General features: G+C 45.7%; 54 protein-coding genes. 26 read left to right on the top strand and 28 right to left on the bottom strand.

What is annotated here, in order from left to right; translation table 11 throughout:
* Positions 1–607: 607 nt before the first annotated feature.
* The 3 genes from HUU58_12715 to HUU58_12705 all read left to right on the top strand — a co-directional run bounded on the left by HUU58_12715 (position 608) and on the right by HUU58_12705 (position 4,368).
* On the top strand, positions 608–910 hold the full coding sequence (locus HUU58_12715; protein NUN46533.1) for an RNA-binding protein: 303 nt from the start codon (positions 608–610) through the stop codon (positions 908–910).
* A gap of 145 nt (positions 911–1,055) precedes the next feature.
* On the top strand, positions 1,056–2,882 hold the full coding sequence (locus tag HUU58_12710) for a methyl-accepting chemotaxis protein (GenBank protein ID NUN46532.1): 1,827 nt from the start codon (positions 1,056–1,058) through the stop codon (positions 2,880–2,882).
* Positions 2,863–4,368, top strand: coding sequence for a UDP-N-acetylmuramoyl-L-alanyl-D-glutamate--2,6-diaminopimelate ligase (locus tag HUU58_12705; GenBank protein NUN46531.1), 1,506 nt, complete (start codon positions 2,863–2,865; stop codon positions 4,366–4,368). Before HUU58_12710 ends, HUU58_12705 begins: the two co-directional genes overlap by 20 nt.
* Before the next feature lie 54 nt (positions 4,369–4,422).
* Here HUU58_12705 and rpsT read toward each other — a convergent pair whose 3' ends face one another.
* Positions 4,423–4,677 carry a 30S ribosomal protein S20 gene (gene rpsT, locus HUU58_12700; protein ID NUN46530.1) on the bottom strand — a complete coding sequence of 85 codons (255 nt, stop codon included), beginning with the start codon at positions 4,675–4,677 and terminating at the stop codon, positions 4,423–4,425.
* Positions 4,678–5,042: 365 nt separating this feature from the next.
* On the opposite strand from rpsT, the gene HUU58_12695 reads away from it, so the two are divergent.
* From HUU58_12695 to rpiB, 17 genes are all read left to right on the top strand, one after another.
* Positions 5,043–6,212 (top strand): class I SAM-dependent rRNA methyltransferase, encoded by a 1,170-nt coding sequence (locus HUU58_12695; protein ID NUN46529.1) that lies wholly within the window; start codon positions 5,043–5,045, stop codon positions 6,210–6,212.
* A 27-nt stretch (positions 6,213–6,239) separates the two neighbouring features.
* Positions 6,240–6,548 (top strand): Rieske 2Fe-2S domain-containing protein, encoded by a 309-nt coding sequence (locus tag HUU58_12690; GenBank protein ID NUN46528.1) that lies wholly within the window; start codon positions 6,240–6,242, stop codon positions 6,546–6,548.
* 74 nt (positions 6,549–6,622) lie between these two features.
* Positions 6,623–7,105: a YajQ family cyclic di-GMP-binding protein gene (locus HUU58_12685; protein NUN46527.1), complete on the top strand. Its 483-nt coding sequence runs from the start codon at positions 6,623–6,625 to the stop codon at positions 7,103–7,105.
* A 9-nt stretch (positions 7,106–7,114) separates the two neighbouring features.
* Positions 7,115–8,104 (top strand): UDP-glucose 4-epimerase GalE, encoded by a 990-nt coding sequence (galE, locus tag HUU58_12680; protein ID NUN46526.1) that lies wholly within the window; start codon positions 7,115–7,117, stop codon positions 8,102–8,104.
* The gene (locus tag HUU58_12675) at positions 8,101–8,982 is read left to right on the top strand and encodes a YicC family protein (protein NUN46525.1); all 882 of its coding nucleotides are present in this window, start codon (positions 8,101–8,103) and stop codon (positions 8,980–8,982) included. Before galE ends, HUU58_12675 begins: the two co-directional genes overlap by 4 nt.
* Positions 8,983–8,987: 5 nt before the next feature.
* Positions 8,988–9,605 (top strand): DedA family protein, encoded by a 618-nt coding sequence (locus HUU58_12670; protein ID NUN46524.1) that lies wholly within the window; start codon positions 8,988–8,990, stop codon positions 9,603–9,605.
* Positions 9,595–12,165, top strand: a complete 2,571-nt coding sequence (locus tag HUU58_12665; GenBank protein NUN46523.1) for an HD domain-containing protein — start codon at positions 9,595–9,597, stop codon at positions 12,163–12,165. Before HUU58_12670 ends, HUU58_12665 begins: the two co-directional genes overlap by 11 nt.
* A gap of 3 nt (positions 12,166–12,168) precedes the next feature.
* Complete coding sequence (locus HUU58_12660) at positions 12,169–12,852, top strand: nitroreductase family protein (GenBank protein NUN46522.1); 684 nt, start codon at positions 12,169–12,171, stop codon at positions 12,850–12,852.
* Positions 12,853–12,988: 136 nt separating this feature from the next.
* Positions 12,989–16,129: an isoleucine--tRNA ligase gene (locus tag HUU58_12655; GenBank protein NUN46521.1), complete on the top strand. Its 3,141-nt coding sequence runs from the start codon at positions 12,989–12,991 to the stop codon at positions 16,127–16,129.
* 40 nt (positions 16,130–16,169) lie between these two features.
* Positions 16,170–16,568, top strand: a complete 399-nt coding sequence (locus tag HUU58_12650; protein NUN46520.1) for a TraR/DksA family transcriptional regulator — start codon at positions 16,170–16,172, stop codon at positions 16,566–16,568.
* 14 nt (positions 16,569–16,582) lie between these two features.
* On the top strand, positions 16,583–17,119 hold the full coding sequence (gene lspA / locus HUU58_12645; GenBank protein ID NUN46519.1) for a signal peptidase II: 537 nt from the start codon (positions 16,583–16,585) through the stop codon (positions 17,117–17,119).
* 60 nt (positions 17,120–17,179) lie between these two features.
* Complete coding sequence (trxA, locus tag HUU58_12640) at positions 17,180–17,509, top strand: thioredoxin (protein ID NUN46518.1); 330 nt, start codon at positions 17,180–17,182, stop codon at positions 17,507–17,509.
* A gap of 200 nt (positions 17,510–17,709) precedes the next feature.
* Positions 17,710–18,867, top strand: coding sequence for an acyl-CoA dehydrogenase family protein (locus HUU58_12635; GenBank protein NUN46517.1), 1,158 nt, complete (start codon positions 17,710–17,712; stop codon positions 18,865–18,867).
* A gap of 5 nt (positions 18,868–18,872) precedes the next feature.
* Complete coding sequence (locus HUU58_12630; protein NUN46516.1) at positions 18,873–21,281, top strand: HDIG domain-containing protein; 2,409 nt, start codon at positions 18,873–18,875, stop codon at positions 21,279–21,281.
* Positions 21,278–21,703, top strand: coding sequence for an rRNA maturation RNase YbeY (gene ybeY / locus HUU58_12625; GenBank protein NUN46515.1), 426 nt, complete (start codon positions 21,278–21,280; stop codon positions 21,701–21,703). Before HUU58_12630 ends, ybeY begins: the two co-directional genes overlap by 4 nt.
* Positions 21,700–22,554, top strand: a complete 855-nt coding sequence (gene nadC, locus HUU58_12620) for a carboxylating nicotinate-nucleotide diphosphorylase (protein ID NUN46514.1) — start codon at positions 21,700–21,702, stop codon at positions 22,552–22,554. Before ybeY ends, nadC begins: the two co-directional genes overlap by 4 nt.
* A gap of 74 nt (positions 22,555–22,628) precedes the next feature.
* On the top strand, positions 22,629–23,210 hold the full coding sequence (gene rpiB, locus HUU58_12615; protein ID NUN46513.1) for a ribose 5-phosphate isomerase B: 582 nt from the start codon (positions 22,629–22,631) through the stop codon (positions 23,208–23,210).
* A gap of 98 nt (positions 23,211–23,308) precedes the next feature.
* Here rpiB and HUU58_12610 read toward each other — a convergent pair whose 3' ends face one another.
* The 9 genes from HUU58_12610 to HUU58_12570 all read right to left on the bottom strand — a co-directional run bounded on the left by HUU58_12610 (position 23,309) and on the right by HUU58_12570 (position 32,181).
* On the bottom strand, positions 23,309–24,379 hold the full coding sequence (locus HUU58_12610; GenBank protein NUN46512.1) for a WD40 repeat domain-containing protein: 1,071 nt from the start codon (positions 24,377–24,379) through the stop codon (positions 23,309–23,311).
* Positions 24,380–24,556: 177 nt separating this feature from the next.
* Complete coding sequence (gene ribB, locus HUU58_12605) at positions 24,557–25,681, bottom strand: 3,4-dihydroxy-2-butanone-4-phosphate synthase (protein ID NUN46511.1); 1,125 nt, start codon at positions 25,679–25,681, stop codon at positions 24,557–24,559.
* A 2-nt stretch (positions 25,682–25,683) separates the two neighbouring features.
* Positions 25,684–26,322, bottom strand: a complete 639-nt coding sequence (locus tag HUU58_12600) for a riboflavin synthase (protein NUN46510.1) — start codon at positions 26,320–26,322, stop codon at positions 25,684–25,686.
* Positions 26,323–26,325: 3 nt separating this feature from the next.
* Positions 26,326–26,640 carry a heavy metal-binding domain-containing protein gene (locus tag HUU58_12595; GenBank protein ID NUN46509.1) on the bottom strand — a complete coding sequence of 105 codons (315 nt, stop codon included), beginning with the start codon at positions 26,638–26,640 and terminating at the stop codon, positions 26,326–26,328.
* 11 nt (positions 26,641–26,651) lie between these two features.
* The gene (locus tag HUU58_12590; protein ID NUN46508.1) at positions 26,652–26,834 is read right to left on the bottom strand and encodes a hypothetical protein; all 183 of its coding nucleotides are present in this window, start codon (positions 26,832–26,834) and stop codon (positions 26,652–26,654) included.
* 2 nt (positions 26,835–26,836) lie between these two features.
* Positions 26,837–27,247 carry a DoxX family protein gene (locus HUU58_12585; GenBank protein ID NUN46507.1) on the bottom strand — a complete coding sequence of 137 codons (411 nt, stop codon included), beginning with the start codon at positions 27,245–27,247 and terminating at the stop codon, positions 26,837–26,839.
* Positions 27,248–27,271: 24 nt separating this feature from the next.
* Complete coding sequence (locus tag HUU58_12580; protein ID NUN46506.1) at positions 27,272–28,606, bottom strand: hypothetical protein; 1,335 nt, start codon at positions 28,604–28,606, stop codon at positions 27,272–27,274.
* 60 nt (positions 28,607–28,666) lie between these two features.
* Positions 28,667–30,370, bottom strand: coding sequence for an electron transfer flavoprotein-ubiquinone oxidoreductase (locus HUU58_12575; protein ID NUN46505.1), 1,704 nt, complete (start codon positions 30,368–30,370; stop codon positions 28,667–28,669).
* A 26-nt stretch (positions 30,371–30,396) separates the two neighbouring features.
* Positions 30,397–32,181 carry a hypothetical protein gene (locus tag HUU58_12570; protein NUN46504.1) on the bottom strand — a complete coding sequence of 595 codons (1,785 nt, stop codon included), beginning with the start codon at positions 32,179–32,181 and terminating at the stop codon, positions 30,397–30,399.
* 148 nt (positions 32,182–32,329) lie between these two features.
* On the opposite strand from HUU58_12570, the gene HUU58_12565 reads away from it, so the two are divergent.
* The 4 genes from HUU58_12565 to HUU58_12550 are packed head-to-tail and all read left to right on the top strand — an operon-like array spanning position 32,330 to position 34,362.
* On the top strand, positions 32,330–33,157 hold the full coding sequence (locus HUU58_12565; GenBank protein NUN46503.1) for an aldo/keto reductase: 828 nt from the start codon (positions 32,330–32,332) through the stop codon (positions 33,155–33,157).
* Between the two features lie 9 nt (positions 33,158–33,166).
* Positions 33,167–33,625, top strand: a complete 459-nt coding sequence (locus tag HUU58_12560; protein ID NUN46502.1) for a hypothetical protein — start codon at positions 33,167–33,169, stop codon at positions 33,623–33,625.
* A 15-nt stretch (positions 33,626–33,640) separates the two neighbouring features.
* Positions 33,641–33,997, top strand: a complete 357-nt coding sequence (locus HUU58_12555) for an arsenate reductase (protein ID NUN46501.1) — start codon at positions 33,641–33,643, stop codon at positions 33,995–33,997.
* A gap of 2 nt (positions 33,998–33,999) precedes the next feature.
* Positions 34,000–34,362 (top strand): VOC family protein, encoded by a 363-nt coding sequence (locus HUU58_12550; GenBank protein NUN46500.1) that lies wholly within the window; start codon positions 34,000–34,002, stop codon positions 34,360–34,362.
* 3 nt (positions 34,363–34,365) lie between these two features.
* Here the strand turns inward: HUU58_12550 and HUU58_12545 are convergent, their stop codons facing one another.
* Positions 34,366–34,935: a hypothetical protein gene (locus HUU58_12545; protein NUN46499.1), complete on the bottom strand. Its 570-nt coding sequence runs from the start codon at positions 34,933–34,935 to the stop codon at positions 34,366–34,368.
* A 154-nt stretch (positions 34,936–35,089) separates the two neighbouring features.
* Here HUU58_12545 and HUU58_12540 point away from each other — a divergent pair, with 154 nt between their 5' ends.
* Together HUU58_12540 and mog are read left to right on the top strand one after the other, a co-directional pair.
* Positions 35,090–36,418: a GTPase gene (locus tag HUU58_12540; protein ID NUN46498.1), complete on the top strand. Its 1,329-nt coding sequence runs from the start codon at positions 35,090–35,092 to the stop codon at positions 36,416–36,418.
* A 71-nt stretch (positions 36,419–36,489) separates the two neighbouring features.
* Positions 36,490–37,014: a molybdopterin adenylyltransferase gene (mog, locus tag HUU58_12535; GenBank protein ID NUN46497.1), complete on the top strand. Its 525-nt coding sequence runs from the start codon at positions 36,490–36,492 to the stop codon at positions 37,012–37,014.
* Positions 37,015–37,035: 21 nt separating this feature from the next.
* Here the strand turns inward: mog and HUU58_12530 are convergent, their stop codons facing one another.
* The 17 genes from HUU58_12530 to HUU58_12450 form a co-directional block, all read right to left on the bottom strand.
* The gene (locus tag HUU58_12530) at positions 37,036–38,280 is read right to left on the bottom strand and encodes a hypothetical protein (GenBank protein NUN46496.1); all 1,245 of its coding nucleotides are present in this window, start codon (positions 38,278–38,280) and stop codon (positions 37,036–37,038) included.
* A complete protein-coding gene (locus HUU58_12525) occupies positions 38,277–40,385 on the bottom strand; it encodes a hypothetical protein (GenBank protein ID NUN46495.1) in 2,109 nt (702 codons plus the stop codon). Before HUU58_12525 ends, HUU58_12530 begins: the two co-directional genes overlap by 4 nt.
* 42 nt (positions 40,386–40,427) lie before the next feature.
* Positions 40,428–40,811 (bottom strand): response regulator, encoded by a 384-nt coding sequence (locus tag HUU58_12520; protein ID NUN46494.1) that lies wholly within the window; start codon positions 40,809–40,811, stop codon positions 40,428–40,430.
* 3 nt (positions 40,812–40,814) lie between these two features.
* Positions 40,815–42,449 (bottom strand): hypothetical protein, encoded by a 1,635-nt coding sequence (locus HUU58_12515; protein NUN46493.1) that lies wholly within the window; start codon positions 42,447–42,449, stop codon positions 40,815–40,817.
* A 2-nt stretch (positions 42,450–42,451) separates the two neighbouring features.
* Entirely contained in the window at positions 42,452–43,384 is a 933-nt protein-coding gene (locus tag HUU58_12510) for a diacylglycerol kinase family lipid kinase (protein ID NUN46492.1), read from the bottom strand.
* Between the two features lie 46 nt (positions 43,385–43,430).
* A complete protein-coding gene (locus tag HUU58_12505) occupies positions 43,431–43,817 on the bottom strand; it encodes a RidA family protein (GenBank protein ID NUN46491.1) in 387 nt (128 codons plus the stop codon).
* 16 nt (positions 43,818–43,833) lie between these two features.
* Entirely contained in the window at positions 43,834–44,292 is a 459-nt protein-coding gene (locus tag HUU58_12500; GenBank protein ID NUN46490.1) for a DUF4920 domain-containing protein, read from the bottom strand.
* A 42-nt stretch (positions 44,293–44,334) separates the two neighbouring features.
* Positions 44,335–44,535 (bottom strand): hypothetical protein, encoded by a 201-nt coding sequence (locus tag HUU58_12495; protein NUN46489.1) that lies wholly within the window; start codon positions 44,533–44,535, stop codon positions 44,335–44,337.
* 11 nt (positions 44,536–44,546) lie between these two features.
* A complete protein-coding gene (pheS, locus tag HUU58_12490) occupies positions 44,547–45,554 on the bottom strand; it encodes a phenylalanine--tRNA ligase subunit alpha (GenBank protein ID NUN46488.1) in 1,008 nt (335 codons plus the stop codon).
* Between the two features lie 141 nt (positions 45,555–45,695).
* Positions 45,696–46,049 (bottom strand): 50S ribosomal protein L20, encoded by a 354-nt coding sequence (gene rplT, locus HUU58_12485; GenBank protein NUN46487.1) that lies wholly within the window; start codon positions 46,047–46,049, stop codon positions 45,696–45,698.
* 42 nt (positions 46,050–46,091) lie between these two features.
* The gene (gene rpmI, locus HUU58_12480; protein NUN46486.1) at positions 46,092–46,289 is read right to left on the bottom strand and encodes a 50S ribosomal protein L35; all 198 of its coding nucleotides are present in this window, start codon (positions 46,287–46,289) and stop codon (positions 46,092–46,094) included.
* A gap of 33 nt (positions 46,290–46,322) precedes the next feature.
* Positions 46,323–46,817, bottom strand: a complete 495-nt coding sequence (locus tag HUU58_12475) for a translation initiation factor IF-3 (GenBank protein ID NUN46485.1) — start codon at positions 46,815–46,817, stop codon at positions 46,323–46,325.
* Positions 46,818–46,869: 52 nt separating this feature from the next.
* Complete coding sequence (gene thrS / locus HUU58_12470) at positions 46,870–48,804, bottom strand: threonine--tRNA ligase (GenBank protein ID NUN46484.1); 1,935 nt, start codon at positions 48,802–48,804, stop codon at positions 46,870–46,872.
* Between the two features lie 207 nt (positions 48,805–49,011).
* Positions 49,012–49,350, bottom strand: a complete 339-nt coding sequence (locus HUU58_12465; protein ID NUN46483.1) for a hypothetical protein — start codon at positions 49,348–49,350, stop codon at positions 49,012–49,014.
* 66 nt (positions 49,351–49,416) lie between these two features.
* A complete protein-coding gene (locus tag HUU58_12460) occupies positions 49,417–50,001 on the bottom strand; it encodes an SGNH/GDSL hydrolase family protein (protein NUN46482.1) in 585 nt (194 codons plus the stop codon).
* A gap of 88 nt (positions 50,002–50,089) precedes the next feature.
* The gene (locus tag HUU58_12455; protein NUN46481.1) at positions 50,090–50,887 is read right to left on the bottom strand and encodes a 5'-nucleotidase, lipoprotein e(P4) family; all 798 of its coding nucleotides are present in this window, start codon (positions 50,885–50,887) and stop codon (positions 50,090–50,092) included.
* A 37-nt stretch (positions 50,888–50,924) separates the two neighbouring features.
* Positions 50,925–51,692: MBL fold metallo-hydrolase (locus HUU58_12450; protein ID NUN46480.1), on the bottom strand; the 768-nt coding region annotated here is incomplete at its 5' end.

Below are 51,692 nucleotides of genomic sequence, written 5' to 3'. Positions count from 1 at the left end.
GACTAGGTATCAGTTATCTTTGTAATCTTACTCGCGACGTCCAGTCACGCATTTTGCGTGACGGCATTCTACCACTGAATTACTCTCGCATTAAATACTGTCTTATTACTTCTCAGACTAGGTATCAGTTATCTTTGTAATCTTACTCGCGACGTCCAGTCACGCATTTTGCGTGACGAACATTCTACCACTAAATTGCACTCGCAATAGCTGTACATATAATCTTTTTTGGTCGCAAAAAATATAGCTGATTCCCTCTCGAATGTCAAATTTGTTTTTACTCCATGCCGCATCAAACGGTCTAAAACTAGCCCCGATTTCCCTTCTGTGCCGTTTGAAAAATTACTTAATTATTTTCTTGACTTCGTTTTATGCATTAGTCATATTTGAATTGTAAGCAGTGTGAATGCTTTTTGTTATTTGTTAATTGTTTTAAAAGTTTCGATGCTCGATTGAGCAAGTATTCTTTTTCCGGTCTTGTCTTTGTGACTTATTCCCGTCTTAAAGCCATTTCGTGTGTATAAAGTTTTACAACCTCAAAGTGAATGGGCGCTTTGAGGTTTTTTGTATTTAACCCATGATTTTTTTTTCTGAAGGAGATGTTCGCATGAACTCAAACAAACTGTACGTGGGCAACCTGTCCTACCGCGCTGATGACGATGGTCTTACCCAGCTCTTTTCGCAAGCTGGTTCGGTCACCTCAGCCAAAATCATTGTAGACAAGTTGTCGGGGAAGTCCAAAGGCTTTGGTTTTGTCGAAATGGCAACGGCTGAAGAAGCTGAAAAAGCCAAAGAAATGTTCCATAACTATTCCTTTATGGAACGTCCTCTGATCGTCAACGAAGCCAAACCGATGGAAAAAAAGCCCTTCGGCGGCCGTGATCGCGGCGGTTTTCGTAAAGATCAATAATTGAGCAAATATCTCGATTAAAGATACAGGCTGTTCCAACTTTGGAACAGCCTTTTTTTTTACACTCCTCCGTTCTCCTTTCTTGTTGAAAGCCACATCAAAAAGTATTACAATCGGTACAATAATCGGGTCAATATTCATCAATATGATTTTCTCCTCTTTTAAAAAACGTTTAGAAACGCTGACAGTCCGTTATTTTGCGGATTCCTACATATCCACTAAAATCGGCTATATCCTCGTACCGATTTTTGCGTGGGCCTACGCCGCTATGATTCCTTTTTCAGAGCGCGCGATTTCGCGGGAAACATTGATTGTTGCCCTTACGATTTCTTTTCTTGTTTGGATCATGTTGCTGGCGCTCATACAACGACGACTCATTCGGCACGCCCGCCACGCTGTGCATCGCTTCTTAGGCGGACAGAGTGTGAGTTTCGACGACGCGCAGGGTGCCGTACACGAACTTTTACGCTTTCCCGGTCGCAATACATGGGCCGAATTGGTCGTATTCATTTTAGTCGCCATCATTCCTTTCACTCTTATTTTTCCGCAGTCAACTGCCATGCTCTCCGGAATGGGTATCGGTACGATGTACGCGGCGCTATTCAACTACATCCTTACCGAACGCTGGGCCGCAGCCTTGATCCTTTTTATCCGTGAACACCGCAAAAATCTTCAGATTGCCGACACGGCGTCGCACCGTATGAGTCGATTGTACGTGACCGTCGCTTCAGTTTCAGTAATCAGTGTTGGCATCAGCGTGTGGTTTATAATCGACGCATACAATGATTACCTCCGTTCATTTACTATAGACCATTTCCCGACAACAGCGGCAATGCATGATTTCCTTTCACAACAAACCTTTCAACTTCAGCACTCACTTCTCATTGCGGTGGGTATGATGACCGCCTGCACTTTTGGTATCGTCATCATTTTATCGGTTTCATTGGACGGTGTACTCCGTGATTTATCGAAAGAGATTCATAAACTTGAAGTTGGCGATTTTTCGGGCTCCAAAAAATACCGCACACCTCACGGTATGGGCTTTCTACTAATCCAGTTAGACTCCGCCGTGCATAAAATCCGGGACCGTATTAATTATCTGCAACGTAACGGTGTAGATATGTATACGACGACTAATAAAATTGCCGCGATCTCTTCCGATCAAAATCAATCGTTGGTACGCCAATCTTCTTCGCTGTCAGAAACCTCCTCGACATTGGAGGAAATGGTTCGCTCATCCAATCAAATCGCCGATCATGCAAGCGCCGTCGTCGGTCAAGCCGAAGATACAGAACGATCGGCTAAAAAAGGCGTTCTTCGCATGGAAGAAACCGTACGCATGATCAAGGATGTCGAATCCAAAAATCAACTCAGTCTCTCCGAAGTTATTCAACTCAGCGAAAGTATTCAGGAAATCGAGCAAATTTTGCGTTTCATTAACTCGGTAGCCGACGAGACCAATCTCATCGCACTTAACGCCACGATTGAGGCCAGTTCCGCCGGCGAACACGGCAAACGATTCAAAGTCGTTGCCAATGAAGTACGGTCGCTTTCGGATCGTGTTACGAGTTCCGTTAAAAACATTCAACGTATGATTGATCAGGTACAGGAGGCCACAACGCGCTTAGTCACCGTCGCGCAAGAAACTTCCGAACATACGGTCAGCAGCGCCGATATGGCCCAACAAACACTGACGAACCTCAAAGAAATTTTAGAATGGGCGCAACGTTCCTCCGATGCGGCCAAACAAATATATATATCGATCAATCAACAGCGTTTGGCCAATCGGCAGATATCCTTTTCATTTAACGATATTTCCGCTGATATGCGCGCATTAGCCGCATCCAGCGAACGTTACGCGGAAACCGTAGATGCTCTCAAGAAATTCTCCAACAATATGGAAGCGGTTGTAAAATACTTCGTCAAACAACAACATTCTGAAAAACCGGATCATGAAAAAAACATTACGTGAGATTCTTAATAATAACGCTTTAGTACGCAATGTTTATGGCAGCACGAGCCTCACCGTTACCGGACTTTGTACCGATTCACGTTTTGCACAAAAGGATAACATTTTTTACGCCATCCGTGGTACGCAAAAAGACGGTAACAAATTCATAGCGCACGCCATACAAAAAGGCGCGTCCGTCATCGTATCGGACGAATTATACGCTAAAGTACAATTCCCTCCCAAAACCCGCGTGACTTACGTACAGGTAGAAAACCTGACTCAGTTTATGGCGGAGTCCTCCGCTTCTTTTTACGGCACGACCAATGCGCCTATGGCTTTTATCGGTATTACAGGCACCAACGGAAAAACGACAACAGCCAAATTTATCAATGAAACTCTTAAGGCATTGGGCCACAAAACCGTGTTTCTGGGTACGACGGGGTTTGAAGTGTGCGGCCGAATCATACCGACGGATTTTACAACACCGCCCGCTCCAATGCTCCACAAATATCTGCGCGAAGGTATGGATAAAGGTGCAACGCATGTTGTCATGGAAGTTTCTTCGCACGCACTCAAACTTAAACGTGTATGGGGCCTTCGTTTTGATGCGGCGGTATTTACCAATCTGACGCACGAACATCGTGAACTGCACGCTTCGATGGACGATTATTTTTCGACCAAGGCTTTACTCTTTAGCATGCTCAAACCGATCGGTTTTGCCGTGATCAACGGAGATGATGATTTTAGCGGAGGTATGCGCAAATCGGTCCCCTCCGGTCACCGCATCGTAGAATATGGCAAAAAAAATAGTGCCACGTTAAGATTGGAAAAAATAAAATTTAATCCCGATTCACGCCTTCAGACTATCGTCTTTGTTCAAGACGGAAAATCCGCCGCTATAGAGACACGCATGATCGGAGAATTTAACGCGTATAACGCATTGGCCGCTTACGGTGTTCTTGAAGGGCTCGGCCTAGACATGGCCGTCGGTGCTGAAAAATTTCCCACGCTGCCGACGGTGGACGGACGTTTTAATTGGTACAAAGCCGGTACATTTAATGTTATCATTGATTTTGCCCACACGCCGGACGGATTGGAAAAACTTTTACAAGAGGTGAACCGAATAAAACCTCAGGGTCGTCGCCTTATTACGGTATTCGGTTGCCCCGGCAGCCGCGATCCTTCAAAACGACCGATGATGGGAAAAATAGCTACAACCGCTTCCGAACACACAATCATTACGACGGATGATATTCATCACGAATCACCGGAAGCCATCATCCAGGATATCACGCGTGAGTTATCCGGAACGCGGCACGAAATCATCATAGATCGGCGTGAAGCTATTCGCCGAAGCCTTCAGATTGCACAAGAAGGCGATTTTGTAGTGATCGCAGGTCGCGGTCATGAGCGCTATCAATATGTGGGGGATGAAAAAATTCCGTTTTATGATCGGCAGGTCTTTATGGAAGAGGCTCAAAAAATCGAATTAAAGGTAGAAGAATAAAAAAAAGCCCGATGCGAATGCACCGGGCCTTTTTTATTACAATAAAATAAAAAATTAAGCCAAAGCTTGCACTTTTTTAGCTAATTTCGATTTTTGATTGGCCGCTTGGTTCTTGTGGATGATACCTTTGACCACAAGTTTGTCCAGTACGCTGACGGTTTGTTTCAATTGATCCTGGGCCGTTTTTTTGTCTTTAGCCGTGGTGACCGCTTTGACCGCCTCTTTCATCTGGCGTTTATGATTTTTGTTTTTGTCCTGCTGCTTTTTGTTTCGGCGAACACGCTCGACCGCGGACTTATGATTGGGCATTGCAAAACTCCTATAACGTTAGGTGTAATATTATTCTAAAACTGGGCGAAGATATACAACTCAATAAGGATTGTCAATCAGAAAATTCAAAAAATTAACCTCGGTTTATCTTTAAAAAAACCGTTACGATTCAACGTTAGTTTTATCGTAAGTAACACCTCCACAATCGCATTGTTAAATCTTTCGTCGGATCACAAAATACAGCGCTTGAGCATGAAAATAATTCACATGTATTTTTAGTACGCCGTAAAAACCACTCTTACATACGCATGAACAGGTGTATCTCATTTATCCATACGATCTTAAATCACGGCAAAGTTTCTTACGTTTGCTTATCACATGCAAATCATATATTTTCGTCCGCCATGAAAACTATACAACTCAAGCCCAAACACGATCACCGCATTCGCAACGGTCATCGGTGGATATTCAGCAACGAAATCCATGACTCGCTCAAATCGTATGAGCCCGGCGAGTCCGTCAAAATAACGGATGCCAACGGTTATCCTGTCGGTGTGGGATATATTAATCCCTATTCGCTTATTGCCGTGCGCATCCTGAGCTTTAAACCGGTTGAAATCAATCGTCATTTTTTTCTCGAACGCATCCGGAATGCTTACGAGCGGCGACAGGTTTTTTACGCGGACCAATCCTGTTACCGGGTCGTTTTCGGCGAATCCGATGACCTGCCGGGACTAACTATAGATCGGTACGGCGATTATTGGGTTATGCAAATTCTCACCGCAGGCATGGATATCCATCAAGACATGATCGTAGATATCATTCGCAGTGAATTTTCGCCCAAAGCGATTATTCTGCGCAATGACTCCGCCGTGCGAAAACTTGAACATTTGTCTGAAGAAGTGCGTGTAGCGTATGGTGATTGCCCGTCTATGATCGAAGTGACGATTCAAAATTTGCTGTTTCGCCTCGATCTGCTGCATGGCCAAAAGACCGGATTTTTTTTGGACCAAAAAGAAAATCATGCTTATGTAAGGCGTTTCACATCCGGAAAAAGAGTACTCGACTGCTTTACGCATCTTGGCGGATGGGCCGTGCATGCCGCGCTCGGCGGTGCGACGGAAGTTATCGGACTCGATATTTCCGAAGCGGCCATCGCCCAATGCCGTACCCATGCGGAAATCAATCAAACTACACAATGCCAATTTAAATGCGTTGACGTTTTTGATGAGCTCAAAGCAATCAACGATCGCAGGGAATCGTTTGATGTCATCATCCTTGACCCGCCCGCATTTGCCAAATCTAAATCGCAAGTCAAAGAAGCCATCAAAGGATACCGTGAAATCAATCGTCGTGCGGCCAAGGCGATTCCCTCCGGCGGTTATTTATTTACTTGCAGTTGTTCGCAAGCGATCGATCCCGATACGTTTCGGAATACGGTATTTCAAGGAATCACGGCAGCCGGTCGGCAGGCGTTGCTCTTGGAAGAGCGCACGCAGCCCAAAGACCATCCGATACTTATGAGTATGCGCGAAACGCAATATCTCAAATGTTTGGTCATTCAAATTATTTAACCGATACCCTCGCCGCATCATACATTTATGCGAAAATTTAAAGTCTGCAAAGAATCCGAAATCGCCGAAGGACAGGGCCGTTCCATCAAGGTATTAGCCAAAGAAATCATGATCTATCGTATTGACGGTCAACTGCACGCCTACGATGGTTTATGCAAACACATGCGCGCATCATTGATTTCGCAGGGCGAGCTAAAAGAGTACACGCTAACCTGCAAGTGGCACGGCTGGCAATACGACATCCGCAACGGTGCGTGCCTCGGTAAACCGGATGTGTACCTCACTGCGCACACCATCGAAATAACAAACGGCGACATCTATGTGTGCGTGGCATAACCGCTTGGATATTGTTTTTATGCCGTATTATGTTAAATTGCCCCGCGAATAAAAGGAGAGATTTTATGGCGGACATGCATTCGTTTGATATCGTTTCCAAAATCAATATGCAAGAGCTTACTAATGCTGTCAATCAGGCCGTTAAAGAAATTCAGACGCGCTATGATTTTAAAGACAGCAAAAGTACGATCGAACTCGGGAAAGACGAAATCGTTATTCATTCCGATGATGATTTTAAACTCAAAGCGGTCATTGATATCTTACAAAATAAAATGATCAAACGCGCCGTGCCGATCAAAGCCTTGAAATATGGAAAAGTCGAAGAAGCGTCCGGCAGCACGGTACGTCAGCATATCAAATTACAAAACGGTATCGAACAGGATCAGGCCAAAAAAATCGTCGCGATGATCAAAGATCTCAAGATGAAAGTGCAAGCCTCAATTCAAGGCGATCAAGTGCGCGTACAGGCCAAAGACATTGACGATCTGCAGGCGATCATCAAAACGCTCAAGGAGAAAAATTTTGATTTTGCCATGCAATTTGAAAACTACAGATAAGCGCACATCATGAAAATCCTCATTACCGGCGGCGCCGGATATATCGGTTCGCATGCCGTCCGCCTGTTACTTCGCGCCGGGCATGACGTCGTAATTTTGGATAATCTGATTTTCGGGCATGCGGATTTTGCGCAGGGCTGTCCGTTGATTCAGGCCGATCTATCGGATATGGCGATGCTCGAAAAGACTTTTGAACAACACAAACCGCAGGCCGTGCTTCATTTTGCAGCGTATGCTTACGTCGGCGAATCGGTCGAAAATCCCGGCAAATATTATCAAAACAATGTCGGTTCAACGCTCCATCTTTTAGAAGCGATGGTGCGGCATAATGTTAAAAAATTAGTTTTTTCATCCACCTGTGCGACGTACGGTATACCGCAAAAAACGCCTTTGACGGAAGAACACCCTCAGGTGCCGATCAATCCCTACGGGCAAACCAAAAAAATGGTGGAGCAAATTTTGTCAGACTTTGATCGGGCGCATGGTTTGAAGTCAGTATGCCTTCGATATTTTAATGCGTCCGGTGCCGATCCGGATGGCGGTATCGGTGAGGATCACAATCCGGAAACGCATCTCATTCCGCTCGTATTGGATGCTGCGATGGGTCGCCGATCGCACATCACTGTCTACGGTGCCGATTATGAAACACCCGACGGTACATGCGTTCGCGATTATATTCACGTTACCGATCTTGCCGACGCCCATATTAGAGCGTTAGACTTTTTGGTTCGTGAGAACCGCAGTGATTTTTTTAACCTCGGCAACGGTAAGGGTTTTTCAGTCAAAGAGATTATTGCCGCAAGTGAAAAAGTAACGGGCAAAAGTATACCCGTTCACTACGGCGAACGCAGGCCCGGAGATCCGGCCGTGCTTGTCGGAAGTGCTGAAAAGGCTAAAGCCATACTCGGATGGCAACCGCAATACAACGATATACATACTATAATACAAACAGCGTGGAACTGGCATCAGTCCCGCTTTGGGAGCAAACGTCTCGTATGATTTACAGCATGACCGGCTTCGGAAAATCGGAGCGCATCTTCGGTTCAACCAGCATTTCCGTCGAAATGCGTTCCGTCAACAATCGTTTTTTAGATCTTTCGTGGAAATCACCGCGCAGTTTTGTTCTTAAAGAAAACGAGGTGCGTGAATTTCTGAAACGCAAACTTGATCGCGGCAAAATCACGGTGTCATTAACCATTCAGTCTCCGGATGTCAATCTGGCTTCGTTTAAAATTGATCACAGCGTGTTTCAGCAATATGCTTCCGCCTTACGCGAAGCGGCGGAAAAGGCCGGCATAGCGCAGGATGTACGTTTGGAACATCTTCTGCAGTACAATGATATTTTTGTTTCCAATAACGATGCCGAGGCCCAAGAGGCGCTTTGGAAAAATATTTTAACTTGTATTGACGAAGCGCTGGATGAAATGAACCGCATGCGCCGCAGCGAAGGCACAGAACTGGCAAATGACTTCATTCATCGGCTCGAAACGATCGAAACCCGTTTGGACAAAATCACCGAATTATCCAAAACAGCAGTCACCGAAGAACTTGAAAAGTTACGCGAGCGCGTAAAACTTCTATTAGAACGCACCGATTTTGATCCTCAGCGACTTGACATGGAACTGGCCATACTTGCCGATAAAGTGGATATCACGGAAGAATTGGTTCGATTTCGCAGTCATAATAAGATGTTTCGTTCTCTTGTCGAGGGCAAAGAAACACAGGTCGGTCGCAAACTCAATTTTATCGTGCAAGAGATGGGACGCGAAACCAACACCATCGGATCCAAATCTTCCCAGTCCGAGGTGATACACACCGTCGTATCCATCAAAGAAGAGCTTGAAAAAATCCGCGAACAAATACAGAACGTTGAATAACATATATGGAACTCAGTCAGTTTTTTGAATGGATACAGTCGCTTGATACCGGTTTGATTTACCTGGTTATTTTTCTGAGCGGCTTTTTGGAAAACTGTATTCCTCCGATTCCGGGCGACATGGTGACGGTGTTAGCGGCCAGCATGGTCGGTGTAGGACGCCTGTCTTACCTTCCTACTTTTCTGACGGCAACAGCCGGTAATTTAATCGGCTTCATGACGATGTATCAGATCGGTCGCTTTTTCGGTAAGGATTTTTTCCTGTCTCGTAATTTTAAGTATTTTCCTGCGACGGCGTTTGAAAAAGCCGAGGCATGGTTTACCCGCCACGGATACCGTGTAATTCTTTTTAATCGTTTTTTGAGCGGTTTACGCTCCGTCATTTCACTTTTTGCGGGTATGACACATCTTCAGAAACGTAAGATCATTCCCCTTGCGTTTCTGAGCGCGTGCATGTGGGATGGTGTTTTGATTTATGCAGGATATGTACTCGGTGACAACTGGAAAGCTTTTGAAAATCTGATGGCACAATACAATCGTGTGGTTTTTAGCATATTAGGTCTCATCGCACTTATCCTCTTGATCCGGTGGTTCATCAAACGTAATTCCGATCATGATCGCTGATTTTCATTCATCGCTGCAAGAACTTCGCACAGCGATTCGCTCGTCTTCTGCTCCTCCCGCATGGATAAAAAAACAAATCGTTGATATTAAACTATCGGTCGTATCGCAAGCCGCTTCTCCGGAATCGGGTTTTAATGCGTCGCAAGCTCTCATCGAACTCTACGATAGCATTATTACAGAAGTATTCGCTCGGCATCGTCTTTTTGAAAACGAAGCCGTATGCATTTTTGCTCTGGGCGGATACGGCCGACGGGAAATGAATCTTTTTTCAGACATTGATATTAATCTGGTGTACGGTACGACCGCTGTTCCGGATGCGATTCGGACATCAATACAACCGTTCATCGCGCAGTTATGGGATATGGGATTGGAGTTAGGACACAGTGTACGCTCAATCGAAGATTGTGTATCGCTGGCCTTGCAAGATGCGGAGATTCGCACCAGTCTGCTCGATGCGCGCTATATTGCGGGCGATACTGTCACGGCCAGTAAGTTTCGTCAGGCCGTACAAAACCGTATTCACACCCAAGATCCGCAAGCGTACATTCAGTCCCGCATTCAACACATGCGGGCACGTCACAGGCATCATGGCAATTCAGAGCGTGTATTGGAACCGGATATCAAAGAAGGAAAAGGTGCTCTGCGCGATCTGCATACATTGTATTGGGTAATCCAGACGGCTTTCCGGATTTCACGAGAGACCAAAACGAGTACATCGCACACCATCGTGGCTTTGCGTACTTTGGGCGATCAACATATTTTATCGTCGGATGAAATTGATCGGACGGAAAAAGCCGCCGATTTTTTGATGGCTGTACGTAATGCATTGCATATGTTCGCCAAACGAAGAAACGACCGCCTATCCTACAGTGTACAATTGCAATTGGCGACATATTTCGGATATCAAGATACCCCTGAGGCCAAAGGTGTAGAAGTTTTTATGCGCCGGTATTACAGCGAGGCACGTCATATCAGTCATACGTGCATTACGGCCATTCACAAGCTGCATGTGAAGTTTGCCCAACCCTCTTCTGACAATGCACGACTTCCGTTGGAAAATGGGTTTTATCTCTGGCAGCACGGCGGCGCCCGTACGTTAGAATTTAACGGGGATTTCGGTGAACACATCCGCAAGGAACCGCGTTGGTTGATCCGAATATTTACCCTTGCACAAAAGTACAACGCCACGCTTTCCGATACACTGCAAGCTACCTTACGTGAGCATCATTATATGCTGGATGAAGCGCTGATCACGCATCGCGAAGTCATCCGCGATTTTTTGGAAATCTGGCGCTGCGAAGGGCAAATCGCATCCACGTTGCGCACCATGCATGAATTGACGCTTTTAGAAAAAATGGTGCCGGAATTCGGTTATATCGTCGCGCATTACAATTATAACATCTATCATAAATACACCACGGACGAACATCTGATCGTGGCCGTGGAATCTTTGGAACGCTTATTTTTTGATGAGGTGACTCGAGACATTGATATAAAACATCTGCGCCAGATTTATGAAGAGCTCACACTGGATGAGCGGTACCAGCTGTACTGGGCGGTGTTTTTGCATGATATCGGCAAATCCCGCGGCGGAGATCATAGCGAAATCGGCGTGACGCTGGCCGGTGATATTTTTCGACGATTGCAGTATACTGATGGTGTCGAAACCATACAGTTTTTGATTTTAAATCACCTGCATATGGAGCAAACGGCATTTCGCCGCAACCTCAAAGATTCGGAGACCATTCAAAATTTTGTAACACTCATCGGCGACCGGCGTCGCCTGCGAATGCTCTATCTGCTGACGTATGCAGACATGTCCGCGGCCAATAAAAACGTATGGACCGAATGGAAAAGTCTTTTGCTACAAGAACTATTTTTCCGAACGGACGATGCACTCAAAGCCCATGCGGGTGAAAGTTCAGACTTTTCGACTTGGAAGGAACTGGACTACGCCGGCATCGTGTACGACGGCAAACTTTCGGTTTCGTTTACGGATCGCGAAAGATATACCGAAGTCATCGTCGTCACCACCGACGCGCCCTACCGCCTTGCGACACTATGCGGTGCTCTGAGCGTATGCGATGTCAGTATCATAGATGCACAGATCCATACCCGCGAAGACGGTATTATCGTGGATCAGTTTCGCATCTTTGATCAATGGTCCCAAAAACCAACGACCGATATTCAAAAAAATAAAATTCGTTCGATTTTAACCGAAGTATTGGAAAAACCGGAAGAACTCACCGCCCACCTGCATCGGCATCGCGATCGCTGGAAGCGAAAAAAATTTATCGCTGAACAACCTACAGAAATTTATTTTGAGGATAACCGTCGTTTTACGATCATTGATATTTTTGCCGCAGATCGTATCGGTTTGCTGTATACCATCACCCACGCACTTTCCGATCTCGGTTTGAATATTCACTCGGCTAAAATCGGTACACGTCTTGACGGGGTGGCCGATTGTTTCTATGTCACCGAGCGCGACGGGAAAAAAATCGTTTCGGTTTATCGGCAGGAAGAAATACGAAGCAAAATACTAAACCTACTGAGATGATGTATGTCGGAACCATTCAAACACATCCCATTACCTTTTGAGCGCCAATCCGAATCACAAATGATCGAGGAAGCCCGGCGGTTTTGTGAACACATGAATAGACGTCGAAGCGTCCGTTTTTTTTCAAATCAAGCTGTGCCTCGCGCTTGTATCGAATATGCTATTCGCACAGCAAATACCGCCCCGTCGGGCGCACACAAACAACCGTGGACATGGGTCGTTATAGATAGACCGGATCTGAAAAAGCAAATCCGCGAAGCCGCTGAGAACGAAGAACGAATTTCCTACGAAGGCGGGCGCATGACCGAAGAATGGCTCCAAGCGCTGGCTCCGCTTGGCACCGATTGGCATAAACCATTTCTCGAAATAGCGCCGTACATCGTCGTCTGTTTTCGCCAAAACTACGGCCTACGTCCTGATGGCCGTAAAGAAACGCATTATTATGTACACGAAAGCGTAGGTATCGCCTGCGGACTTTTTATAGCGGCAATTCATACGATGGGCCTCGTCACACTGACGCACACACCCAGTCCTATGAATTTTTTATCTAAACTCCTCAATCGCCCTGAAAACGAGAAGCCGTTCATTCTTTTTCCTGTCGGCTATCCCGCGGAAGATGCCACCGTACCGGATCTCGAGCGAAAACCCTTGGCCAAAATCATCCAGTGGAATGATAGCACGGTATAAATTGCATCTGTCCCAAACGATGTTAGAACGCCCTTTATTTGTTTGATTTTCTCCCCGCCTTTTTATATATATGCCCCTCAATTTATTTAAAAAATTGACTTATACCTACGCTTCGCGTGCAAATACGGTACTCAGTATGTTCAAAGAAATCGAATCGCAAGACGAATTAGCCAAATTATCCGCCGAAGTGTTGGACTTCTGGAAGAAGAACCGCATTTTTGAGCGCAGTGTCGAAGAACGTGATCCGAAAAAACCATTTGTGTTTTTCGAAGGACCTCCGACGGCCAATGGCCGCCCCGGCATTCATCACGTGCTGGCACGTTCAATGAAAGATTTTGTCTGCCGCTACAAGACGATGCAAGGCTACCGCGTCGAGCGCAAAGGCGGCTGGGATACGCACGGGCTTCCCGTCGAAATCGAGGTTGAAAAATCGCTCAAATTATCCGGCAAAAAAGATATCGAAGCGTTCGGCATGGAGGCCTTCAATAAAAAATGTTTTGAAAGCGTCTGGACGTATAAGGAATTGTGGGATCAGCTGACCGACCGCATGGGCTATTGGGTGGATCTCAAAGATCCGTATATCACCTGTGATAATAATTACGTCGAATCCGTGTGGTGGATTCTCAAGCAGTATTTTGAAAAAGGTTTAGTGTACAAAGGCTTCAAAGTTGTTCCCTATTGTCCCAAATGCGGTACACCGCTTTCATCCCACGAAGTGGCTCAGGGTTATCAGGATGTAAGCGATCCCTCCGTGTATGTAAAAATGAAAGTACACGGCCATGAAAACACCTATTTTCTGGTATGGACTACGACACCCTGGACGCTTATTTCCAATGTAGCACTTGCTGTCGGCAAAGATATTGATTACGTCAAAGCCAAATATAAAGATCAGTTTCTCATTTTGGCTGAAGCCCGCGTCAAAGATGTACTAAAAGAAGATTATGAAATTATCGAACGTTTCAAAGGCGCACACATCCTTGGCTGGGAATACGAACGTTTATTTGATGATATCCCGGTTGACAAAAAAGCGTTTTTTGTGATCGCGGGCGATTTTGTTACGACCGATGATGGTTCCGGCATTGTGCATACGGCGCCGGCTTTCGGCGAAGACGACTACCAAGTATGTAAAGCCAACGGATTGCCTTTTCTGCGCCCGGTGGATGCTGCAGGAAAATTCGAAGAAGCCGTCAAAGAATTCAAAGGCATGTTTGTCAAAGATGCCGACCCGGAAATCATCACTAACCTCAAACGGCGGGGCATGCTTTTCCGCTCTGAAAAATTCAAACACAGTTATCCGCACTGCTGGCGTCATCGTACACCGTTGATCTACTACGCCCGCGATGCGTGGTATATTCGCACGACGACCTATAAAGACAATATGGTGGCCAATAACGAAACGGTGCAATGGTTTCCCCCGGAAATCAAGGAAGGCCGCTTCGGCAATTGGTTGCGCAATAATATTGATTGGTCGTTATCCCGCGATCGTTATTGGGGAACCCCGCTTCCGATATGGGTACACGAAGAGTCCGGCGAAATGATTTGCGTCGGCAGCCGTGAAGAACTGCAAAAAGGCCGAATGAAAGACGGTTCGCCCGTACCGGCCGATCTTGATTTGCATAAGCCTTATGTAGATCACGTCGTGATCGAGAAGGACGGGAAAACATTTACCCGCACCCCCGAAGTCATTGACGTATGGTTTGACTCGGGTGCAATGCCTTATGCACAGTGGCATTATCCGTTTGAGAATAAAGAAATTTTTGAACGCCAATATCCCGCCGATTTTATCTGCGAAGGCGTGGATCAGACCCGTGGTTGGTTTTATTCGCTGATGTCCATTTCTACGTTTTTATTCGGCAAAGCGCCGTATAAAAATGTCGTAGTCAACGAACTCGTGCTCGACGGCCAAGGACGCAAAATGAGTAAGTCGCTCGGCAATGTCGTCAATCCTTTTGAAATGCTGGATCAGTACGGTGCCGATATTTTACGCTGGTATCTTTTGGTCAATACGCCGATCTGGCTCCCCAAACGATTTGACCTCGAAGGCTTGACGGAAATGAAAAAGAAATTTTTCCGTCCGCTGCTTGAGACGTATAAATTTTTCACGCTCTATGCCAATATTGACGGCTTCGATCCGAAAGCCGCATCCATCGCGTTGAGCGATCGTACGGAACTTGATCGTTGGATTTTATCGCGTCTGCATAGCACCGTCCGCGAAGTGACGGAACATTTGAACCAATTTGACACCTGCAAAGCCGGTAAATTGATTCAGGAATTTGTTGATCAGGATTTATCCAACTGGTATATCCGTCTGTCGCGCCGCCGCTTCTGGAAAGGCGAAAAAGGAAGCGATAAAACAGCGGCGTATCAAACTCTTTTTGAAATACTTGAAACCTTGAGCCGTCTTATCGCACCCTTTTGTCCTTTCCTTGCAGAAAAGATGTATCGCCACCTGATGCAAAACGAAGATGACAAAACCAGCGTTCATTTGGCCTATTTTCCCGAGGCGGAAAAGGCCAAAATGGATTTGGCTTTAGAAACCAAGATGAGCTCTCCGCGTCGCGTCGTTCAACTCGGACGCGCATTGCGTGAACTCAAAGAATTGAAAGTGCGTCAGCCTTTGGCCAAGATCATCGTGGTCACTGAAAAAGAATCGGTGCGCGGCCATATCAATGATTTCAGTGACATCATCAAAAATGAACTCAACGTCAAGGCTATTGAATTTGTAACTGATACCGGCAGTTTGGTCAACCGTAAAGCTAAACCCAATTTTAAAGCACTTGGCCCGAAATTCGGTAAGAATGTCAATATGGCGGCACAAGCGATCAAAGATTTTTCGGAAAAAGAAATTTCGCTCCTGATCGAAAAAGATCATTATGATCTGAATGTTGCCGGCCATGAAGTGGCGATCACCAAAGTCGATGTCGAAATCCTGCATGAAGAAAAAGAAGGTTTGGCCGTCCAATCGGATGCCGATCTGACGGTAGCCCTGGATACCCATCTCACGGCAGAACTCGTGGATGAAGGCATAGCGCGTGAATTTATCAATCGCTTACAAAACCTGCGCAAAGACGCGGATTTTGAAGTAACCGACCGCATCATTATCACGCTGCAGGCCGAACCGACGATTTTGAAAGCAATTCAGAATCAAAAAAATTATATTATGAATGAAACATTGGCTACCGAAATTTCCGTTCAATCACCGGAGGGTGAAATCGTGCGGGATGCGGAGCTCCATGATACGACGCTTAAGATCGGCTTGCGCCGTGTGCGCGGATAAATCGAAAAAAAGGTAGTTCACATAAACGAGAGGGGTTATCATGAAGAAGAAGGACCTTGAATACTTCAAAAAGCTGCTTCAGGAAGAGATCAATAAAGTCCTGAAGGATATGGGTTATATCAAGGAGACATTGCTCGAAGAAACGTCGCGCGAAGCAGCCGGCGATCACTCGGGTTATTCGTTCCACATGGCCGATCAAGGCAGCGATACGCATGATCGCGAAAAACAATTCATGCTTGCTGCACGTGAAAATAAATATTTGTCCGACTTAGCCGATGCGATGGAACGCGTCAAAGCCGGCACTTACGGCGTATGTATGATATGCAATAAAGATATCGAAAAAGAGCGCCTCGAAATGGTACTTGTCGCCAAGTATCACGTCGCGTGCAAAAAGAAATTGGAAGAAGTAAAACAAAAAGAACATCAGTCCGAAGCCTAAGAAAGAAAACGATTTTGAAAAACTATTGGGTAGCGATCATCATCGTCATACTGGATCAGATCACTAAGTATATCGTGAAAGAAACGATGATACTGCACGACAGTATTCCTCTCTGGGATACGACAATACAACTGACCTATCTTGAAAATCCCGGTATGGCATTCGGTATTCGTTTTTTTGAAGATCATCCGTTTTGGGGTCGTTGGTTTTTTTCGATCGTTTCGATCGTCGCATCCGGCGCACTGATCGCATACATCCATTCTATGCGTCACGAAAAATGGCCTTACCGCTTTTCCCTCTCGCTGATTCTTGGCGGTGCGGTGGGCAATCTGATTGACCGTGTGATGTTTGGACGCGTAGTGGACTTCATGGATGTGGATATTCCGGACATGCTGGGTATGCAACGCTGGCCGGTATTCAATGTTGCCGATTCCGCCGTCGTTCTCGGTATGATCATTATGACGATCTTTGTGCTTACGCATAAACCGGCATCGAACACGGTTAATGAAACAAGCGGAACCGATACACCCGCCACGGGTGGAATAAACTGAAACTTACTACGTTACACGATTTGCACGAACTGAAAATATAGCGAAATGAGGAGTTAAATTATGAGTCATCCTGTAGTATTGAGTGATGCGAGCTTTGAAAATGAAGTTATCAAATCCGATAAACCTGTATTGGTAGATTTTTGGGCAACGTGGTGCGGCCCGTGCCGTATGATCGCGCCTATGGTTGAAGAATTAGCCAAAGAATACGACGGCAAAGCTAAAATCTGTAAAATTGACGTGGATGCCAATCCCGCCGTAGCTTCCAAGTTTGGCATTATGAGTATTCCGACGTTACTGTTTTTCAAAAATGGTCAACTTGCCGATAAAGTAGTCGGGGCCGTTCCCAAGGCCAAACTCGTTGAAAAACTCAACGGCGTAATGGCCAAATAAAAGAACTTTCGCCCCTACGGGGCATACCGCTACACCGCGCATGCGGAAGTAACGAAACATTCATAAACTACAAAAGCCGTTCAACGCATGGAACGGCTTTTGTATTTAGATGAACACTAACCCGCTAACTTCTTGATTATACCGACCACCGTATCTATATTCACGGCGTCAAATTTTCTCTCTGAAAGGATCTTCGGAATATGTCGTTTTTCCCGTTTGAATTTTCGCCGGAAGAAATCCGTCTTCGCGATGAAGTGCGTGCGTTTACCAAACAATATATCGAACCGGTAGCCAAAGAATATGATGAAAAATCCATCTTTCCCGCCGACAATGTTCGCAAAATGGGCGAACACGGATGGATGGGCATTCCATTTCCTAAAGAATACGGCGGACTGGGCATGTCCACGGTCGGCTACTGCCTGGCTGTGATCGAACTTTCAAAAGTATGCGCTTCGCACGGTATCACGCTCGGCGCGCACACCGGCATCGGTTGCGGCCCGATTTGGCTTATGGGTACGCACGAACAAAAGCTGAAATATCTTGCGCCGCTGGCACGCGGTGAAAAGCTCGGTTCTTTCGGATTAACGGAACCCGGCGCGGGCAGCGATGCGGGCGGTACGCGCACGTTTGCCGAAAATAAAGGCGATCATTATGTGATCAACGGCTCTAAAATTTTTATCACTTCGGCAGGTTACGCGGACACTTTTGTTATCACCGCCGTTACGGATAAAACCAAAGGTAAAAGCGGGATCAGTTCGTTTATTGTTGAAAAAACGTTTCCCGGTTTTATCATCGGGAAAAAAGAAGACAAAATGGGTTGGCGCGCATCGGACACGCGTATGTTGCACTTTGAAAATATGATCGTGCCCAAAGAAAATCTGCTCGGCAAACCCGGCGAAGGGTTCAAAGGTTTTCTCAAAGTTCTTGACGGCGGTCGCGTAGGCGTCGCCGCGCTTTCACTGGGTATCGCGATCGGCGCGTATGAAGAAGCGTTGCAATATTCTAAAACACGTATGCAGTTTGAACGTCCGATTTCGGATAATCAGGGCATACAATTTATGTTGGCAGACATGGCGCTGGGTATCCAGTGCAGCTGGCATTTGATGCTTCATGCCGCTCGCCTCAAAGATGCCGGCCAGCCTTTTACCAAAGAAGCGGCTATGTCCAAACTGCATGCGACGGAATTGGCCATGCAAAATTGCATCAAAGCCATTCAGATTCTCGGCGCCGTCGGATGCACCGACCGCTATAATTCGGAACGTTTTTTCCGTGATGCTAAAATCGGCGAAATCGGCGAAGGTACTTCTGAAATACAACGCCTCATCATTGCGCGTGAAATATTAAAAACGATAGCTTAAATCTCATGCCCGATTTACTCAACCGAAATCGCATTGCGCGCGCTATTCTGATCAAATCCCCCGCTCTCTTTATGCGCGTGGTTTTCGGTAAAAAACATCTTATAGCTAAAATCGGTATTATCCTTGCTCTGATCATCGGCCCTGTGTTGATGTTTCCGGACAGTGATTTTACCCGTTACTCCGAATACAAAATCGGCTCGATTTCACCCGATGAAGTTCGCGCACCATTTACGTTTCCCGTATACAAAACGCCGGATCAACTGACGACGGAACGCCGTGATGCTCAAAGTTTAGTCGCACCGGTATTTGATCGCAATTCGGCACTCGCTAAATCCCAATTAGCCAACCTTGATGAATTCATAAACTACTTGGACCTTTTGCGTAATGCGCCGAAACCTTTTGAATACAAAGATAACGACGGCCAGACACAAAACTATATCCCTCCCGCATTTGATTCCGTCAAAAGCGCGATTATCCGAAAATTCGGTTTTAGTGTTATGGAGGAACGTTGGGCTTTTTTGGTCAACAAAGAAAATGCAACGATTGATAATAATTACGGGCAAATGCGTTCCGACACCCTTCGTTTGCTCAAACGTGCTACCATAGGCCGCTCGCTAACCCGGTCGCAATTTCTGGAACTGTCTCGCGACTGGATGCGCATACTCACCGATCTTTTTGCGCTGGGCATTATTGACGAAGATAAAAATAATTTCAAAAGCCCGATCTCCCCGATCAACGTACGCGAAGGTCTTAAGGAAAGCACGGAATTTATCAAAAACGTCAACGATGTGGATGAAGCGCGCTACCACACGCAAGACTTGCTGAAAACCTATTATTCGGATACCAAGCTGATCAATCTGAGTTATGAAGTGCTCTCCCGTTTCATCATTCCCAATATTTTGGCGAATCGCGAAGAGACGGAAGCGCGTAAACGTGAAGCTTCGGCTAATGTCCCACAAACCTACGGCTTCGTTTTAAGCGGCGACATTATCGTTAATAAAAACGAAACCATCTCCTCCAAAACGCACCAGCAGTTGCAATCACTGGAAGCCACGTGGGCGCAGCGCCGCGAGGCGGAAGGGGGTGTTAAATGGCTATTGCCGTTTATCGGGCGATCGTTTTTAGTTTTTTCACTGATGTTTTTTTTGCTGGGTTATATTTACATATACAGACCCGATATTTTTTCGAGTATTCGAAAATTATCACTGCTCGTGTCCTTGATTCTGCTGGAGATTACTTTCTATTACGTGTTCATTCACGTGCTCAAATTTCCGGCCTTTGTGATTCCCATCGTATTTAGTTCCGTCCTGCTGACAACGCTTTTTGACGTACGTATCGGACTGATCGGGACGATCTCGATCAGTTTTTTGATCGGAGCGATGCAAGGCAATGAATACACGACGACCATTGTATTGTTATTTGTCGGTTCGGTTGCGTGCATTACCGTAGTTAATTTCAGCCGGCGCAGTCACATTTTCAGTTCTGTTCTCTGGGTATCGGGCGCGTATATTTTTATCATTGCGACGACAAGTTTTGTGAAGTATACCGAATTTACAGAAATCTTTTTGCATCAGTTACCTTATGCCATCGTCAGCGGCATGTCGTCCATGTTGGTCGCATTCGGATGCCTTGTACTTTTTGAACAGGTTTTTGATGTGAGCACGACATTTACTTTACTCGAACTTTCTGATTCCAATCACCCGTTGCAACAACAACTTGCGCTGAAAGCACCGGGCACTTATCATCACAGCGTAATCGTTGCAAATCTGTCCCATGCCGGCGCGGAAGCAACCGGCGCAAATTCGCTGCTGGCACGAGTCGGCGCCCTGTATCATGACATCGGTAAAATCGAGATGCCCGAATATTTCATAGAAAACCAGATCGGCGGTGTGAATAAACACGATCGGCTGGATCCGCACATGAGCGCAAAAATACTGCTCTCGCATATTCATTCCGGCCTGGAGTTAGCCGAAAAATACCGTTTGCCAAAAATCATCCGAAGTTATATCCCGGAACATCACGGTAATCTGCTCATGACTTTTTTTTATCATCGCGCGATGGAAAACAAAAAACCGGATGCCGTGATATCCGAAGCGTCATTTCGTTATCCGGGCCCGCGCCCCAAAACCAAAGAATCCGGCATTATCATGTTAGCCGACGGCGTCGAAGCCGCTACCCATGCGATCAAAGAACCCAATGCGGAAAAGATTCGTAATGTGGTCAACGAAATCATCGAACGCCGTCTCAAATCCGGTGAACTTGACGAATGCGAACTGACCATCGGTGATCTCAAACGCATTACTGAAGCTTTTATCCCGATCATATTGGGCATCTACCACGTGCGCGTCGAGTATCCTAAAGCCGATCCGTTGCCGATTGACGGAAAGAATATTACCGTAGGCGCGATGTCATGATCACGATAACCAATACCCACAAGCATCGGCGCGTCCCAAAACAACGTATTATCGCTTTGACGAAAATGATCCTGCGAAAAGAATCGCAAAGAAATTTGGAACATTTTCACTTTGTTTTTTTAGATAACGTTACGATGCGGCGTTACAATAAAAAATTTTTGAAGCACGATTACCCCACCGATACGATTACTTTTGATCTTAGTGCAAACCGTCACGCCCCGCTGGAAGGTGAATGTTATATCAGTTTAGACCAGGCCGTGATGCAAGCTAAGGAGTACGGCGTCACTTATACCAATGAAGTTTTACGACTTTGCGCGCACTGCGTCCTGCATCTCTTGGGCTATCATGACGATACCGACCAACAGCGTTCCCGTATGATCCGGCGCGGCGATCACTATCTTACTTTACTGGAAAAACAATGAATCAACATCTTACGATACACCCTGTTTTACGTACGCAAATCAAACACGCTATCGAAGAAGATCTCGGTTTTGGTGATGTAACGACACTCTCTACCGTGCCGGCCGAACAAATCGGACGCGGTTATGTACGTGCCAAGTCGGAAGGCGTATTAGCCGGGCAACTTGTTTTCAATGAAGTCTTTCGCCAAATCAATCCTCAAATCAAACTGGAATGGTCTGCCAAAGACGGTGATACGCTTGAAAAAGGTCAAATCTGCCTGCATTTTACCGGCAGCATGCGGTCTATTCTTATTGCGGAGCGCACGGCGCTTAATTTTATCCAGCGAATGAGCGGTATCGCCACATTGACACGGCATTTTACGGAAAAAATAAAACACACATCGGCGCAAATTTTAGATACGCGTAAAACTACACCGCTTTGGCGGGAACTCGAAAAATACGCCGTACGATGCGGCGGGGGTTCCAATCATCGCATCGGTTTGTACGATATGTTTTTGATCAAAGATAATCATATCACTGCCGCCGGGGGCATCGGTGCAGCCATAGAAAAAGCCATTGAATACAACCGCCAAAATAACTTACATTTGTCCATTGAGGTTGAAACCAAAAATTTGGATGAAGTGCGCGAAGCATTGCGTTATCAGGTTCAGCGCATCATGCTCGACAATATGACAATCGAAACCATGCGTGAAGCGGCTGCAATAATCAATAAAAGATGTGAAACCGAAGCGTCCGGTAATGTTTCCCTTGATACGGTACAAGCCATCGCCGAAACCGGCGTGGATTTTATTTCCATAGGTGCTCTGACACACTCGGCGCCGGCACTTGATCTTTCACTTTTAGTAGAATAATCATTACGATGAAACGAAAATTAATAACTGAACGTACAGTCATCGAAGCCGTCAAAAGCGGTCAGAAAACGATTATGATCTCCCCTGACGCTTTGATTACGGCCTTAGCACGTGATAAAGCCAAACAGTTAGGTGCGACATTTCAAATCGTTAAGCCGCAAACTGTTGTCCCATCTACAGCTCCCCATGTACCGCTCAAACAAGGCGCAGAGCGCAAAGTAGCCTTGGGCGCGGATCACGGTGGATTTCCGTTAAAAGAATTTCTTAAAAAAGTACTTACTGAAATGCAGTTCACCATCGTCGATGTCGGAACTCATTCGACGGAATCGGTAGATTATCCGGATTTTGCAGAAGCCGTGGCAAAACAAGTCGCAACCGGTGAGTGTTTTCGCGGTATTATGATTGACGGTGCCGGTATCGGTTCATGTATGGTAGCCAATAAAGTATCCGGCGTACGGGCAGCGATGTGTTACGATATCACGACAGCCGTCAACAGCCGTGAACATAATAACGCCAACGTCTTAACGCTCGGTTCTAAAATGATCGGCGAAACCGTCGCTGAACATATTGTTAAAGTTTTCCTCAAAACGGATTTTACCGGCGGAAGGCACCAGGGACGTATTGATAAAATGATGGCCATTGAGAAGAAACGGTAAAGCATCTCAACGCTTCCTATGGTCATTGCACTCGCCCAGTCGAGCTTTCTATAGTATAGCGATTTAGTTAATCACAATCGGCTTCTTATCAAAATTATTTATTTATCCCACGATTTACGTTTATACAAACGCACTGTTTTGTCGCTGCTGGCGCTGGCTACCCATTGGCCGTCGTGTGAGAATGTGACATCGTTCACATCATTAGCATGATCTGAAAAATCCTGTAAGACCATACCTGTAGAAACGTCCCACAATCGCATACTTGTGCCTTTGTGATATTCTGAATCACCAAAAATATTCTGCATAAATTCACCGAACCATGTTTTATCGCGACCGCCGCTCAGGAGCAGTTTGTTGTCAGAACTGAAGCATAACGCTTGAACATGCTCGCCGCCACCGTATAAAGTTCGAATGAGGCTTCCGTCTAGCAAACTCCAAAGTTTGATCGTTGCATCATCACTGCCGCTGGCAAGCAATCTCCCATCAGAGCTGATCGCCAAATCAACGATTGCTTCTTTATGCCCTTCTAAAGTCAGTATTTCCGCACCTGTCGCAACATACCATATCTTGATAGTATTGTCAAAACTACCGCTAATAAGCTTAGTCCCGTCCGGAGTAAATTTGACTGACCAAATATTGCGTTGATGTCCACTAAAAGTTTTAACAGGAGTACTATCTGTCATGTTCCAAAGTTGGATTGTACGATCTTCTCCGCAACTGACCATATATTTTCCATCCGGACTAAAAGCCACAGCCCATACCGTGCCTAAATGACCAGAGAATACTCTATGCAAAGCTGCTGTCGAAATATCCCATAACCTGATTTTTTGATCATAGCTGGCTGTTGCTATATACTTCCCATCCGCGCTAACATCAAGCGAAGTTACACCTTGAGGATGTTTTAATAGTACTAAATTCGTACCGTCGGTTACTGAAGATATTCTTACCGTGCTATCAACACTAGCGCTGGCCAACCATGTCCCATCCGGATTAAAACGAAGTGCCCATACATCCGATGTATGGGCATTAAGTATTTTATGTAAAATAAAAAAATTATTCTCGACATTTTCCTGAACACAGAATAACTGTCCCATAGCGCTCAATAAGAGCAATAGTAAGAGATTAAAATGGCGCATTTTTTTTGATTTAGAAAAGAATTTTAGATTCATACTAAATTCCTATATGCCCATATTTTCACTAGATCGAGTACAACACATAGACCTTAATACAGGATTATCCAAAGCAACACAATTCTTAATAATGCCGATAGCAAGCCGTGATGCAGTCCACATTATTCAACTCAATTTATTATTATCAAGAACGGATTACGATAGAGAAAGTTTCATTTAAACTTTGGCTTGCGACACGATCGGAATCTGCTCTACGATTTCCAACCCATAACCTTCAAGTCCTACATATTTTTTTCGGTTGTTGGTCAAAAGTTTAAGGCGACGTACTCCCAGATCAACCAATATTTGAGATCCGACACCCAAGGTACGCCAATCTTTATCTGTGTCACGCGAATGGTGGCTGTCCAACGAAGATACATCTTCGGATGGAAACAGACCAAGCGAACGCTGGTCATTTTCACGCAGATACAGCACGACGCCCCTTCCGGCTGATTCGATCATACGTAAGCTGTCGGATACATGCGATGAATTATTTCCGGTCAATGAACCAAACACGTCACCCATCGTATTCTCAACCTGTACACGAACGAGAATCGCATCCTCACCTTTGATCAAACCTTTGGTTATTGCAATGTGCTGATCGCCGTTGAGTATGTTTTCATACACCGTAACGGAGAAATTCCCATAACGGCTCGGTAATTCGACATCTTTGACTACGGGGCGAATGAAGCGTTCCATCCGGCGACGGTATTCGATCAGATCTTTGATGGTAATTATTTTGAGATCAAAAGTTTTAGCCATCTCCATCAGCCTCGGTACACGCGCCATCGAACCGTCATCATCCATGATTTCGCATAATATTCCTGCCGGATAAAGACCCGCCAGGCGTGCAAGATCTACGGTCGCCTCGGTATGACCGGAGCGTTCCAATACGCCGCCGTCACGTGCCACCAAAGGAAAAACATGGCCGGGACGTGCAAGGTCTTCCGGTCGCGTCACCGGATCTATCACTACGGAAATAGTTTTTGCGCGATCTGCAGCCGATATCCCGGTTGTCGTGCCTTCTTTGGCATCAATGCTCACGGTAAACGGAGTCGTGTGCAATGAGGTGTTGCGATCTACCATGATATTGAGTTCGAGTTCTGAGGCACGTTGACGTGTGATGGACAAACATATCAAACCACGGCCGTGTTTAGCCATAAAGTTAACCGCATCCGGAGTGACTTTTTCAGCGGCCATGATAAAATCGCCTTCATTTTCGCGGTCTTCATCATCTACTACGATGACGATCTTACCTTTTTTGTAATCTTCTACGGCTTCTTCGATGGTGTTAAAGTGCATATCTATTTTCCCTGATCCAGGAGCCATTCGGCTGTGATTTTCTGTTCTTCCGGTTTTCGTGTCATTAATTTCTCCACGTATTTTCCGATCAGATCCACTTCCACATTGATTCGGTCACCGGGAGATCGTTTGGCGAAATTGGTTACTTTCCAAGTATGCGGTATGATCGCCACAGATACGCGATTCTCCTTCAAATCCGCCACCGTAAGGCTGATGCCATCCAGTGTGATCGAACCTACCGCAATAACATACTTTTCCAATTCGGGCGGTATGGCTATCGTTACCCAGTGACTCAAAGAACGCTCTTCGATGGTCACGATAGAACCTACACCGTCCACGTGTCCCAGTACCAAATGGCCGCCCAAACGATCGTTGAGTTGCATCGCACGTTCCAGATTAACCACCATGCCGATTTGAAATTCGCCAAGTGTGGTTTTGGATAACGTCTGCTCTACCGCCTCCACATCAAACGAATCGCTCGTTCGCGCGATCACCGTGAGACAACATCCATTGACAGCGACACTGTCATCTATAGATAATCCATCCATGACTTTAGATGCGCGAATCGTAAAACGTCGCCCTTGACCCACCGGAATGACGGAGGCCACTATACCCGTTTCTTCAATAAGTCCTGTGAACATAAATTATTCGATGTAAACGGCCGTACCCGCCGCTGTGACCATCAGCATACTTTGACCGATAGTCTCATAATCCAGATCTACTCCGATCACGGCATTGGCTCCCAACGCCGCGGCTTGCGCTTCCATTTCTTGTATTGCAATACCTTTGGCTTTGCGCAATTCCTCTTCATACGATGCCGAACGGCCGCCGACGATGTCGCGTATACCCGCAAAAAAATCACGGAAAATATTAGCGCCGAGGATAGCTTCCCCTCCGACGACGCCGTAATATGTCTTGATGGATTTGCCTTCGATGTTATTGGTGGTTACAACCAGCATAGCACTCTTCCTTATTTTTTAAGATATATATCATGAATTTTTCTCAATTTTTCCTGCGACAAACTATCCAGATCTTCGTCATCTTTGATTCGGTTATACAATTTTTTGAATTCGTACGCGTCATCAGGTTTTAATTTGTGACCGGCGTAATAATCAATATCTTCGCACATCTTTTTCATTTCACTGTACGTCATGTTTAGTCTCCGTGTTTTTTAACCAGATTCTCTAACGAGAATGCGCCGCTGCCGCTGTAGAGCGTACCGATCGAAAGAACCAGCATTTGTATCGCATGTTCTTTTTGCGAATAGGTATCATGGCGATGTGCGATAAAAACGGCTACCAGCATATTGACGATCAACAACAGGCTCGCCTGGCGTGTAAGCAATCCCAGCGCGAGCATACATCCTCCGAAAAACTCAACTCCACCCGACATATAGGCTAACATGGACGGTAATGGAAACCCTAAACCGGAAAGATATCCTGTGAATCGTTCGATCCCGCCCGGTGCAAATATTTTATTGTATCCGTGATAGATAAAAACGAAGCCTGTCCCGATGCGAAGAAATAAAACGGCAATATGAGAGTGGCGTTGGAAAAAGCTAAACATACATTCCTGAAGTAGATAGTTAATTTAAAAAATTAATTTCGCTGTTATTATTGGTAAACCCGGTGAATTTCTTTCGTGCCGCGCCAACTTTGCCATCAGATAATTTTCAGGCATAAATCGAATTTTTAACGATGTTTTATTTCCGGATTCGTGTTCTACTTTATCTTTATTTGAGGCATACATCCATGAGAACCCGATCAAACCACCGACGGCACTGGATGCGACGTACCAACGCGGTTTGTCCTCCGGAGCAACAAGATAGGCTATGCCGGCACCTGTCAGTAAACCCGCTGCGCCGCCCAGTGCAATTACGCGCGACTGAGAAGCCGTAAAATCCTTGCCACGGATCAGATTATTGCCCATCATCAAACCAAGTGTTCCACCGGTCATCGTTGCAGCGATGTAGATGCGATTATCTTTTAATTTAGTCGGCAGAAGAACGGACGGTAAAAGATAGGCACCTAAAGCACCTGAATTCATAACCATATCCATATCGCCGGACGTATAGTGTTGCGCATTCAAAAACGAATGGCCAATAACCAGTCCTGCCATATTTCCTACTAAACCGGAGGCCGCGTAAATACGAGATTTTTTTGTTTCTGTGAGCGCCGCGGCACCGAGCCCCATCCCTGTTCCATATAATCCGCCGATATTGTACACGGCGACATCGCCGGAAGAAAGATTATTACGTTTAGCATATTGATACCCCAATATGCTTCCGGCTATACTGCCGACACTGGTCGAAAATAAAAATTGACGACCTGTAATATCGCCTCCGGAAGCTAAAAAATTTATTGCTGCCCCGTAACCTGCACCATGAAACAAACCATAGGTATAACCATCTGCCGCACCATGAGTGATAGACATGTTTTTAGTAATCTGGTACGGAACATAAAAACCAAGGCCCCCGGTTAGTAAATACAATCCTACGGCGGCGCGTCCTTCAACTTTCGCGATGATCGGTACAGCTATGGCATAATAACCCAATGAAGCTCCGGCAGCGACCGATAACAAACGCACGCGCCCTTCCTGATTGATAACCGACGCTTGTTGTTGAGTTTTACCTGAGGCAATACGTTCGCGGAGCGCACGCACCTGATCCCCATTTTGAGGAATACGCTGACGCAGTATTTTATGGTTGGCTTGATACAAAATTTCAAGCATGTATTCGCCGTCTTCCGTTTCAAATAGACGTGCCTCGATAAAGCCTTCATACGACGGGAATAAATTGAGCCTGGTATTGGTCGACGCGTCAATAACCGCCATCTTACCACCATCATCAAAATACGCCTGTGCTTCCTGCGAATTGACGTTCGACATACAAACCGTAATTAACAGGATAAACCAACCTAACTTCATACTACTAATATCTCTTCTCTTTACTCTTTTTCCCTTTTTCATAAAACCCCCATTTTTTGTTTACATATTCTTATAAACAGGCCCGCCCCCGCCCTCGGGCGTAACCCAATTGATAACCTGATAAGGATCGGCGATATCGCAAGTCTTGCAATGTACGCAATTAGAAAAATCAATACGCAATTGTGTCGGTTTACCCGCTTCGGGTGTGATCATATTGTATACCTGCGCAGGACAGAAGTGCTGGCATGGATTGCCATATTCTTCTTTGCATCGGGTATTACAAATATTCGCCAGATCGTCCGGTGTGATCACCAAATGGCATGGCTGATGTTCTTCATGCTTAGTGCCGGAGTAATAAACGTCTGTAAGTTTTTCAAACGTCAGTTTTTCATCGGCTTTGACTTTTTCGATAGCTGCACCGGCTTCCGATATTTTTTTCATGTGCTTGTAATCCTCATGCAGCGGGACGCGGGATTTTGTTCCCCCGCCTGTCAGATATATCTGCAATCCGGCTTTCATCATGCCGCTGTAAAAACTGCCGGTGAAATTTTGTCGCCAGTTGCGAGCATCCCACATTTCTTTGTAAGCCCAGCTTGCGCGGAAAAGATCATCATAACGCTTGAGCGATTGGGATGAAAAATCATTTTTGAGCAACGCTTCAAAGATTGCCTCCGCCGCCAGCATGCCCGATTTCATCGAGAGGTGAATGCCCTTAAGTCTGGAAATATTCAGAAACCCGCCGGATTCGCCGACCAATACTACGCCGTCGGCATACAGTTTGGGCATGGACCAATAGCCACCTTCAGAAACCGTTTTAGCTCCGTAGGAAACCATTTTACCGCCTTCGAGCAATCCGGCAATGTAAGGATGGGTTTTAAATTTGGTAAACGCGCCGTGCGGATCAAACGATGGATTGCTGTAATCCAATGCCGAAACGAATCCTATCGAACATGTCGTGTCGCTCATCATATAGAGCCAACTTCCACCGTAATGATTACTTGGAAGCGGCCACCCCGCTGTATGAATAACCATGCCTTTCTTGAGACGACCGGCCGGCAATTCCCAAATTTCTTTCACTCCGGTACCATACACTTGCGGATTGCGATCTTCATTGAGTTTGAGGCGCGGTACGAGTTGTTTAGTCAAACTTCCGCGCGGCCCTTCACCGAGCACTGTTACTTTGGCATGAATATCTGCGCCGGGTTCAAAATTGGATTTCGGTTTGCCGTGATGATCCACGTTTTTATCGCCCAGCCGTACACCGATCACTTTGTCACCGTCGTACAACATTTCACGACCGGTTTGTTCGGTAAGAATAAATACGCTATCGCCAAACTCGCTTTCGATCTGCGTTTTGAGCCAATCGGCAATTTTATTAAGCGAAACAATGTATGTTCCGTGATTTTGTAGCGTCGGAGGAATGATCGGAAATTTAATTTTTCCGGATTCTGATAATAAATAAACCGATTCACCGCTGACTTCGGATTCGATCGGAAATCCTTTTTCCTTAAAATCCGGCATCAGTTCACGTATCGCCGACGGATCAAGGATCGCACCGGATAACATATGATCGCCGACGTTTTTTCCTTTTTCGACAATAGCCGCCATGATTTCCAGTTTCTGTCCCTGTTTTTTTCCGGCAGCAACGGCTTCGTTATGTTCTTTGATGAGACGGGAGAGATGATACGCCGAGGCCAAATTAGAAGGACCGGCGCCGACAAATACTACATCCATTTCCTGCACATCGCGTTGAATATCAGACATACTCTATCTCCTCGTATCGTATGAGACTATTTTATTTTTTTGATTTCCAGATCGTCAAATGCCGCACGAACGCCTTCGTCTGCCCGCAAACCGACGCCGCGCTGATCCACACCGTCATCCGTGTAGCTGGCAACCTGCGCGCCATTGACGTACATCGTTATCGTGTTTTTTTCGCATCGCATAGCGAGTTCGTTGATACCGGTTTTCTGAAGCGAGGCTACTTTTTTCCATTCGGGATAATATCCTTCGCCGGCTTTGATCTGCATAGCCATGACTTCCCCGCGTTGATTGATCACGCAGGTATAAAATTGATTGGTCGTGCGACTGTACATATCCATGCCAAATGCATCCGAGACGGAACCGCTCTCCCACCGCACGCGGACACGTACTTCGACGTCACTGTATTCGTCTTGTAACCAATTGGTGGTATTAGTGATGGAGTACTCCCCGTTTCGGATATACGACGCACCGTCTTCGTTCCACCCACGCGTATTGGTTTTAAAATCATCGCTATAAAATTTTTTGTTGCGCTCCATCTCCATACGAACGCGCGGATCTTCGAAATCAATTTTCAGATCGGAAGGCGTGATTTTTTTGGCTTCCGCGAGCATCATTTTTTTATTAAACCGTGACGAGATATTGAGATAATCGCTGACAAAAACACCGTCTCTGTTTTCATCAATCCATCCGATCTGGCCACGCGTAAAATCGCACGCGCGATCCCCATGCGCTTTCATTATACATTCTTCATTGATGATGCCGCCGTCGGCAGCGTTACCGTTAATAACATTGAGCAAACCGGTACGCGAATTGCCGCGTGATCCGCCGGGGTATTCGTCCAACGCATTAAAAATATGCCCGGTTTCATGTGCCATCACTTCCCATGCGCGTTCCGGTCCCCATCCGTCGCAACGGTTGTTGATCACCAACAAAGGCCCGCCCAGATTAGCCCAGGCGACGGCTTCGCTGTTTTTCCAATTACCGTCATCATCATTATCGGCCGCTACGGCAAATACGATAAACGCCCAATCCGTCTTGTAACGATGGCGCAAATCATTGGCATATTCATAACAGAGCATACGCCCGTCACCGGCACCGTAACCCAATTTGGCCGCCGCGTCATTCACCCAATTTTCGTCATCGTTATATGCGTGAGTAATCGGTTCGTATTTCGTCGTCACGTCTTTAAATTCATAATTCCATGTCAGACTCGCACGGTAGCCGCCTTGTTGAGCCCACCAGTCTAGCCCTTTACGGATTTGAAATATCATATCTTCTTTGGAATAATCATCCCAGTTTTCCGTACTTTTTTCCAGCGATCCGTCGCTTTCTACAAAAACAACACCGACGGCCACGGATCCCATCATGTATTCACTGGTCTGATATTTTCCGGGCACCTCGCGTGGCGTGCGATCATTGTCACCGTCCTCTTCCTGCCCTCGTGTCGCCAATAGCGGTTTGAATTGTTGATTCCAAACGCGCACGATCATCCGATCGCGTTCCGACATACGCGTCATATCGCCGGTGAATACCGAGTCCACGATTTCGCGTACCAATCCGCTTTGGCAAAGCACTTCTTCACCGCGTCGTGTCAGATAGCCTTGGATAATGGTTGGCAAAAACGCGTGTATGATATGACCGTCATTATCATTTACCATTTCCTGCGCTTTGATGAATTGCGCGGAATCCCTATTATTGAGCAACACCATGACATAGCGGCCTTCAAAAAGTGTCTCGGGCATAGTTTTGTGTTGCGCCCAAGCTGCGGCCGAAATCATCGTAAAAGCGATCAAACAGTAACGTAACCTCATAAAAAACCTCATATTGTGATGTTCCCAAAAGACGCCGGAAATTATTATCTTTCACCGCCAAAGGCAAAGTAAATTTTGGTATTGGAATGCACCATGGCCGGCATTAGATTGATACATTACACACTCATTTTGTAAACCTTTGAACAATATGTCACTGAATATCCATTCTACCCAACGACTGTACAACGATGTAAACATACCCTGTTTCGGCTTAGGGGTTTGGCGAACCGGCCCGGGTGATGAAACACGAAAGGCCGTAGATTTTGCTTTGCGTAGCGGTTACCGGCATATTGATACGGCTCATTTTTACAAAAACGAAAAAGACGTCGGCGTTGCTTTGAAACAATCAGGGCTTGATCGAAAGAATGTTTTTATCACGACAAAACTGTGGAATGATGATCACGGGTACGATCGTTCTCTTCGTGCGTTCCATGAAAGCCTATCTTTGCTCGATCTGACCTATGTTGATTTATATCTCATTCACTATCCGGTGAGCGGCAAACGCGGTGAAAGCTGGAAGGCTTTGGAAAAATTATACGAAGAAGGTCTGTGCCGCGCCATCGGCGTAAGCAACTATACGCAGCGTCATTTAGATGAACTGCTGCAATCCGCCCGCATCAAACCGATGGTCAATCAGGTAGAATTTCATCCCTGGCTTTATCAAAATGAACTGCTTAACTTTTGTAAAACGAACGGTATCGTACTCGAAGCGTATAGTCCATTGACCAAAGGTCAAAAAATCAATGATCCGGAACTGTCTAAAATCGCCGCGGTATATCAACGCTCACCCGCGCAAATATTGATTCGGTGGGCGCTACAACACGGTATCGTTGTATTGCCTAAATCAGCACAACCGGCGCGCATTACTGAAAATGCATCCGTATTTGATTTTAATATTACCGATCAAGACATGGCACGACTGGATGCATTCAACTGCAATTTGCGCGTGGCTTGGGACCCGACAAACACCCCCTAAGGAGAAAATATGTACAAGTTAATCATGTTGGTTTTACTACTTTTCGTTCCCATACGTGACCACCGTTCAGAATACGAAGCATTGCATTGGCTGCTCGGCGCGTGGCAATACACCAAAGGATCGATGACATTTATCGAAAACTGGTCACACGCCGCACCCCAGCTTTTTACGGCACACAATGTTACGCTGAAAAACAACGATACGATAACGTACGAAGATGTACGCCTCGAAATCGTCAACGATACTTTATGTTATCATGTCAAACCCAAAGGTCAGGCATTAACGGCTTTTATGCTCGTACAGTTAACTGACAACAAAGCTGTTTTTGAAAATTTCACCAATGACTTTCCGCAACGCATCACTTATCATCATACATCGGCCGATTCGCTGCATGCCTATATCGAAGGCCCTTCCCGCGGCGCTTGGAGACAAATAGACTATTACTACGCACGCATTACCAAAAACTAAAATAACAACCACACCATGAAACGTATTTTTTATTTGGCATCGTGCAGCACTTGCCAAAAAATTCTCAAAACGGTCAAACCCGGTAAAGATGTAGTACTACAAAATATAAAAGAAGAAACCATCACGCCGGATCAATTGGATGCTATGAAAAAACTGGCCGGTTCCTACGAAGCATTATTCAGCAAACGTTCCATGAAATTCAGAGCATGGAATTTGCATGAAAAAGAACTGACGGAAAAAGAAATGCGCGATCTGATTCTCAAAGAATACACGTTTCTCAAACGCCCGGTTGCCGTTATAAACGATCAGATATTTGTAGGTAATACAAAGATAGCCGTTGACGGTTTGAAGCATGCATTGAAAGAAAAATAAATATGCTGAAACAGGCTATACCTCTGCTGCATGTAAGCGACGTACGACAGGCGGAAGCGTTTTATTGCGGCGTGCTTGGCTTTGAAATGTACACTTCTACCCGTGCACGAGAGGATATGGAAAACCCCTGTTACATGGTCGTTTGGCGTGATAACGTAGTCTTGCATCTGTCGTCTTTTTCGGGAGACGGGAAGTTCGGCGGTGTGGTGAATATCTTAGTCGAAAACGTAGATCGTTTGTACGATGAGTTTTTACAAAAAAACGTGTCCCTCGATTTACAACCGACGGATCAGACATGGGGTACGCGTGAAATGTATGTAAAAGACACCGACCAAAATTGCCTGCGTTTTTTTACATTGAAATAACGATCATTTATTTGTTTGTATAGCATTTAAAATTGACGCATAAAAAAGTACAAGTTCCCCGCCGGTAGTCCCCATTTCATAAAAAAGATTTTTATACTGTTCCACGGACGCGAGATCACCCCCGATAACTGCGGCTATATAATTATCGCCCCAGCGGATATACGCATTCTGAAACGAGTATAATTTTGCAATTTGCGTCACCTTCTCAAAATCGGATTTAGCCAAAGCGCCGGACTGAATCGCTGTTTGCCATGCGGCATCGCTGAGTATCGGTGGTTGTATACCGCGCCACTCCGACAAACGCTCTACATCGCGAAACGGGCGATCGGCATTTTTTAATGCTAATGAATCCAATATATGCACCATGCGACGATGATAGGGCAATCGCTGTTCGATAAACTTTTTATTCGATTCGATTTCTGCGACGATACTTTTCAACGCTGTTTCGGCCAATTCTTGTTGGGCATAATTTTGCCTTACCTCATTTACGGCTAATGCAATGAGAACACCCGCAATGATCGTAATTAATTCAAAAACAAAGCGCCCCCAATTTTCTTTGATAAATTTCTTCATTCGATATCCTAAGCATATTTATTTAAGATAGACTGCCAAATATAATGAATCAAGCATTTAGGGATTGTTTACTCATATCTCTGCATGACTGAGATCATACCCGTGTGCATTTTCCTATTGTACGTTATAACGTTGTAAACTCGGAGGTTCTTTTATGGCACGTATTCGAACTTTAATCATGGGCGCAGCCGGCCGTGATTTTCATAATTTTAATGTAATCTATCGCGATAACAAAGCATACGAAGTCATTGCTTTTACGGCGAATCAAATACCCAATATTGACGGACGCAAATATCCGTCGGCATTGGCGGGAAAACTCTATCCGAAAGGTATTCCGATTTTTCCGCAAAAAGATTTGGATGCATTGATACGCAAATACCGGATTGACGAAGTCGTTTTTTCCTACAGTGATGTCTCTTACAATTATCTGATGTCGTGCAGCTCGATTGCCAATGCGGCGGGCGCGCATTTCAAAATCCTCGGCGCTGATCCCACGATGATTCGCAGTAAGCGTCCGGTGATTTCCATTTGCGCTGTTCGTACAGGTTCTGGAAAAAGTCAAACCACGCGGCGTGTTTCTTCGATTCTCAAATCGCTCGGACTTAAGGTAGCGGCCATTCGCCACCCTATGCCTTATGGTGATTTGGCCAAACAACGTGTACAACGCTTTGCGCAGCTTGCGGATCTCAAAAAACATAAGTGTACGATCGAAGAAATTGAGGAATATGAACCGCACATCGTAACGGGTACAATCATTTACGCCGGCGTGGATTATGAAGCGATTTTACGTCAGGCCGAAAAAGAAGCGGATGTGATTTTGTGGGATGGCGGTAATAACGACATGCCGTTTTATAAACCCGATCTGCATATCGTGGTAGCCGATCCGCTGCGCGCAGGGCATGAATTGTTGTATTATCCCAGCGAAGCCAATCTCCGTATGGCCGATGTTGTAATCATCAATAAAGAAGATTCGGCTGATATGAAATCCACCAATCTGCTGCGTGACCATATTCATCAAGTCAATGCCAAAGCCGTGATCGTGGATGCCGCTTCGCCGATATTTGTCGAACATCCTGAGAAGATCATCGGAAAGCGCGTGCTGGTCGTTGAAGACGGCCCTACGCTCACGCATGGTGAGATGAAATTTGGCGCCGGGACGGTGGCCGCACAAAAATACGGCGCACGAATGATCGTGGATCCGCGTCCTTACACATCCGGGAGTATCACCGAAACCTACAAAAAATATCCCGACATCGGCGTCCTGTTGCCCGCGATGGGCTACGGTAGCAAACAAGTCAAAGACCTTGAAGCGACGATCAACCGTACCCCGTGCGATACAGTGATCATCGGCACGCCGATTGATCTACATCGCATTATTACCATAAAAAAGCCTTCCGTGCGTGTGCGATACGACCTGCAAGAAATCGGCACGCCCAATCTCGATACATTGTTACAGAAATTCGTGAAACGTATGAAATTATAACGTTTCATTTTTTTCTACCCTTCCAATCCCGTCATGATTACCTTCCTGACGGGATTTTTTTGGGAGATAATATGATCAAAATAGGTATTCTCACTGCTTCCGATCGTGCCAGCGCCGGTGTGTATGAAGATCTTTCCGGTAAAGCGATTATGGAAGCATTGCGCCTGTATCTGCGATCCGATTGGATGCCGGTTTATAAAGTTATACCGGACGACAGAGCAAGTATCGAAAAAGAATTGGCTGATATGGCGGATCGTGAGGCATGTTGCTTGATCGTAACGACCGGCGGAACAGGGCCTGCCCCGCGCGATGTCACGCCGGAAGCTACGGAGGCTGTGTGCGATAAGATGATGCCGGGATTTGGCGAATTGATGCGTGCTGTATCGCTGCAGTATGTCCCAACGGCCATTCTTTCACGCCAAACGGCCGGCATTCGCGGTAAGACGTTGATCGTCAACCTTCCCGGAAAACCCAAATCCATTCGTGAATGTTTAGATGCCGTATTTCCCGCTGTACCTTATTGTGTTGAATTAATCGGGGGACCAAAGTTGGAATGTCATGCCAATGCCGTGAAAGCTTTTAGGCCAAAAGAATGACTCCGTAAGAATTTTGCGATTTTAAAATACGGTCTTTATTTGCAATGCAAAAGAGAAGCTGCGTTGAGAAATCATACCTTCGAGATTATTCGTGCCCACATCAAGAATTGTTTTTCCCATCAAAAAACCGGCACCGAGTGCCATATCTAAACCTTGGTTGACACCACCGACACTGAGGCCACTGCGAAGAATAACCTTGCGCCAGCGGTGGTTTTCAGCTCCGACTGCAATACGAGACGTCACATTTCCAGGCGCATTATGTAGTATCACCTCAATATCGCCGGCTAAAAGCCATTCTTTATCCAGTTGGTAGCCGACTCCGGCACGAAGTATTCCCGGCAAACGGGTAGAATATTGTCCTCCGTAAATCGTCGTATCTACGGATTTTTTCTTGGCATTAAAAATATCCTCGCTGCGCACATCAAACTGGGCCACACGTTTTTCATTCAGTGTTTCCCACTGCATGTTGCTATATACGTCTATCACGCTAATGCCTGCAAACCATTCTTTGTTGATCTGAGCGCTGACTCCAAAACTAACGGAAAAACCATTACCGCCGGAAGACTGGCGCGTGTGAAATCTTGCTCCGGTAATAAAACTATCCGACTCTGCTATAAAGGCACGAAAATCTTTTATTGTGACTTGTTTTACTCCGCGCATATACGTAAGCGTGGCGCCGACGGCTATTTCGCGAATGTGTTTATCAAATAAACCGGTTAGCGGAAAACCCGCCGAAAGCGAAGTACGCAACGCGGCCATGCCGCCGCCCTTGCCACGCGCGCTAAGGTTTTCGGAACCGACTTCATAGGCATCTTTAGCAAAAACTACATCTAAAATTTCACGCGGCAATTGCATATTTCCGTTGCCACCCGCTTCAAAATTGACGGCATAATTTTTATACTGCACACTGAGTGCTCGTGCGACGCCGGAACCGTTAAAATCAAACGCTTTCTTACCTTTCAAAAGATCACGAATATCCGCTTTGTCGGCTTCCGAAAGAACGCGCCCGTTGTATTTATTATAATCAGTGCGTGAAAAAATATTATTTCGATGGTTAAAGCCAAACCCGGTGTACGCTATCGTTAATTTCGGTTTGAGTTTGTAATTCAAACCAAGGTTTGCCGGATTCCATCGGTAAGCATCCGTATTTTCGGAAACGGCTGTCTGAGCGAACGCCATCCCTATCGCACGTGCATCCGCCTCTTCCTGCGTATAAACATACGCAGTGAAAACAAAGCTATATACTAAAATTAATATTTTTCTCATTGTAAATTTTCATCGATTTGAACTTCAATTTCGATCTCCGTATCCAAATCCACATAATCGGCCGAACTGACTTTTACAAAATCTGTCCCGGGCGTTTGCATGAGTTTGGCTTTGATACCCCGGAAACGTTTTGTTATCTCCGGCGCGAATAATCGTTGAAATTCTGTTTTATTGAGGGCGTAATCAAGCGTCGTGGTTGTCGGTGCAGTAACCAATCCGGTTGACGGATTAACCTGACCGGCACCGATAATCAAAGGCGAAGAAGGATATACCAACTTATAAGCATTGGTCGAATCATAAAAACGTGCTGCATCGGCGGTGCTATCAATAATAAATTGAACCGACACCGGAACGGGGAAATGATTTTTAATTGTGCCGGTGATACGAACGGATTCCAAATTGGAATAAATTCTTTTTCGGGTACCTTCGCCGACATCAAACACATGCGGCGTCGGACGTATGCGGTTTTTGGTGGAGTCGTTGGGCAGTTTAAAAACAAGCGGAGCCCTCAGATTGATTCGCACGTCTATGGAGTCTTGTTTGGTAATAATTCCGTTGGCCACATTGTCGCCGACTATCGCGCCACCGCTGACATAAATCGAATCCGGAACAAGATTAAGAAGCGCAGCCACTTCATCATATTCGGCTAACGGTGTACGCAAGGTATCACGTTGCGGATCAGTTCCCGATGTGTATTTATTAAGACTGCCATTGATCACCGTCGAAGCCGAACGCGTTCCGCGTTTGCCGGTCAACGTCATTGACATAGCGACCGGGAAAGGAATACGATGCGAAGTGATGATTTCAAAAAAAGCAGAACGTAACTGAATGCTGTCTAAATCACGAATATTGACATCCTGACTGCGATTGGAAATAGTAAAATCTTCATTAGACAAGGTGCCGCGCATGCGAGAAAAATGTAATGAATCAACCACGGCAACGACACGTACACCGTTCCCGTTGGAGATAACTGTATTATTATTAGTAGAAGCAACGGTAACAATCGTGTATCTATAATCCACGAAACGACTGCTACTAACGGACCAATTAGGAATAAGCCGATAATTTTTCAGGTCAAGTATCTGCGTACTGTTTTGCCCAGCAATGATATTAAAACTTCTCGTTAACGGTACACCGTTGTTATCTACAAAATCATACATTGTAAAAGTAACGGACGCATTGACGGACAACCCCAGTGGACGAATATTGAGTCGAATGCTGCCTCTTTCTATGTATGCCGAATCTATATCCGACTGGCTATCGGAAACAATAGAATCCGTATTACTGATAGTTTGCGACGGAAATTTACCGGTAACCGATGAGGCCGTGATATCAGAAACAATGTGAATGGCTAACGCAGCGGTCGAATCAACCAGTTCAGAGCTTCCCGAACCACTGGAATAACCGGCTATACGAATCGTCACCGAATCCCGTACAACTTTGGATGAAGGCGCAGGATACGTGATACTTTTTTGGGATACGCTGCCTAAAGTAGCCGGAATATTTTTGATGACAAAACTGTCGATACGTGTACGCGATGTCGAATTAAATATTACCACGTTCAGCGAGTCCATTGCGCAACTTGTATTATTGGTAAATCGTAAAGCTACGTTTCCGCTATAAAGCGTCGCTGATTTAAACTGAGTAAACTGCGTTGTATTGCGCGATGTAGGAGTGTAACTGCCCGGCATATTGAAAGCCGGAATAACTGCATTCGTACCATGCAGACCTGACCAAAAACCCGGTGCCAAATCGCCCAAGCGCAAATTGATATCAACGGAATCGCGAACCTTGAGATCATTATTGATCGCCGCGTCAGCCGAATCCGATGTAGGATCCACATTCAATTCGTCTCCGGCATGTATGGTTTCTCTGTCAAAAATACGAATCACTACTGAATCGCTGATAATATCCACGGCCAGCGAATCTTTTCCATTTTCGATATCTTTTTTCAAATCAAAAATATCGTAGATGTCTTTGCTCAGAGGAAATCGTAACGCGGAAGTAAATTGAGGCTCAACGGGTTTTTCGCATGCAGAGAAAAAGGTAAACCCCGACACAAGGCTCACCCACATCAACGTGTAGGTATAAAATGTTTTTGGCATATTTTTTAAATATAAAAAAAAGGCGCACGTGCGCAAGAGCAATCAGGAAAAAACTTCGATAAAATGCGCAATTTGCCCGGGAAAAGCGTCCGGATCGATCGGTTTACGAATGTACGCGTCACAACCTGCAGCCAATGTGCGTTCACGATCGCCTTGCATGGCGTTGGACGTAATAGCTATGATAGGAATATGTTTTAATTCAGGATTAGATTTAATTTGGCGTGTGGCTTCAAATCCGTCCATGATCGGCAAATTAATATCCATCAAAATCAGATCGGGTTTCAATTCCTCCGCTGCTTTGACACCTTTGGCCCCATCACCGGCTTCGAAAACTTCAAACCCTGCATGTTCGAGTAACCTGCGCACCAGTAAACGATTGAGTTCGTTGTCTTCGATGTATAAAATGCTTTTGGGTTTACCGCTCATATGTCAGATTGTGTGTTTTATCGGTATTTTAAACGAAAACGTACTGCCTTCGCCCGGGCGACTTTCGACATGCATCTGACCGCGATGCAATTCGATAAATTTTTTAGCAATATTCAGCCCCAAACCCGTTCCGCCCGCTTTGCGCGTGGTTGAACCGTCTACCTGACGAAATCGCTCGAAAATAGATTGGATATGTTCTTTATCAATGCCGATGCCGGTATCTGTGATGCGTACAATGATCCAGTCGCCATCGCGAGCCGCGCTGATCAGTATGGCCCCCTCTTCAGTAAATTTAACCGCATTAGAAACCAGATTATAGATCACCTGACGTATCTTCGTCATATCGGCTTCGATTTCCGGCAACGACGATTCAATATTTTTCTCAAGTTTCAGCGGACGCCCGACCAGCAGTGATTGCGTAGCGGCAATAATTTCATCCACCATAGGTTCCAGCGTAAACGACTTGATATCCAGATCCGTACGACCGGCCTCGATTTTGGAAAGCTCAAGGATGCTATTGATAATCTCCAGTAAATGTTTACCGCTGTTATAAATAGCATTCAAATCGGTACCCTGGCGTTCCGTTATCGGCCCGTCAACACCGGCCATGATTAACTTGGAAAAACCGATAATCGAATTAAGAGGTGTACGCAATTCGTGGCTCACATTAGCAATAAATTCCGATTTCAAACGATCGGCTTCCTGCGAATGTTTGACGGCTTCGCGCAAAGCCATGTTGCTCTTACGGAGATCGTCCGTACGCTCCGTTACTTTATCTTCCAATTGTTTATTGGATCGCTCCAACTCGGACGTCACAGATTGCAATTGCAGATAGGCGCTGCCTAATTGTTCCGTGAGTATTTTATGCTGTTCAAATAGTTTTTTATCCCGTTCCGTTTCAAACTCGTCCGTGCGCCGCGAGAATTTAACCAACTCATCAACCAGCCTTTGTTCAAAAAACACCTCATCCAATTCCGACAGTTGTTCACTGCTTTGAATACGCCGAACCTGATTGATGCGTTCTTTGAGCAAGTCCGACTCGCGCTGCATGGTGCGTAATTTTTCATTGCGGCGACGTAACATGCCGAGCACATACAGATAAGTTTCACGCATCCTTGCCAGCGGTTCGGTTGCGGCCGCCTGAAAAACCTGGCATTCGAAGCATGACGGCAATCCCAGATGAGTGCGGCAACCGCACATTTCACCCGCGATATACCAGCAGCGGGCATGCGAAGCCTGATAGGCTACGCAATCATGGTCCGGGCATGAACGCAGTTGAAAGCAACGGGTTGTTACCTCCGGTGAGCGTGTATCCGGTAAACGTTGATGTTCGATCTCCGTTGCGAGGTCAGTCAAGTGATCGACGATCGTCGTCAGGTGTTCGCTGGAATAAACAATTTTTTCAAGTTCGATGCCGGCATTAGTATCATCTGCATTTTTAGCCGAACTTTTTTTTCGCGTCTTTTTTTTCTTTTTAAATTCAGTTTCGCTGCGTACGTCTTCCGCCATCACGTTTTCGGTGATCAATCCTTCGATGGATACATCACCGGTTTGCGCAGGCTTTTTACGTGAAGCCGCTTTAGGCGTCAGATCGTATTCGATGATGGTAATATCGCCGCTGTGCGGAATGTGTGTCATAATCAGTGCGCAAATATTGCGTGAATAGCCGTCGGCATTACTTCTAATTCGACGGTGTGGGCGTCCATAGATACGACTTCCCCATCGGCATGGATCGGCAGTAACTCAGACGACGCAATGCGAACATTTTTGGTACGGTACATACGAACGCCCGGCGCCCCATCATGTTTGCCTTGCATGACTGTGGGCAGATCCAACAGCATTTTTAATTTGCTGCGGGAATCCACAATACATACATCCAACCATCCGTCGTCAATTTTGGCATGGGGTGTGATATAAAATCCGCCGCCGGAGCATGAACCGTTGCCCGTCGTCATCATTAGAATTTTGTTGTTTATCGTTTCGCCATTGATTCGTATTTCCGCCATCGGATGCTGGTATTTAAAAAGCGATTTGAATACGGCCGCAAGATAAATCAAAACGCCGCGCAGCGATTTGATCTGAATGCTTTCATAATTGACATATGCATCGAAGCCGATACCTACATTATTGTCGAAATACCGCGCATGATCGCCGTCCACACTGATACGACCAATATCGATCAAACGACGCGAACCCGTTGCGATCGCTTCCAACGCCGGCCGAAGTTCTTTAGGCATATGAAGCATTTTCGCAAAATCATTACCGGATCCGATCGGAAGTACGCCCAGTGCGGCTTTGGGAGGTTGACCACCCGACTGCGCATAAGCCTGCATCAATCCGTTCACAACTTCGTGTACCGTACCATCGCCGCCCGCGGCAATGATCACATCGTGATCCGCTGCGCGCTCTACCACATACGGCATCGCTTCACTGGATTGAGTTGTCACCAATATTTCATGCGGGATATTTCGTTCCGACAGAAAGCGCCGCACTTCCGGTACGCATCGCGTACCGTTGCCGCGGTTAGCCGCCGGATTGATGACGCAAAACCACTTGCCGGTTGTCCTACTCATACACCGTCACCGTTTGTTTAGTGAAAACGAACTATTTAAAACGTGCTTATTCGACGAGCGCTATACAATCAATTTCCACCAGCACATCTTTGGGCAGGCGTGCGACTTCTACGGTGGATCGTGCCGGTGCGGCTTCCGACATATATTCTGCATATGTTTCATTCATTGCCGCAAAATCATTCATATCTTTGAGAAATACCGATGTTTTGATGATTTTATTCAGATCACTTCCTCCGGCGCGAAGTATCGCGCGAAGATTTTCAAGCACCAGGCGTGTTTGCTGGCGTACATCGCCGGTTAATAGCTGTCCGGTTTTGGGATCAAGCGCAATCTGTCCGGAGGTGAATATCATTTTGCCGGAGGCGATGACTGCCTGATTGTACGGCCCGATCGGAGCCGGCGCCAGCTCTGTTCTTACAAATTCTTTGGGCATATTCCCTCGTTAATAATTATTTTACAATCGCAACGCCGGAGGCTACCATCGTTACCACTTTTTGAGGGCCGACGATTTTTTCAATTTCTTCTTTGGGTTTACCCGCATCTTCCAGATAATGGCGTGCCTCGTCTTGCGGAATTTCTTTCTCTTCGATTTTGCCCTGTACTTTTACTTTACGACCGGCGGCATCTTTAGGAACAAAAAAACCATAGTTTTCAAATGTGATGCGCATCGGTTGGTTTTCCGTTGCGATCTCCATCCAGCAGCCTTTTTTCTGGCAAACCGATTTGATCTCGGATTCGATCAGTATTTCCTTATCTTTGTAGCTGCCAACTTGTGCCACCGCTTGGGCGATCGGCGTTACTTCCGACATGGTCACACCTTTACCAAAAGAATCCATTTGCGGTGCCGGTGCGGGTTTGGAACAACCTAACCAAGCCATAGCCAGTACTATACTGAGAAAATACTTCATATGTTTTCCTTTATTAAACTATTATAGAGTTAGAAATTAATCTTACTTAATGTCTTTGAATTTGGCGTCTTGTACATCTTCAGAATTGAAAACGGTCGTTCGCACTTCTTTATTTTTATCACTCGGCGAGGAATTACGCATCGGATTATTCTTAGGATCGGTGACAATCCATAATTTACGAATGATACGAAAAGCCGCATACGCAACGGCACCGACCAATAACAATCGTATTAAACCAAACATAAAAATCCTTATTAGAATTGTTCGAGAAAACGCACGTCATTTTCTATCAAAAGCCTTAAATCATTGATTCCGTACAACGGCATGACGATACGGTCCAAGCCCATACCGAAAGCATAGCCGGTATATTTATTTTTTTCATAACCGGCGTAATCAAATAATTGCGGATGTACCATACCAGCCCCAAGAATTTCCATCCATCCGGAATTTTTACAAGTACGGCAGCCTTTACCGCGGCAAAATATACAATTGATATCCACTTCGGCTCCCGGCTCAACGAACGAAAAAAACGACGGTCGAAAGCGAACGCCGATATCATTGCCAAACAAACGATGAACAAACGCGGCAAGCGTTCCTTTCAAGTCAGCAAACGTGACATGTTCGTCCACTACCAGCCCTTCGATTTGATTAAAAAAAGGAAGGTGCGTGGCGTCGGGTGTGTCTTTTCGGTAAACGCGGCCGGGACAGATCATTCGGATCGGCGGTTTCATACGCTGCATGGTGCGCGCCTGAACGGGTGTCGTGTGCGTACGCAAAACCACATTTTCGTTGATAAAAAAAGTATCCTGCATATCGCGTGCGGGATGGTCTTTGGGAATATTTACCGTTTCAAAATTGTAGTAATCCAATTCGACTTCCGGGCCGTCTTCGATGGTAAATCCCATCTCGTAAAAAATCTGCTTGATATCATTGAGAACGATCGTCAAAGGATGATTGTGCCCTACCCATCCGTGACGCCCCGGTAATGTGGCATCAAAATCATCCTTCGGATCAACTTCCGCCGCTTGCACGGCCGCTTTGATTTCGGCCAACCGCGCCTCAACACTTTGTTTGACTTCGTTGAGCATTTTACCGAATTGGGGCTTTTGCTCTTTCGGCAGCGCTTTGAGCGCTTCGGTAGCCAGCGTCAGAATACCTTTTTTTCCAAGATATTTTATTTGCAGTTGTTCAAGTGCGGCTTTATCCAATGTTTGCCCGTCGGTATCACTTTGAAACTGCGATTTTATCTGTTCGAAATCCATGACTTCCTTCTTCAAAAATTCATCATTTACATGGTATCAAAAAAAACACGTATTCGCAAGATTTTTGCCGTCCTGTGAAGCAAAAAAAAGACATGCCGCATAGCGTGGCATGTCTTTTACACATTCGTCTGTTATGCGAAGTTAGTTCGCTGCTTTAGCCACTTCAATAAGTTTATTGAATGCCGTTGCATCGTTCATGGCCAATTCGGCCAGCATTTTACGATTCACGTCAACATTGGCTTTCTTCAGCGCGGCAACGAATTTGGAATACGTCATGCCGTGTTCACGGACAGCCGCATTGATACGAATAATCCACAGGCTGCGGAAATTACGTTTGTTGGCTTTACGATCGCGCGTCGCATAGGTCATTCCTTTTTCGACGGTTTCGATCGCACTGCGCAGTACATTTTTACGCTTGCCCCAGGCACCTTTAGCCTGCTTAAAAATCTTTTTCCGGCGGGCCTTACTGGCCGGGTTATTTGTGGAACGTGGCATGGTATTCTCCTTTTAAATTTTTTTCTTTGTTTACGCCTGCAATTACTTCAAGCCAAGCAGATGGCTTATGCGATGGTTATCCGAGTCCGCCACTTCCGTTTTGCCGACCTGATTGGATTTACGGGTATTGGATTTGGCGCTCATATTGTGGCGATGCGTTGCTTTCTTACGGAGAATACGGCCTGAGCCGGTCACATGAAAGCGCTTCTTTGCGCCGCTATTGGTTTTAGTTTTTGGCATGGGATGCTCCTTATTAGTTTAATTTATTTTGTATTAGCGATTTTTGATAAAGATCATAACCATGTTACGACCTTCGAATTTCATTTCACCGTCCAGTTTGCCCACGGATTCCAGATCCGTCACCATACGCTCGGCCAATTGAATACCGGCTTCTTTGTTGGCAATTTCACGGCCTTTATAAACAACGACCATTTTGACCTTATATCCGTCTTTAAGAAAATTGACAGCGTGTTTCACCTTAAATTGGTAGTCGTGATCGTCCGTGACAGGTCGGAAACGCAATTCTTTGACTTCGCCCGTATGGGTTTGTTTTTTACGCGCTTCTTTTTCACGCTTTTGGATTTCATAGCGATATTTTCCAAAATCCAAAATTTTACAAACCGGCGGATCAGCTGTAGGAACGATTTCCAAAAGATCCTGGCCTTCTTCCTGAGAACGGCGCAGCGCTTCTTTGATGTCCACGATACCGATCTGTTCACCCTTGGGTCCGATCAGTCGCACTTTGGGTGTGCGAATCTGCTCGTTGATACGAATTTTGTCTTCCTTACCGATGGCTGGTCTCCTTACTTAGTAAACGTAATTAGTCGAGTATTTTGTCTTCGATCTGTTGTTTGACCTGCGCTATAAATTCCGCCAATCCGGCAGCACCCTGATCGCCTTTGCCATGACGGCGCACCGCAACGGTTTGTGTTTGCATTTCTTTTTCACCGACGACAAGAATGTATGGTATTTTTTTCATCTCCGCTTCGCGGATTTTATAACCGATTTTCTCATTACGCGTATCCAGTTGGCAACGGATTTTTTCTTTTTCCAAAGCGGCTTTGACCTGTTCCGCATACGACGTATGCGCGTCGGAGATGGGTAGCACAGCAACCTGAACCGGTGCGATCCATACGGGAAAATTACCGGCAAAATGTTCGATCAGAATTGAAATAAATCGCTCCATCGAACCAAACGGTGCACGGTGTATAATTACAGGGCGGTGTTTTTGCCCGTCTCCACCGATAAACTCAAGTCCAAACCGCTCGGGCATCACATAATCCACTTGCACGGTGCCAAGTTGCCATTGGCGCCCGAGAGCATCCCGCACGATAAAATCAAATTTAGGCCCATAGAATGCCGCATCGCCGATACCGACAAAATAATCCAATTTCATGGCGTCGGCTACTTCATGTATTTCGCGTTCGGCTTGATCCCACATTTCAGGGGATCCCGCATATTTATCCGGAGTCTTGGGGTCGCGGAAAGACAGACGCGTTTTGACGGGCATGCCAAATGTTTTAAAGACCAGTTGCGTTAAATCAATCGCGTTGATCAATTCATTTTTAAGCTGGTCGTGCGTGCAATAAATATGCGCATCATCTTGCGTAAATCCGCGCACGCGCGAAAGCCCGCTTAATTCACCGGACTGCTCATAACGATATACTGTGCCAAATTCGGCCAATCGCAACGGAAGATCACGATAACTTCTCGGCTTGGAAGCATAGATCTGATGATGATGCGGACAATTCATCGGCTTTAGAATATATTCTTCGTCTTCCACTTTGATCGGTGAAAACTGAGAATCCGCATAATAGGGATAATGCCCGGACGTACGATACAAATTAAGATTTCCGATATGCGGTGTTACCACTTCCTGATAACCGCGTCGAAGTAATTCGTCTTTAAGAAAATTTTCCAACGTCCTGCGCAGCAAAGTGCCATTGGGGAGCCAAACCGGCAACCCTCCGCCGATCATCGGCGTAATCATAAAAAGTTCAAGTTCGCGGCCCAGTTTGCGGTGATCGCGTTTTTTGGCCTCCTCAAGCATCGTAAGATATTCATCAAGCTGTTTCTTGGACGGAAAGCTAATAGCACGTAACCGCTGAAGTTGAATATTATTTTCATCGCCTTTATAAAAGGCACCGGCTACCGACATGATCTTAAAGGACTTGATCATCCCCGTATGCGGGATATGCGGACCACGGCAGAGATCTGTAAATTCACCTTGCGTGTAGGAGCTGATCGGAGCGCCTTCCGGAATACGCTCGATGATATCCAGTTTAAAATCCTGACCGATCTTTTTGAAAAACTCCATCGCTTCGCTTCGTGTCAGTTCTGCACGTGTATAGGTAAGTTTTTCTTTGGCGATTTTTTCCATCTCCGCTTCGATGCGGGCAAAATCGGCCTCACTGATTTTTTCCGGAATCAAAATATCATAGAAAAAACCCGCTTCGGTCGGTGGGCCGTCTTCAAATTTGGCCTCCGGCCATAGTCGCTTGACGGCTTGAGCCATGACGTGCGCCGACGAATGCCAGAAAACCTGCATGCCTTCGGCGGTATCCGAGGTAAAAAGTTTGAGCGAAGCATCGCCCGTGATCGGAGTGGACAAATCCACCTGTTTACCGTTCACTTCGGCAACGACACATTTTTCCGCTAAGCCGCGCGAAATAGATGTCGCGACAGCCATCGGGGTAATGCCGGATTCAAAGGAACGAACACTGTTGTCTGGAAACGTGATATTAATTTGTGCCATATTCTAACATCGTGAACCGGGATTATTTTCAACCCGTCCGCTGAGTGATGCCGATCGGGTTATCCGGTAGTTCTGGTTTTTAGGTCAGAACGTTTTGTATTGCTGTACTAAAGACAGCATTAAAGTGCGCCCATAGTAGCCGAAAATATACTGATTGTCAATAAGAATTTTAATATACAGTAAATACGTTGCCTGGACAACCATCCATCATTGTATTATAATTCTGGCGGATAATGCTTCGGCACTCATACGATGAATGCGTTCCGACCAGTGACCGTCATGCGGAAATCGTCGCTCATATTCCGGAATGATTACCGTCTGGTCATATAAATCAACAAACTCCACATTCAGTTCTTTGGACAATTCGCTAAAACGCTTTTGCAAATCTTCATCCCAAGGATGCGAAGTCTGTATTAATAATCTTCCCTTCGGGTTGTATGTCTTAAAAATTTCATAAAAGTCCTTATACTGCGCCACGGTTTTTACCCATGCCGAATCCAAAACTTCAAACGGTTTAAAATCCGCCTCACCGTTCAAAGCTGCCACAAAACTTCCCGTTGTTTTTATTCGCCGCAGGTACGAGGCGCCAATAAAATACAAATGCAAATAGCGTCATAAAAATTCTTTACCCCAAAAATCAGGAGCCACGGTTGTAGTATTATGTTTAAATCCGTTTTCAAATACCATATCACCGATCGGATCGTTTGGACAAAAAGTGATTACGACGATATCCGGGTTAAAAACGTTCAGATGGCGGATTCCATATAACAACTCCTGTTTGGTACACCAGCCGCCGACACCCGCATTGATTATGGAATACTGAGATTTGATGTGCTTGTCGGCATTCAATATAGAGTCCACGAGATATGCAAACGTCGCATGCTGATTGACCGCCACGCCAAACGTATACGAATCTCCCAGCAATAATATCTTTTTTACGGAGGTATCCCGCCATGATGCCGTATCGTATTCCCCCCAACGATGACCATATCCATTGGTTGCGATTGTCAATGATCTTCCATCAAGATCGGAATAGGTAAAATCAAGATAGGGCGCGGTACGTGTCGCATACACGCTGTCGGCAATATAAATTTTATTCATCGCCTCGTTGACGGGGAATGCATAGTGTACGATCACTTCACATACAAGCAAAGACAAAATAACACTGAACACGATGAGCACGATTTTAGACTTCATCTAATCAATCGCTATCAACAGTACAGCGTAAAACATACAACAACATACCGCTTCGATTTGATGCGTGGTTCAAAATTGCATGATGCATCTAGTTCATTCTTAGCACAGCTTTGCGCGCGCTGTCTTTTGCGGCATCGGATAGGTTAAAATTATAATTAAACATGGCACCGTCCCAATCACCGTATAACGGATTAGGCAGAACTATAAATCGACGCCCCCATTCATTCTTCATCTGATCAACACGCTGGTTACGTTCGGGATTCAGACGGCCATCATAGGCATCGGATAAATCATTCAGGTTATCGCCACATACTACAAGAATAGAATGTGTTTCACTGACTTTACGACGGCGCGCTTCTTTATTGGACTCCGCTTCGCGAAACATAATATGCAACGTGTCCGCTTGCGGAAAACCAAGCGAACGCAAATTATTCAAAGTACCCGGTGCTTCGGACGGGCGACGGTTGGTGATATAAAAAACATCTGCACCCTTGGAAACGGCATAATTTAAAAACTCCTTGGCGCCCGGGACAGCTATGGCCTTTGCTTCATCCGTCCACGACTGCCATCCTACCGGATATTGTTCGCCGTTGGCAATTTGGCGGGCCTGATATGGGCTGTTATCTAAAACTGTCTCATCAATATCCACAACCACCGCCGGTTTTTTGGCTGGCTTTTTGGATAACTCGACATCGAGCGTCATACGTGCAACATTAAAAGCCTGATAACACAAGGCACGGTATTCACCGGATATCTGCATCCAGTTTAATGCGGCCATGGTGTACTCATTTCGCGAGACTGTTGTTTTTTTATTATTTTCGACTTTCGGGCTACACGCTAATCCAAAAAAGACCACACCCATGATTAAAAAATTATGCTGTTTCATGCTCATCCTTACAATAGCTGGTTATAGTATAATTTATTTATAATGTTATTTTTTGAAGCCGTTCTGGAATCTCAACATGGCGAAATCCGTTACTTTTTAATGATTCCGCAAATGGCACGCTTTGCGCTTCCTCGCCGTGTACCAAAAAAACGGAAGCTTGTTTGCCGACCAATTCGGTAAAATTAAGCAAATCGGTACGATCCGCATGACCACTGAACGAATTGATTTTATGAACACGCGCTTTTACGGAAAACATATCGCCAAATATTTTTACCGTCTCAGCCTTGTCTACCAATTTACGGCCCAGCGTATGCTCTGCCATAAAACCTACGATGAGCACGGTGTTATTGGAATTCTCAATATTATTTTTCAGATGATGTAAAATACGCCCGGCTTCGCACATACCGGATGCCGAAATGATAATGCACGGATCGTTTATGTCGTTGAGCTTCATCGAATCTTTTACTTCACGAATATAGCGCAATCCTTCAAACGAAAAGGGATTATCCCCGCTTTGCAGGAGATTACGCGCATCTTTATCGTAATAATCAGGGTATTTGCGAAATACCTCCGTAACATTCACCGCAAGCGGACTGTCCACAAATACGGGTATCTCAGGGACAATTTTGTTTTCATACAGCAAATTGAGATGATAAACGATCTCTTGTGTACGCTCCACACTAAAGGCCGGAATGATAATCTTTCCTTTACGCGCAACGGCATCCTGGATCACTTGTACAAATTCGCCGTGTATTTCTTTCACCGGATCGTGAACTTTGTTGCCGTAGGTACTTTCACAAATGAG

The organism is bacterium, assembly GCA_013360215.1.
Lineage (GTDB): Bacteria > CLD3 > CLD3 > SB21 > SB21 > JABWCP01.
This window is presented reverse-complemented; position numbering and strand designations above follow the sequence as displayed.

Bases quoted from the DNA above. Each gene is read 5' to 3' on its own strand.
- HUU58_12715 (NUN46533.1), top strand. From the start codon at position 608: ATGAACTCAAACAAACTGTACGTGGGCAACCTGTCCTACCGCGCTGAT.
- HUU58_12710 (NUN46532.1), top strand. From the start codon at position 1,056: ATGATTTTCTCCTCTTTTAAAAAACGTTTAGAAACGCTGACAGTCCGT.
- HUU58_12705 (NUN46531.1), top strand. From the start codon at position 2,863: ATGAAAAAAACATTACGTGAGATTCTTAATAATAACGCTTTAGTACGC.
- rpsT (NUN46530.1), bottom strand. From the start codon at position 4,677: ATGCCCAATCATAAGTCCGCGGTCGAGCGTGTTCGCCGAAACAAAAAG.
- HUU58_12695 (NUN46529.1), top strand. From the start codon at position 5,043: ATGAAAACTATACAACTCAAGCCCAAACACGATCACCGCATTCGCAAC.
- HUU58_12690 (NUN46528.1), top strand. From the start codon at position 6,240: ATGCGAAAATTTAAAGTCTGCAAAGAATCCGAAATCGCCGAAGGACAG.
- HUU58_12685 (NUN46527.1), top strand. From the start codon at position 6,623: ATGCATTCGTTTGATATCGTTTCCAAAATCAATATGCAAGAGCTTACT.
- galE (NUN46526.1), top strand. From the start codon at position 7,115: ATGAAAATCCTCATTACCGGCGGCGCCGGATATATCGGTTCGCATGCC.
- HUU58_12675 (NUN46525.1), top strand. From the start codon at position 8,101: ATGATTTACAGCATGACCGGCTTCGGAAAATCGGAGCGCATCTTCGGT.
- HUU58_12670 (NUN46524.1), top strand. From the start codon at position 8,988: ATGGAACTCAGTCAGTTTTTTGAATGGATACAGTCGCTTGATACCGGT.
- HUU58_12665 (NUN46523.1), top strand. From the start codon at position 9,595: ATGATCGCTGATTTTCATTCATCGCTGCAAGAACTTCGCACAGCGATT.
- HUU58_12660 (NUN46522.1), top strand. From the start codon at position 12,169: ATGTCGGAACCATTCAAACACATCCCATTACCTTTTGAGCGCCAATCC.
- HUU58_12655 (NUN46521.1), top strand. From the start codon at position 12,989: ATGTTCAAAGAAATCGAATCGCAAGACGAATTAGCCAAATTATCCGCC.
- HUU58_12650 (NUN46520.1), top strand. From the start codon at position 16,170: ATGAAGAAGAAGGACCTTGAATACTTCAAAAAGCTGCTTCAGGAAGAG.
- trxA (NUN46518.1), top strand. From the start codon at position 17,180: ATGAGTCATCCTGTAGTATTGAGTGATGCGAGCTTTGAAAATGAAGTT.
- HUU58_12635 (NUN46517.1), top strand. From the start codon at position 17,710: ATGTCGTTTTTCCCGTTTGAATTTTCGCCGGAAGAAATCCGTCTTCGC.
- HUU58_12630 (NUN46516.1), top strand. From the start codon at position 18,873: ATGCCCGATTTACTCAACCGAAATCGCATTGCGCGCGCTATTCTGATC.
- ybeY (NUN46515.1), top strand. From the start codon at position 21,278: ATGATCACGATAACCAATACCCACAAGCATCGGCGCGTCCCAAAACAA.
- nadC (NUN46514.1), top strand. From the start codon at position 21,700: ATGAATCAACATCTTACGATACACCCTGTTTTACGTACGCAAATCAAA.
- rpiB (NUN46513.1), top strand. From the start codon at position 22,629: ATGATCTCCCCTGACGCTTTGATTACGGCCTTAGCACGTGATAAAGCC.
- HUU58_12610 (NUN46512.1), bottom strand. From the start codon at position 24,379: ATGAATCTAAAATTCTTTTCTAAATCAAAAAAAATGCGCCATTTTAAT.
- ribB (NUN46511.1), bottom strand. From the start codon at position 25,681: ATGCACTTTAACACCATCGAAGAAGCCGTAGAAGATTACAAAAAAGGT.
- HUU58_12600 (NUN46510.1), bottom strand. From the start codon at position 26,322: ATGTTCACAGGACTTATTGAAGAAACGGGTATAGTGGCCTCCGTCATT.
- HUU58_12595 (NUN46509.1), bottom strand. From the start codon at position 26,640: ATGCTGGTTGTAACCACCAATAACATCGAAGGCAAATCCATCAAGACA.
- HUU58_12590 (NUN46508.1), bottom strand. From the start codon at position 26,834: ATGACGTACAGTGAAATGAAAAAGATGTGCGAAGATATTGATTATTAC.
- HUU58_12585 (NUN46507.1), bottom strand. From the start codon at position 27,247: ATGTTTAGCTTTTTCCAACGCCACTCTCATATTGCCGTTTTATTTCTT.
- HUU58_12580 (NUN46506.1), bottom strand. From the start codon at position 28,606: ATGAAGTTAGGTTGGTTTATCCTGTTAATTACGGTTTGTATGTCGAAC.
- HUU58_12575 (NUN46505.1), bottom strand. From the start codon at position 30,370: ATGTCTGATATTCAACGCGATGTGCAGGAAATGGATGTAGTATTTGTC.
- HUU58_12570 (NUN46504.1), bottom strand. From the start codon at position 32,181: ATGAGGTTACGTTACTGTTTGATCGCTTTTACGATGATTTCGGCCGCA.
- HUU58_12565 (NUN46503.1), top strand. From the start codon at position 32,330: ATGTCACTGAATATCCATTCTACCCAACGACTGTACAACGATGTAAAC.
- HUU58_12560 (NUN46502.1), top strand. From the start codon at position 33,167: ATGTACAAGTTAATCATGTTGGTTTTACTACTTTTCGTTCCCATACGT.
- HUU58_12555 (NUN46501.1), top strand. From the start codon at position 33,641: ATGAAACGTATTTTTTATTTGGCATCGTGCAGCACTTGCCAAAAAATT.
- HUU58_12550 (NUN46500.1), top strand. From the start codon at position 34,000: ATGCTGAAACAGGCTATACCTCTGCTGCATGTAAGCGACGTACGACAG.
- HUU58_12545 (NUN46499.1), bottom strand. From the start codon at position 34,935: ATGAAGAAATTTATCAAAGAAAATTGGGGGCGCTTTGTTTTTGAATTA.
- HUU58_12540 (NUN46498.1), top strand. From the start codon at position 35,090: ATGGCACGTATTCGAACTTTAATCATGGGCGCAGCCGGCCGTGATTTT.
- mog (NUN46497.1), top strand. From the start codon at position 36,490: ATGATCAAAATAGGTATTCTCACTGCTTCCGATCGTGCCAGCGCCGGT.
- HUU58_12530 (NUN46496.1), bottom strand. From the start codon at position 38,280: ATGAGAAAAATATTAATTTTAGTATATAGCTTTGTTTTCACTGCGTAT.
- HUU58_12525 (NUN46495.1), bottom strand. From the start codon at position 40,385: ATGCCAAAAACATTTTATACCTACACGTTGATGTGGGTGAGCCTTGTG.
- HUU58_12520 (NUN46494.1), bottom strand. From the start codon at position 40,811: ATGAGCGGTAAACCCAAAAGCATTTTATACATCGAAGACAACGAACTC.
- HUU58_12515 (NUN46493.1), bottom strand. From the start codon at position 42,449: ATGACACACATTCCGCACAGCGGCGATATTACCATCATCGAATACGAT.
- HUU58_12510 (NUN46492.1), bottom strand. From the start codon at position 43,384: ATGAGTAGGACAACCGGCAAGTGGTTTTGCGTCATCAATCCGGCGGCT.
- HUU58_12505 (NUN46491.1), bottom strand. From the start codon at position 43,817: ATGCCCAAAGAATTTGTAAGAACAGAGCTGGCGCCGGCTCCGATCGGG.
- HUU58_12500 (NUN46490.1), bottom strand. From the start codon at position 44,292: ATGAAGTATTTTCTCAGTATAGTACTGGCTATGGCTTGGTTAGGTTGT.
- HUU58_12495 (NUN46489.1), bottom strand. From the start codon at position 44,535: ATGTTTGGTTTAATACGATTGTTATTGGTCGGTGCCGTTGCGTATGCG.
- pheS (NUN46488.1), bottom strand. From the start codon at position 45,554: ATGGATTTCGAACAGATAAAATCGCAGTTTCAAAGTGATACCGACGGG.
- rplT (NUN46487.1), bottom strand. From the start codon at position 46,049: ATGCCACGTTCCACAAATAACCCGGCCAGTAAGGCCCGCCGGAAAAAG.
- rpmI (NUN46486.1), bottom strand. From the start codon at position 46,289: ATGCCAAAAACTAAAACCAATAGCGGCGCAAAGAAGCGCTTTCATGTG.
- thrS (NUN46484.1), bottom strand. From the start codon at position 48,804: ATGGCACAAATTAATATCACGTTTCCAGACAACAGTGTTCGTTCCTTT.
- HUU58_12460 (NUN46482.1), bottom strand. From the start codon at position 50,001: ATGAAGTCTAAAATCGTGCTCATCGTGTTCAGTGTTATTTTGTCTTTG.
- HUU58_12455 (NUN46481.1), bottom strand. From the start codon at position 50,887: ATGAAACAGCATAATTTTTTAATCATGGGTGTGGTCTTTTTTGGATTA.